The organism is Paenibacillus sp. FSL R5-0473 (genome assembly GCF_038004565.1).
Lineage (GTDB): Bacteria > Bacillota > Bacilli > Paenibacillales > Paenibacillaceae > Paenibacillus > Paenibacillus amylolyticus.
Map to the genome: position 1 here is coordinate 3,863,984 of NZ_JBBORL010000001.1, position 57,671 is coordinate 3,921,654.

General features: G+C 46.0%; 46 protein-coding genes (2 of these 46 running past the window's edge). 10 read left to right on the forward strand and 36 right to left on the reverse strand.

Going from position 1 to position 57,671, the window contains the following annotated elements:
• From MKY28_RS16795 to MKY28_RS16805, 3 genes are all read right to left on the reverse strand, one after another.
• Nucleotides 1-1,686, reverse strand: partial view of an asparagine synthase-related protein gene (locus MKY28_RS16795; RefSeq protein WP_036609989.1) — the 5' portion only. Its footprint begins 246 nt before the window's first position; the window shows 1,686 of its 1,932 coding nt (coding positions 1-1,686); it begins with the start codon at nucleotides 1,684-1,686; its stop codon lies off the left edge, out of view.
• Nucleotides 1,683-2,951: a sulfotransferase family protein gene (locus MKY28_RS16800; protein ID WP_340936433.1), complete on the reverse strand. Its 1,269-nt coding sequence runs from the start codon at nucleotides 2,949-2,951 to the stop codon at nucleotides 1,683-1,685. The genes MKY28_RS16795 and MKY28_RS16800 overlap by 4 nt, the downstream gene beginning before the upstream one ends.
• Before the next feature lie 424 nt (nucleotides 2,952-3,375).
• Complete coding sequence (locus tag MKY28_RS16805; protein WP_340936434.1) at nucleotides 3,376-4,710, reverse strand: MFS transporter; 1,335 nt, start codon at nucleotides 4,708-4,710, stop codon at nucleotides 3,376-3,378.
• Between the two features lie 254 nt (nucleotides 4,711-4,964).
• On the opposite strand from MKY28_RS16805, the gene yhbH reads away from it, so the two are divergent.
• Both yhbH and MKY28_RS16815 read left to right on the forward strand, forming a co-directional pair.
• Nucleotides 4,965-6,134: a sporulation protein YhbH gene (gene yhbH, locus MKY28_RS16810; RefSeq protein WP_036609998.1), complete on the forward strand. Its 1,170-nt coding sequence runs from the start codon at nucleotides 4,965-4,967 to the stop codon at nucleotides 6,132-6,134.
• Nucleotides 6,131-7,567 (forward strand): SpoVR family protein, encoded by a 1,437-nt coding sequence (locus tag MKY28_RS16815; protein WP_340936435.1) that lies wholly within the window; start codon nucleotides 6,131-6,133, stop codon nucleotides 7,565-7,567. Before yhbH ends, MKY28_RS16815 begins: the two co-directional genes overlap by 4 nt.
• Nucleotides 7,568-7,703: 136 nt before the next feature.
• On the opposite strand, the gene MKY28_RS16820 is transcribed toward MKY28_RS16815, so the two are convergent.
• The 5 genes from MKY28_RS16820 to MKY28_RS16840 form a co-directional block, all read right to left on the reverse strand.
• On the reverse strand, nucleotides 7,704-10,184 hold the full coding sequence (locus MKY28_RS16820) for an EAL domain-containing protein (protein WP_036610003.1): 2,481 nt from the start codon (nucleotides 10,182-10,184) through the stop codon (nucleotides 7,704-7,706).
• A gap of 265 nt (nucleotides 10,185-10,449) precedes the next feature.
• A complete protein-coding gene (locus MKY28_RS16825; RefSeq protein ID WP_340936436.1) occupies nucleotides 10,450-13,272 on the reverse strand; it encodes an endo-1,4-beta-xylanase in 2,823 nt (940 codons plus the stop codon).
• 289 nt (nucleotides 13,273-13,561) lie between these two features.
• A complete protein-coding gene (locus MKY28_RS16830; protein WP_017689571.1) occupies nucleotides 13,562-14,566 on the reverse strand; it encodes a LacI family DNA-binding transcriptional regulator in 1,005 nt (334 codons plus the stop codon).
• A gap of 129 nt (nucleotides 14,567-14,695) precedes the next feature.
• Nucleotides 14,696-15,703, reverse strand: a complete 1,008-nt coding sequence (locus MKY28_RS16835) for a globin-coupled sensor protein (protein ID WP_076318323.1) — start codon at nucleotides 15,701-15,703, stop codon at nucleotides 14,696-14,698.
• A gap of 243 nt (nucleotides 15,704-15,946) precedes the next feature.
• The gene (locus MKY28_RS16840; RefSeq protein WP_036669848.1) at nucleotides 15,947-17,842 is read right to left on the reverse strand and encodes a PrkA family serine protein kinase; all 1,896 of its coding nucleotides are present in this window, start codon (nucleotides 17,840-17,842) and stop codon (nucleotides 15,947-15,949) included.
• 361 nt (nucleotides 17,843-18,203) lie between these two features.
• On the opposite strand from MKY28_RS16840, the gene MKY28_RS16845 reads away from it, so the two are divergent.
• Nucleotides 18,204-19,049 carry a DUF2161 domain-containing phosphodiesterase gene (locus MKY28_RS16845; protein ID WP_076318322.1) on the forward strand — a complete coding sequence of 282 codons (846 nt, stop codon included), beginning with the start codon at nucleotides 18,204-18,206 and terminating at the stop codon, nucleotides 19,047-19,049.
• A 111-nt stretch (nucleotides 19,050-19,160) separates the two neighbouring features.
• On the opposite strand, the gene MKY28_RS16850 is transcribed toward MKY28_RS16845, so the two are convergent.
• From MKY28_RS16850 to MKY28_RS16860, 3 genes are all read right to left on the reverse strand, one after another.
• The gene (locus MKY28_RS16850; protein WP_036610012.1) at nucleotides 19,161-19,787 is read right to left on the reverse strand and encodes an FMN-dependent NADH-azoreductase; all 627 of its coding nucleotides are present in this window, start codon (nucleotides 19,785-19,787) and stop codon (nucleotides 19,161-19,163) included.
• Between the two features lie 190 nt (nucleotides 19,788-19,977).
• Nucleotides 19,978-21,201, reverse strand: coding sequence for an aminotransferase-like domain-containing protein (locus tag MKY28_RS16855; RefSeq protein ID WP_036610015.1), 1,224 nt, complete (start codon nucleotides 21,199-21,201; stop codon nucleotides 19,978-19,980).
• A gap of 136 nt (nucleotides 21,202-21,337) precedes the next feature.
• A complete protein-coding gene (locus MKY28_RS16860) occupies nucleotides 21,338-21,994 on the reverse strand; it encodes a response regulator transcription factor (protein ID WP_340936437.1) in 657 nt (218 codons plus the stop codon).
• A 439-nt stretch (nucleotides 21,995-22,433) separates the two neighbouring features.
• Between MKY28_RS16860 and MKY28_RS16865 the strand changes: the two genes are divergently transcribed.
• Together MKY28_RS16865 and MKY28_RS16870 are read left to right on the forward strand one after the other, a co-directional pair.
• On the forward strand, nucleotides 22,434-22,844 hold the full coding sequence (locus MKY28_RS16865; protein WP_051447152.1) for a uroporphyrinogen-III C-methyltransferase: 411 nt from the start codon (nucleotides 22,434-22,436) through the stop codon (nucleotides 22,842-22,844).
• Complete coding sequence (locus MKY28_RS16870) at nucleotides 22,841-23,905, forward strand: phosphodiester glycosidase family protein (protein WP_036669840.1); 1,065 nt, start codon at nucleotides 22,841-22,843, stop codon at nucleotides 23,903-23,905. The genes MKY28_RS16865 and MKY28_RS16870 overlap by 4 nt, the downstream gene beginning before the upstream one ends.
• A 298-nt stretch (nucleotides 23,906-24,203) precedes the next feature.
• Here the strand turns inward: MKY28_RS16870 and MKY28_RS16875 are convergent, their stop codons facing one another.
• From MKY28_RS16875 to MKY28_RS16900, 6 genes are all read right to left on the reverse strand, one after another.
• Nucleotides 24,204-25,220 (reverse strand): LacI family DNA-binding transcriptional regulator, encoded by a 1,017-nt coding sequence (locus tag MKY28_RS16875; protein ID WP_340936438.1) that lies wholly within the window; start codon nucleotides 25,218-25,220, stop codon nucleotides 24,204-24,206.
• Nucleotides 25,221-25,297: 77 nt separating this feature from the next.
• Nucleotides 25,298-27,463 carry a beta-glucosidase BglX gene (gene bglX / locus MKY28_RS16880; RefSeq protein ID WP_340936440.1) on the reverse strand — a complete coding sequence of 722 codons (2,166 nt, stop codon included), beginning with the start codon at nucleotides 27,461-27,463 and terminating at the stop codon, nucleotides 25,298-25,300.
• A 98-nt stretch (nucleotides 27,464-27,561) separates the two neighbouring features.
• Nucleotides 27,562-29,157, reverse strand: a complete 1,596-nt coding sequence (locus tag MKY28_RS16885; protein WP_036610025.1) for an ABC transporter substrate-binding protein — start codon at nucleotides 29,155-29,157, stop codon at nucleotides 27,562-27,564.
• Nucleotides 29,158-29,210: 53 nt separating this feature from the next.
• Complete coding sequence (locus MKY28_RS16890; RefSeq protein WP_036610027.1) at nucleotides 29,211-30,113, reverse strand: carbohydrate ABC transporter permease; 903 nt, start codon at nucleotides 30,111-30,113, stop codon at nucleotides 29,211-29,213.
• An 18-nt stretch (nucleotides 30,114-30,131) separates the two neighbouring features.
• Complete coding sequence (locus MKY28_RS16895) at nucleotides 30,132-31,091, reverse strand: ABC transporter permease (RefSeq protein WP_017689585.1); 960 nt, start codon at nucleotides 31,089-31,091, stop codon at nucleotides 30,132-30,134.
• Between the two features lie 11 nt (nucleotides 31,092-31,102).
• The gene (locus MKY28_RS16900) at nucleotides 31,103-31,867 is read right to left on the reverse strand and encodes an alpha/beta hydrolase (protein ID WP_036610029.1); all 765 of its coding nucleotides are present in this window, start codon (nucleotides 31,865-31,867) and stop codon (nucleotides 31,103-31,105) included.
• A gap of 473 nt (nucleotides 31,868-32,340) precedes the next feature.
• Between MKY28_RS16900 and MKY28_RS16905 the strand changes: the two genes are divergently transcribed.
• Nucleotides 32,341-33,264: a serine hydrolase domain-containing protein gene (locus MKY28_RS16905; RefSeq protein WP_340936441.1), complete on the forward strand. Its 924-nt coding sequence runs from the start codon at nucleotides 32,341-32,343 to the stop codon at nucleotides 33,262-33,264.
• Between the two features lie 102 nt (nucleotides 33,265-33,366).
• Here the strand turns inward: MKY28_RS16905 and MKY28_RS16910 are convergent, their stop codons facing one another.
• The 16 genes from MKY28_RS16910 to MKY28_RS16985 all read right to left on the reverse strand — a co-directional run bounded on the left by MKY28_RS16910 (nucleotide 33,367) and on the right by MKY28_RS16985 (nucleotide 51,720).
• Nucleotides 33,367-33,621, reverse strand: coding sequence for an AbrB/MazE/SpoVT family DNA-binding domain-containing protein (locus MKY28_RS16910; protein WP_036610032.1), 255 nt, complete (start codon nucleotides 33,619-33,621; stop codon nucleotides 33,367-33,369).
• A 167-nt stretch (nucleotides 33,622-33,788) separates the two neighbouring features.
• A complete protein-coding gene (trmL, locus tag MKY28_RS16915) occupies nucleotides 33,789-34,256 on the reverse strand; it encodes a tRNA (uridine(34)/cytosine(34)/5-carboxymethylaminomethyluridine(34)-2'-O)-methyltransferase TrmL (protein WP_017689589.1) in 468 nt (155 codons plus the stop codon).
• 97 nt (nucleotides 34,257-34,353) lie between these two features.
• The gene (serC, locus tag MKY28_RS16920) at nucleotides 34,354-35,442 is read right to left on the reverse strand and encodes a 3-phosphoserine/phosphohydroxythreonine transaminase (RefSeq protein WP_340936442.1); all 1,089 of its coding nucleotides are present in this window, start codon (nucleotides 35,440-35,442) and stop codon (nucleotides 34,354-34,356) included.
• Nucleotides 35,443-35,839: 397 nt separating this feature from the next.
• The gene (glnA, locus tag MKY28_RS16925) at nucleotides 35,840-37,264 is read right to left on the reverse strand and encodes a type I glutamate--ammonia ligase (protein WP_036669830.1); all 1,425 of its coding nucleotides are present in this window, start codon (nucleotides 37,262-37,264) and stop codon (nucleotides 35,840-35,842) included.
• A 414-nt stretch (nucleotides 37,265-37,678) separates the two neighbouring features.
• Entirely contained in the window at nucleotides 37,679-38,743 is a 1,065-nt protein-coding gene (gene aroF, locus MKY28_RS16930) for a 3-deoxy-7-phosphoheptulonate synthase (protein ID WP_036610039.1), read from the reverse strand.
• A gap of 286 nt (nucleotides 38,744-39,029) precedes the next feature.
• Nucleotides 39,030-39,983: a 4-hydroxy-3-methylbut-2-enyl diphosphate reductase gene (locus MKY28_RS16935; protein WP_036669829.1), complete on the reverse strand. Its 954-nt coding sequence runs from the start codon at nucleotides 39,981-39,983 to the stop codon at nucleotides 39,030-39,032.
• Between the two features lie 67 nt (nucleotides 39,984-40,050).
• A complete protein-coding gene (locus MKY28_RS16940; RefSeq protein ID WP_036610045.1) occupies nucleotides 40,051-41,511 on the reverse strand; it encodes a sensor histidine kinase in 1,461 nt (486 codons plus the stop codon).
• A gap of 1 nt (nucleotide 41,512) precedes the next feature.
• Entirely contained in the window at nucleotides 41,513-42,202 is a 690-nt protein-coding gene (locus MKY28_RS16945; protein ID WP_036610048.1) for a response regulator transcription factor, read from the reverse strand.
• A 175-nt stretch (nucleotides 42,203-42,377) separates the two neighbouring features.
• On the reverse strand, nucleotides 42,378-44,042 hold the full coding sequence (locus tag MKY28_RS16950; RefSeq protein WP_340936443.1) for a S1C family serine protease: 1,665 nt from the start codon (nucleotides 44,040-44,042) through the stop codon (nucleotides 42,378-42,380).
• Nucleotides 44,043-44,189: 147 nt separating this feature from the next.
• Entirely contained in the window at nucleotides 44,190-44,852 is a 663-nt protein-coding gene (locus MKY28_RS16955; protein ID WP_017689597.1) for a response regulator, read from the reverse strand.
• An 18-nt stretch (nucleotides 44,853-44,870) separates the two neighbouring features.
• On the reverse strand, nucleotides 44,871-45,896 hold the full coding sequence (locus tag MKY28_RS16960; RefSeq protein ID WP_036669825.1) for a HAMP domain-containing sensor histidine kinase: 1,026 nt from the start codon (nucleotides 45,894-45,896) through the stop codon (nucleotides 44,871-44,873).
• Nucleotides 45,897-45,899: 3 nt separating this feature from the next.
• On the reverse strand, nucleotides 45,900-46,928 hold the full coding sequence (gene liaF / locus MKY28_RS16965; RefSeq protein WP_340936444.1) for a cell wall-active antibiotics response protein LiaF: 1,029 nt from the start codon (nucleotides 46,926-46,928) through the stop codon (nucleotides 45,900-45,902).
• Between the two features lie 199 nt (nucleotides 46,929-47,127).
• Nucleotides 47,128-47,343 (reverse strand): hypothetical protein, encoded by a 216-nt coding sequence (locus MKY28_RS16970; protein WP_036610057.1) that lies wholly within the window; start codon nucleotides 47,341-47,343, stop codon nucleotides 47,128-47,130.
• 111 nt (nucleotides 47,344-47,454) lie between these two features.
• The gene (locus MKY28_RS16975) at nucleotides 47,455-47,994 is read right to left on the reverse strand and encodes a 3D domain-containing protein (protein WP_435303343.1); all 540 of its coding nucleotides are present in this window, start codon (nucleotides 47,992-47,994) and stop codon (nucleotides 47,455-47,457) included.
• Between the two features lie 428 nt (nucleotides 47,995-48,422).
• The gene (gene thrS / locus MKY28_RS16980) at nucleotides 48,423-50,360 is read right to left on the reverse strand and encodes a threonine--tRNA ligase (protein WP_036610058.1); all 1,938 of its coding nucleotides are present in this window, start codon (nucleotides 50,358-50,360) and stop codon (nucleotides 48,423-48,425) included.
• 415 nt (nucleotides 50,361-50,775) lie between these two features.
• The gene (locus tag MKY28_RS16985) at nucleotides 50,776-51,720 is read right to left on the reverse strand and encodes a putative sporulation protein YtxC (protein ID WP_124113713.1); all 945 of its coding nucleotides are present in this window, start codon (nucleotides 51,718-51,720) and stop codon (nucleotides 50,776-50,778) included.
• Nucleotides 51,721-51,900: 180 nt separating this feature from the next.
• On the opposite strand from MKY28_RS16985, the gene MKY28_RS16990 reads away from it, so the two are divergent.
• From MKY28_RS16990 to MKY28_RS17005, 4 genes are all read left to right on the forward strand, one after another.
• Nucleotides 51,901-52,305: a hypothetical protein gene (locus MKY28_RS16990; RefSeq protein ID WP_051447154.1), complete on the forward strand. Its 405-nt coding sequence runs from the start codon at nucleotides 51,901-51,903 to the stop codon at nucleotides 52,303-52,305.
• A 294-nt stretch (nucleotides 52,306-52,599) separates the two neighbouring features.
• Nucleotides 52,600-53,094: a cation:proton antiporter regulatory subunit gene (locus MKY28_RS16995; protein ID WP_036610059.1), complete on the forward strand. Its 495-nt coding sequence runs from the start codon at nucleotides 52,600-52,602 to the stop codon at nucleotides 53,092-53,094.
• Between the two features lie 4 nt (nucleotides 53,095-53,098).
• Nucleotides 53,099-54,337 carry a cation:proton antiporter gene (locus tag MKY28_RS17000; RefSeq protein WP_340936446.1) on the forward strand — a complete coding sequence of 413 codons (1,239 nt, stop codon included), beginning with the start codon at nucleotides 53,099-53,101 and terminating at the stop codon, nucleotides 54,335-54,337.
• Nucleotides 54,338-54,450: 113 nt separating this feature from the next.
• On the forward strand, nucleotides 54,451-55,356 hold the full coding sequence (locus tag MKY28_RS17005; protein ID WP_051447155.1) for a YitT family protein: 906 nt from the start codon (nucleotides 54,451-54,453) through the stop codon (nucleotides 55,354-55,356).
• An 85-nt stretch (nucleotides 55,357-55,441) separates the two neighbouring features.
• On the opposite strand, the gene MKY28_RS17010 is transcribed toward MKY28_RS17005, so the two are convergent.
• From MKY28_RS17010 to mqnC, 3 genes are all read right to left on the reverse strand, one after another.
• Nucleotides 55,442-56,455: a zinc-binding alcohol dehydrogenase family protein gene (locus tag MKY28_RS17010; protein WP_340936447.1), complete on the reverse strand. Its 1,014-nt coding sequence runs from the start codon at nucleotides 56,453-56,455 to the stop codon at nucleotides 55,442-55,444.
• Nucleotides 56,452-57,429, reverse strand: coding sequence for an aldo/keto reductase (locus MKY28_RS17015; protein WP_340936448.1), 978 nt, complete (start codon nucleotides 57,427-57,429; stop codon nucleotides 56,452-56,454). Before MKY28_RS17015 ends, MKY28_RS17010 begins: the two co-directional genes overlap by 4 nt.
• Before the next feature lie 233 nt (nucleotides 57,430-57,662).
• Nucleotides 57,663-57,671, reverse strand: the end of a protein-coding gene (gene mqnC, locus MKY28_RS17020) for a cyclic dehypoxanthinyl futalosine synthase (protein ID WP_047844209.1). 1,128 nt of this gene lie beyond the right edge of the window; 9 of the gene's 1,137 nt are visible here — the last part of the coding sequence; the start codon falls outside the window, past its right edge; it ends in the stop codon at nucleotides 57,663-57,665.

The window sequence follows — 57,671 nt, forward strand, 5'->3', positions numbered from 1 at the left end:
CAGTCTGACCTTGTCAGGCAACTCCGGTGAAGTAGCCCGACGAATCAATGAACGATCCGTCCCTTGTTTCACATATTGTTCAATCGGAACGGACAGACAGAACCGGATGACTCTGGCATCACTTGTCGGATCACGTTCCCAAGCGCGGTAACGCAGAGAACATTTCGTAGCTACAGCACCGTTTTTGTTGGCGATGGCCAGGTTATTGAATTTCTCGGCACGTACTTTGAGTGCATCAGCCTGGGCACCGCCCTGCAGAACAATAATGGATTTGAGTCTTTCCAGTACACCCGTTCTCTGCGCAAAGTCAGGATGGATCAATTGTACGGATGCGGCCTGGCTGGCTCCTTTGGACTGAGCCTTGAACCAATCCGGATATGCCTTTTTCCCGGTGATCTTGGCTATACGTGAGAAAGGCATGCCCGTTCGTTCACTATACTGCTGCATCTCACGGAACCAGCGGTACCAGCGGCCACTTTTCAGTAGACTGGCGTAATAATCCAGAGCCGGTCCCCAGGAGATGGTGAAATTACCACGTGCCCCTGTGAGCAGGATGCCTGCATCTTGCTGGCTCGCTTTTTCATAGAATCCGCGAATCCAGAATGAATTTTCAAAGTATTTATAGGGCATTTCCATAATGTCGAGCCAGGTATCTACTTCACTGAGTGGACTTCTGCCTTCAAAATCGAGGTAGTTCTCTGTGATATTGCCGACATGATTAATCGTGGAACGTATGAAGGGCCGTTCGTCTGCGAGCAACGTTTTCGACGTATAATCTGTGAAATCGGGTACGGGAACATAACTATAGGCCTGCAGCCGTTTGCCCTGACTTCTCAGTGTTCCGGAAGCAAAACCAACCACGGCTCCCGAGTCCAGTCCGCCACTTAATGCAGCAGCCACCTGTCTGTGCGTTCGCAATCGTGATCCAACCGCCTGCCCAAAGACCTCCCGAAACGCTTCTACATACTCGCCATCGGATTTAAGCCTTAGAGGTTCCACTTCATTCCAGCGATGATATTGCTTCAGCTCCAGTCTCCCATCCCGGAAGACAAGTGTATGTGCAGAAGGCAGCTGGCTTATTCCCCGATATACAGTTGAATTGATATCTGCTGAATCATGCATGTCAGGAATGGCAAGGAATTCGGACAGCCAGGTCTCATCAAGTTCTTTATGTACCCCTTCAAGCCCGAGCAACGGATTCATCAGTGTGCAGAAAGCAAAACGTGAACCATCATGTCGGTAATAAAAAGCTCTCATGCCTGTAATGTCTCTCGCTGCATACAGTTTTCGATTCCGCTCATCCCATATCGCGAATACAAAATCCCCCAGCAATCGGACGGCTACATCGTCTCCCCAGCGCTGATAGGCACGCAAGATCAATTCACTATCCGCCAACATAGCCAGTTCAGCTCTAGATATTTGTAATTGATCTGCCAGTTGTTCCCGGTTATCCAGAATGGCATCTGCCGTGATGGTCAGACCACTTTCCTCATCATATAAAGGCAACTTCTCGCTAACCGATTCCGGTGTAATCCATTGGGCATGACAGCTGAGGAACGCCTCATTGCCTTTCCACACTCCTGTTGTATCCGCAGGGACATGCCCCAGGCTTGCGTACAGACGCCAGCTGTCTTCCCATAGCGCCTGCTGACCATCGTTGTGAACAATTCCTGCTATGGCGCTCATGACTTGCCTCCCCGTAGAATCTTGCGCTGTGAAGCCCATGCGCTGATCTGATGACCAAATGGTACCCATGATTTGATACGCTGTATTTTGCTTTGAGCAGAAGCCAGCTGGACTTTCAAGCGTTCTCGCTCACTGTAACCCCGTTCCAGACGATGATCTGCTGCACGTAATGCGGCTTGCAGCTGTCTGATCGTTACCAGTGCAGCTAGCGTCGGGTCTGTCTTTTCCGGTTCTTCGACAACTGGGTCATTACGATTCCCAACCGGATCATGAACGACAGAATCTGCCGGTTGCATTCGGTATTGTGGTTGCCACTGGCAACCGGTCGCTGCTGTCAACTGATGCGTGATTCGGTCAATGACCTCTTGATCCGGACTTGCATCATAATGTACACCCGTCCATTGTTCGGCTTCTGCGAGCTGTTCACTGTATCCCATCTGGTGGAACAGATCTGCCCCCATCACACGGCAATACAGTTCAACTTCATGTCGTTCTAATATTTTTTTCCAGTTGTTAACAGAACCCTGATGTGCCTCTTGATGCGAAGAGAGGAAAGGATCACCCACGCCCATACTGTAGAACATGTCAGACTTGGCACTGTCCAGAAACTGTCCATACTGCTCCATTCCCTGTTCATATCGAATTCCCAGAAATGCGCATAGTTTCTCAATTTCTTCCTGAGGATTGGAAACCAATCGTTCATATTGCAATTCATACGCATTGGAATGGGGTTTGGCAAAATAATCATTCAAGCGGAGCATCCCAAGTGTGAGATCTACGGATTTCATATTTAATTTGGGGCTCTGCAGACTATGAATCAGGTCGAATCCTTCTCCTGTGTGGCGGTTTACCTTTTTGAATGATGCAGCTACGGCCAGAGGATTACGCTGGAGATGAATACGCTTGGACTGAGGGAACAGACGATCCAGCCATTCCAGCATGTAATAGTACCGTGGAGATTTATCAACGATGAAGTCTGCTCCGCTCCCCTCCAGGAATCCATTGTAGATTTCAAGAGCAAAACTTCTGCACGCCTTCTCAAAGACATCCTCAGATACCATGGCATTGTAGAACTGGCGCATGATGGAGCTGCCACCGTAAGCACGTGAATCAGCCTTGGGTAAATCGACAAGATTCATCAGAAACCACATTTCCTGGGTGGCAAATATACGACTATGATTTTGCAGCATTACGGTGGATAAGGAACTACCACTGCGGGGAACACATAGTAAGAAAACAAGTCCGTTACCTTGAGCATCGATCAATGGCAGCCTCTCCTCTGTTCATTAGTATAAATGTGTAGCTGGGATAGACCAGACTCTACCTTTGTGTTTGGCAAAACGAGTAATATGCACGCTATAGGTGAGCATTTTGCAATATTCCGTCGGAAGTTCACCCGGGAATGAAGCAAAACACATGATTACATTCGACAACTCTCAGATACAATATGTATTTATAGTTTTACTCTATGATACAAAATGTATCATGTCAATCTTTTATTTTCACCTTTTCATAAATTGATACTCTTTCACTGTATTCTGCTGTCTATCATTTAAGCACTTATTCATGGATCAATTATGTTCTGATTGCACAAACGCGAATAAGCTCCAGACATGTTCTGTGAGGAACAATGCCTGAAGCCATACGTAATCCGTTGAGAAACTTAATATGAAAACGGGTGAACAACCATCAGGTAAATCTTACATCTGAACTTTTCCCAGTAGCTCCAACGCTCCCATTTCGCTCTTCTTCCTGATCTGCCCGTGTAGCATCCTGCAACCCCTTCTGTACCTTCACGGTTAACAATACAGCAATGCCCGCGACGAAAAAGAAGATGAGCGACAGAATACCCCAACGTGTGGAACCAGTGATCTGCCCAACATAACCAAACACAAATGGACCAAAGATCGAAGAGAATTTGCCTGTAATATTCACAAAACCAAAATACTCTCCTGTTCTGCCAGCTGGCATCAGATTGCTAAACAGAGAACGAGCTGTGGATTGACTCACACCCTGCACGACACCAACCAACCCGGCGAGCACATAGAAGTGGATCGCTTGTGTCATGAAATAACCGAGAATTACAATACATATGTAGACCGATAAGCTAACGATTAATACCTGCTTTGCTCCCCAACGTTGTGCCCATGCTCCCAGTAACAATGTACACGGGAACCCGATAAACTGGGTTAACAGTAGCGCGAGCATCAGGTCGGCAGTGCCTATGCCTATACTTGTCCCATAGATCGTAGCCATCAGAATGATGGTATTAATGCCGTCATTAAAAAACCAGAAAGCCACCAACATGCGGATTAACTGGGGAAAACGCCGCATCTGACGAAAGGTTTGCCGCAGTCTGCGCACGCCCACCGCAGCATACCCTGTCCACGTTCCGGGCAGATCCGGTGATGCAGGCCGTCTCGGAGCATGGCGGAAGATCGGTATCGAGAACAGCAACCACCACAACGAGACGGAGATGAAAGCAAGTCTTGTGCCTGCCAGTGTACTGCTCATCCCGAACCAGCCCGGTTGCTGAATCATCAGCAGGTTCACCGCAAGCAGCAAACCTCCTCCAATATAACCATAGGCATAACCTTTGGAGGATATCATGTCTCTTCGTTCCACAGGTACCAGATCTGGCAGCATTGCATCGTAAAAGGTATTACCACCTGCAAAACCAATCGTAGATATGACCAGCAACGCGGAAGCAAGGAACCAGTCCCCTTCACCGATTGCGCTGAATCCCAATGTGGCAAGGACGCCTATAATTGCAAATACACGCAGGAAGTCGCCCTTCCGTCCTAACAAATCAGCTAGCGTGCCTAGCAACGGTGTTAGCAGAGCTACGCACAACATGCCAATGGAGTGTGTATAGGCCAGGTAGGAGGCGGCGGTGTCCGTATCCAGTGTTGCTGCAGCCACCGAAGCATAGAATACAGGCAGTACTGCGGCCAGTACTGTTGTTGCATAAGCCGAGTTGGCCCAATCATACATAATCCAAGCCTTGATCGCCTTTTTATTCACATAAATCCTTCCTTTACATGCATCTATTAAATAATTGATGTCTTTCTCCTATTGTAAAGGAAGGATAGCACACTTGTTCACTATTTCTGTAAAATATGGTGCAGTTCTGCTCTTACGACTCACCTTACCTCTGAGGTGAACTTGCGTAATTGTATCATTTTATATCCACTCTCATCACATATCGTCCTCGCCCGTGAATATACTTAATTACCGACAGGCCAAACTGTGCCGCGTAATCAATGGGGGGTGCCTACATGTCAAATTCACACCAGCCTTACTCGTTCGTTGTGTCGAAGGAAGATTGGTCGCTTCACCGCAAAGGGTACCAGGACCAACAGCGCCATCAGCAAAAGGTGAAAGATGTCATCAAGCAGAATCTGCCTGATCTGATTACGGAAGAAAACATCATCATGTCTGATGGAAAACAAATCATCAAGGTACCAATCCGCAGTCTGGATGAGTACCGTTTTGTGTATAACTACCAGAAGCAAAAACATGTCGGTCAAGGAGACGGTGACAGTCAAGTCGGAGACGTCATCGGTCGTGATCCCTCTGCTTCGCAGAAACCCGGCAAAGGCGAAAAAGCTGGTGATCAGCCTGGTCATGATATTGTCGAAGCCGAAGTGAGTATTGAGGAATTGGAAGATATGCTCTTCGCTGAGCTGGAATTACCCGATCTGAAGCAGAAAGATAAAGACCTGATTGAGACACATACGGTAGTTTTCAACGATATTCGCAAAAAAGGCATGCAGTCCAATATTGACAAGAAACGTACCATTCTGGAGAATCTGCGTCGCAATGCAACGACTGGTACGCCAGGCATCCATCACATCAGTCCAGATGACCTGCGCTACAAGACATGGGAAGACAAAATCATTCCACAATCCAATGCCGTTATTATTGCCATGATGGATACATCCGGGTCCATGGGTTCGTTTGAGAAATACTGCGCGCGCAGCTTTTTCTTCTGGATGACCCGTTTTCTACGCCGTCAGTATGAGAAAGTTGAGATTGTTTTCCTCGCCCATCATACGGAAGCCAAGGAAGTAACCGAAGAAGAGTTCTTTACCCGCGGCGAGAGCGGAGGCACCATCTGCTCCTCTGTATATATGAAGGCGCTGGATATTATTGACAGTAGGTATCCACCTTCCAGCTACAACATCTACCCTTTCCACTTCTCTGACGGGGATAATCTGACCTCGGATAACGAACGGTGTGTGAAGCTGATCGGTGAGTTAATGAAGCGTAGCAATATGTTTGGATACGGTGAAGTGAATCAGTACAACCGCAGCAGCACACTGATGTCGGCTTATCGTCATATCAAGATGGATCAGTTCATGTATTATGTGATCAAAGAAAAAGGCGAAGTGTACAAAGCTTTGCGCAGCTTTTTCCAGAAACGGGAAGGAGGCAGCGTTAGATGACAGATGAGATCCGCGACCTAGAATACGCTATTGCCGAGATTATGGAGATTGCCAATGGTTTTGGCCTGGATTATTACCCCATGCGGTACGAAATCTGCCCATCGGATATTATTTATACATTTGGAGCCTACGGCATGCCGACCAGATTCAGCCACTGGAGCTTTGGCAAAACATTTCATAAGATGAAAATGCAATACGATTTTGGACTCAGCAAAATTTATGAGCTTGTCATCAACTCCAACCCTTGTTATGCCTTCTTGCTGGATGGAAATTCCCTGATTCAGAACAAATTGATCGTAGCCCACGTATTGGCACACTGCGATTTTTTCAAAAACAATGCCCGCTTCTCCAAATCCAACCGTAATATGGTCGAAAGCATGGCCGCTACGGCGGATCGGATCAGCAATTATGAGATGGAATACGGAACGGAAGCGGTTGAAGCATTTATCGATGCCGTGATCGCAATTCAGGAACATGTGGACCCACAGCTGATTAAACCCCGCCATTTGGACAAACAACGCTACATGGAGATGAAAATGCGGGAGCAGCGCGGTGAGAAAAAACCACGCCCGGAAGGCCGCTATGATGATCTGTGGTCACTTGATGACGTGCAGACCGAAGAAGCACCCGCTGAAGGTATTCAGGTCCATCATTTTCCGCCTGAACCGGAGAAGGATGTCATGTGGTTTATTCAGGAATTCTCGGAAGTGTTGACCGACTGGCAACGGGATATCATGAGTATGATGCGTGAAGAGATGTTATATTTCTGGCCACAGATGGAAACCAAAATCATGAACGAAGGCTGGGCATCCTACTGGCATCAACGCATTATCCGTGAGCTCGATCTGAACAGTGAGGATACGATCGAATTTGCCAAACTCAACTCCTCCGTGGTGCAGCCATCCAAACAAAGTCTGAATCCGTATTATTTGGGACTGAAGGTTTTCGAGGATATTGAACGGCGATGGGATAACCCAACCCGTGAAGAACAGGAACGTTGGGGCCGCAAACCAGGGCAAGGTCGTGCCAAAATGTTCGAGGTGCGTGAATTCGATTCCGATACCTCCTTTATCCGCAATTACATGACCAAGCAATTAACCGAGGATCTGGACCTCTACGTATTTGAGAAAAAAGGCCCGGACTGGAAAATTACCGACAAGTCCTGGGAGAACATACGAGATCAGCTCGTATTTTCACGTGTCAACGGGGGCTCCCCTTACTTGGTCGTGCAAGATGCTGATTATCTGCGGACAGGGGAACTCGTGCTCAAGCATCAATATGAAGGCATTGAGTTGGATCTGAAATATATGGAACGCACTCTGCCCTATCTGTATCGCCTCTGGGGACGTACGGTACATGTGGAGACACGTGTCGAGGATAAACCGATCTGGTTTACGTATGATGGCAAGAAGCACCACCGCAAGTTTATGTAAGGTTCCAACAGCCCTTTCCCTTTTAAAAAAGAGAACCTTCGTATCACGTATGAAGGATGGCGACATACCATAAAAAAACAAAAAAAGCGGCAAGCTCCCGACATACACGGGGACTTGCCGCTTGGCATACATAAAATTAGGATGGTGCCGGTGGTGTACCATTACCCTGCAATCGCAGCGGCACAAAAAAATCATGCTCCACTTCACTTGCCGGCAGTGGGCGACTGAAATAATAGCCCTGAATCTCCCGGCAATCATTCTGCATCAGTATATCCAGTTGGCCTTTCGTCTCAATGCCTTCCGCAATGACTTCCATCTTGAGATTCTGTGCCATCGATATAATGGTCGCCACAATGGCTTGATCGCTGTGACTCTCTGTAATGTCCGTCACAAACGAACGATCAATCTTGAGCTTGTGAATCGGGAAATGCTTCAGATAACTGAGTGAACTGTATCCCGTACCAAAATCATCCAGGCTGATCTTGACACCCAGTGCTGTCAGTTCATTCAGGATCGCCGTGGATACGGCTGCATCCATCATCATGCTCTCTGTTATTTCCAGCTCCAGATATCGAGCATCCAGCCCTGTCTCCAAGAGTGCATTCTTGACCTGTTCTACCAAGTTGGATTGGTGGAACTGCTGGCTGGACAAGTTAACCGATACCGGAATGAGTGGTCCGCCACTGGCATGCCAGAGTTTCATCTGCCTGCATGCTTCCCGGAGCGTCCAATTGCCAATCTCATAGATCATGCCTGTCTCTTCTGCAAGCGGGATAAACACATTGGGTGCGAGCAGACCTTTGAGTGGATGGTTCCAACGTATAAGAGCCTCCACACCAATCATGCGGCTATCCTCAGTACGAATCTGTGGTTGATAGTACAGGACCATCTCATCGCGTTCCAAAGCTTTACGAAGATAACCCTCCAGCTCAATACGTTCATATAGTTCCGAATCCAGTTGGGCAGTGTAGAATTGGAAACCATTTTTGCCGTTTTTCTTCACTTCATACATGGCGGAGTCCGCATGTTTCAACAAAGCATCCACGCCCACTCCATGATCCGGATACATCGCAATTCCAATGCTGGCGGTTACGTAAAAGTCATTCTCCTTCAGTCGATAAGGTAACTGAATGGCTTCAACAATCTGTTTTGCAAGTTCTGCCACTCTTACTTCTGTCGCTTGACCCTGGGTCACAACGAGTGTGAACTCGTCCCCGCCCATCCGGGCCAGCATGACATTCTCCATAGCCAAGGGATCAGAAGCTTCTATGGCTTTCATGATCCGGTTGCTCACTTCTCTTAGAAATACATCTCCAATGGAATGTCCCAGCGAGTCATTAATCATCTTGAAACGATCTATATCCATCACCATAACGGCAAAAGAGTTCCCTTTTTCTGCTGAATCGTTAATCGTACAAGCCAGCACATCATCCAACTTGCGCCGATTGGGCAGCCCCGTCAACGGATCATGCAAAGCTTGGTGACGAATCTTCTCCTGAGCCTGCTTCTCCTCCGTTACGTCTTTGATCAAAATGTGACTTCCCACATGTCTGCCATCAATGACAACAGGAACTACAACAATACTAAGGTCCAGAAGTTCACCCTGTACATCTCTCATTTTGGCCATGTAGTGCGCCTGCTCCAGCCCATGATCATCCCAATCGATGGAATCAAATTCACTTATCCACTCTATATCGATTTGCTGAGCGATCTCATCAATGGAACGATCCATGACCTCTTTTTCAGGATATCCGGTGATTGTTGTTACAGCAGCATTAATCCCTTTAACAATACCTTCCTTGTTCACTGAAATAATAGCATCCGAATGGTTATGATACAGGGCCTGATACCATTGCTCATTCTCATGAATCCGTCGATCTTTCTGTGACATTCGCTGATTGATAAATATGCCAAACAACGTCAAACCCAAAGCAATAAATGTGCCCGATGCGATCAAGTAGGCGAGAATACCTGGCTCAATCTGCATACCTGAACTTACCATCGAGCCATGTGAATGATGGAAATGTGCCGCTGACATCCCGGTATAATGCATGCCAGAGATTCCAATACCCATAATGAGACCGCTGCCCATCTTGTAAACCCAAGTATGTCTTGATTGATGATAACGGAAGAAAAACATGAGCCACAATGCCGCAAATGAAGCAAGCGCTGCAATCAGAATAGATAACACCACTCTGCCTGGTTCATACGTAACCGGAATTGACATCGCTGCCATTCCCACATAATGCATCGAGCTGATCCCCGCGGTCATCAGTACTCCAGCAATCATGAGTTTGCTTATCCTGCCCGATTGTCTACCCGCAATGTTCAAGGCCACCCCCGATGCGACAATAGCAAGTAGAACAGATAAAACAACCTTACCGGTGGAATAGGAGACTTGCGTAGGCAGAACAAAAGCCAGCATACCTACGAAATGCATGGACCAGATTCCCAGCCCCATCGATACTGCACCGCAGGTAAGCCATACATTCCGCGCCATCCCGCTAGCCTGACTTACACGGCCTGCAAGGTCAAGGGCAGCGTATGAAGCTAACGATGCAATAATATAGGATAAAATAACAAGTTCTAAGTTGTACGTGCCATGTAGGTGCTCCACTCACTCTGTCCTTTCAACCGGGAAATGCCTTGTATGTATGCAAAAATGTAAAAAAGAAGCGAGTGCGCTGTCTGGATGACAGGCACTCCCTCCGCATCATTTGACTCGTGACAACAGACTTAGTTGAAGCCGTTGTCATACATTGGAACCCGTTTATATGAATGTATATAGTCTAAACGTCCCAGCCTTTAAAATCAACACTTATTTCCAGATATACAATATTGAATAACTAACATTCTCATATTCTAATTCACAACTAAATATTCTATTTACGAGTCAGTAACAGACTGCCAAAACCGGAAGTATCTTGATAAGAATTACCTGATGAATCACTCCAGATGGACACACTGCTTCGCTTGCCATCTCCCGCGCCATCATCATTAACTTGAAGATCAAACCCAATCCATCTTTGCCCTTCAGCACGAACGCTGTCTAGTGGGATTGCCACTTCAACTGTATACCCTCCGCTTGTTAATCGGGTAGCTGATTTGAAACTTTCTTTCCGTGCATTTCCACCAAAAGAAGCCTCATTATCAAAATTGACCCGGTACTGGGCATCATCCTCCTGATAGAATGTCGTCTGATCTTTGCTAGGGTCGATAAAAATCTCGATCGAATCCTGCTCATGTGCATTAGAACTTAATTTGCTTCGCAATGGATCTTTCACATCTGCCAATACGTACAGGTATTTCTCATCCCATAACAGCTGTGCAGTCGCCGTTGCACCGGAGTTTCCGACCACCCAGACATCCGTTTTAACAGATGCAGCTTTTTTCCAGACGTTATCCTTTTTTGCATCAATGACAGGTTTGCCATAAGTGACCTTGGTTTGTTTCAAGACAGAACCGAGCTTCAGTTTGCCCCGGTTGGCTGGTTTGTCGGGCTGTTGATTGGAAATATCATTCCAAACAATGGTCGCTGTCTTTCCAGCAGCATGTTCATCCGTAATCCGAAAATCCAGAGACAAGACCTGGCCTTCGGTAAGTAAAGCAGCTGACATAGGCAGTGATGCGTATACAACATACCCGGTTTTTGTCTCCTGTACGTTGTAAGTATTTTTATCTTTGCCTTTAGCGCCATCCCGTTTAAATGTATATTGACCATTTGCAGACGGCGGATTTTTCTTCTTGGCAGACAGATCAGCTTCAGAAGTTGCAGCGCCTGTCCCCTTGACTTCTTCCGCGAGGAAAACCTGCACCTGATCCCCTTTGCGACGTGTGGTATCCTTCACTTCCACTCGTAAATTCACCTTTTTGGCATCCCACATCATACGAGCCTCACCCGTAACCGCAGATGTACCATCTGCCAGATGATTAATTTCGAGTCCTTTCACAGCACCCCAAAGAATATCTTCCTGTCCTTTGTGATTCGGGAAAGAAGGGCTGGCCTTCAATGCTGTCCATTCATTACGATAGATCGGAAGGGTGGTAGGGTCCACCAGTGCCCAAAATGCCGGTTTTGCTTTTAATTTACGATCAAATAACAATGGTGCATCTTTGCGTCCTTTGACTGGATGATTATCAAGCCATGTACCATCATCCGCAAGTCCCCAGACTGTAACGCTGTCCATTACACCGCGTTTTCCCAACTCGTCGAACAGGTCGAACAGTTCACGATAACGGTAAGCTTGTTGCAGCATTAATTCATCTGTGACAGGCATCTCCAGTTCAGAATTACTTGAATAGATCGAAACGTCCAGCTCTGTAACCTGTACATTCACACCAAGAGCGATCACTTTCTCAAAAGCCTCACGAATGAGCTTTACATCCGGTCCGTACATGGATACATGCATCTGGAATCCAACCGCATCAATCGGTGTTCCTTTGGCAAGCAACTTCTCTACAAGCTTCACCATATCATTCACCTTGTTTCCATTGCCCTCCATTCCATAGTCATTAATCACCAGTACAGCATCGGGGTCAGCCTCACGTGCATAACGGAAAGCCAACTCAATGTAATCACTGTCATCTCCGTCGCCATCCACATCCCCAATAATATCTCTCCACTTGGAATTACTGGCCTCATTCCGCAAGCCGCCTCCGTCTGAGATGACTTCATTGACGACATCCCATGTATGAACCTTTCCTTTGTACCGGGTCACGATGGTTTGAATATGGGTTTTCATCCGTGCAAGCAACTGTTCCCGCGTGGCAGGTTTCGATGCATCATTCGGATCAGTAAAGAACCAATTCGGCACCTGACTATGCCATAACAGCGTATGACCTCTGATTTCCATGTCATTTGCTTCGGCAAACTTCACCAGGCGATCTGTCTCTGACCAGACAAACTCTCCTTCCTTGGGCTGCATCGCATCCATTTTCATAAAATTGTCCGCTGTAATACTATTAAAGTGTTTCGTCAACAACTGGGAATGCTGGTTTTCCGCGTCTAGTGCAGACTGGTTGATGGCAGCTCCCATTGCGTAATTTTGTCCCACCATATCGACCAGATTCGGAATATCCTTCTCTATTTCAATTTTCTGAGCAGCCGTAATCAGAACATCATCCACGTAAAATGAAATCGTATCTGCCGGCGTCACTTCCGCTGACGTCTTCCATGGTGTCTCCACATACATGCGGAATCCGGTGATACCACTATTTTCTTCGGGAATCACCACATCGGCCTCGACTTTTTTCCACTGTCCTTTATTCAAGGTAGCGGAGGCAAAGGTAGCATATTCAAGACTCGAAGCGTCTTTATTGTATTCTTTCTCGAGTGCACCGTTAAGGACCTGACTGTCCGGCCCTTCATCGTACATGGCCCAAAATGAAATATGAACTGTGCTGCCCTTCTGTACATGATCCAGCATCTCAATTAAGGGTCCATGGAACGTTTCGGTACGTGAAGAGGTTCTCAGGCTGCGTGTACTGTCATGACCTACTTGCGTTACGATATCAAGCTTTTCACTTGCACGTGGACGCCATTGTCCCAACACACCATCTTCAAAATCAGCCTTGAACAGTACTTCATCATCGCCAGTCTTAACGTCCGCTGCCGAAGCACGTGTCCCTCCTGTTCCCACACTTGGGAACAAACTGAAGATCAATACAGCCGACAAGCACAAGCTCCACCATTTTCTCAAATGCATCCGATCTCCTCCTTGGTTCGTTGTTTGTGAAGAATAACCTTTGCTCTGCCATGTGCCAGCCCTTTACAAGATCGTTATACAGGATGGATAGATGCAAATGGACAGAAAATTGTAAGCACTTTCATTATACGATTGCCAGTAAACTTTGTTTACCCGTTAAACTATAGGACTTGTACCACTCCCTAATCCATATGTTTCCAAATGAGATATATAACGACAAAAAGCACAGCTTATTAGCTGTGCTTCGTGTAAACATCTTTACTATTTACGTTTTTAAGCTTTTAAGCTTTTAAGCTTTTAAAGGTGCTGTCGTCTGACGGATAACCAGATTGGAAGGTTCCGTCACCACAGGAGGAGAATAAGATGGATTCTCGATCATGGCAATCAGATATTCAATGGACTTAATGCCAATGGAATAGATATTCTGATTCACCGTGGTCAACCCCGGTTTGAATACCTCAGCATAATACGTGTTATCGAACCCGACAACCGAGATATCTTCTGGTACACTCAGTCCATGCTTTTCAATTTCATGAATCGCACCAAAAGCAGACATGTCTGATGCACAGACAATTCCCGTTGGTTGATCCTGAAGTGCCAGCAATCGTCGGGCAGCCTTGCTTCCCCCGTCGAAGGAATAATCGCAGATCTCCAGATATACCGTAGAATACGGGATGCCGCATTCTCGCAGCCCTTCCCGATATCCTTCCAATCGCAGATTGGCTACAGCAGGTCCAAGTGTCCCTGAGATATAGGCAATTTTGCGGTGCCCAAGCTCATGCAGATGTTTGACACCCATCGAGATCCCGTTCGCGTTATCCGTAGTAATGTAACCGGCACGTTTGCCCAACATGTCCGTATCAACAAACATCGTTGGAATCTCTGCATCCACCAGTTCCTGAATACTCGCGTTTTCTCTGCCTTCCCCGAATACTACTACGCCATCCACATTACGACTGCGGCAATGTTTGATGAACGAGTACGCCGGATCATCGAATCGAGTAGACAACCGGACCAGGTCATATCCACTGTTCTCCAGCGCTGTCTTGATCCCTTCCAGCAACTCGGACACAAAAGGGTTCGTAAACGGAACCGTTAACAGTACTCCCACCGTCCATGAACGGCGTTTGACAAGTCCACGTGCGACCACATTGGGTTGATATTTCAATAATTCGATGGCTATATTGACTTTTTTGCGTGTTTTTTCACTTACATCAGGATAATCGTTTATCACTTTGGAAACGGTTGCAACAGATACTCCCGCTTCCTTGGCTACATCATGGATAGAAGCCATCTGATCACCTCAACCTCTTTCGAATCCCCTGTCTCCGGCTGCATTTTCTATAACATCGGCAGGTTTGTCTACCCATTATAGCTTAAAACAGCCTGAAACGGTATGGAAGGTTCCTAATGCTTTTAAGCTCTATTCCTGCTGTTCCAGTTTCTTCAAATCCAGAGACAGTTTCTCCATTGTTGTTGCAAATACAGCGAGTTCAGCCGAGCGTGAAGCTTGGCTACGTGCCCCTCTGGAAGTATGATCCGACTCCTGCTGCACACTGCTCAGTTTCTTCATGATCTGCTCCAGATTAGACTGAATTTTACCCTGGGCATCCCGGGAACTGGCTGCAAGCTTGCGCACCTCACTAGCGACTACTTCGAAGCCACGTCCAAACTCTCCTGCATGAGCAGCTTCAATCGCTGCGTTCAGGCCGACAAGATGACTCTGATCCGATATCTCGCGAATGAGTTCACCCATTTTTCCGATCTGCTGGATCTCTCCTGTTAATTCGGTAAGCATAACCTGAGCCTGATCCTGAGAAGCCGCTGTTTCTTTGGCTACACTTGATATCGCCATTGCACTTTCATTTAATTCACTAATCATGCCTGTAAGCTCTTGGGTAATCTGCGTAATTGCCTGTAATGTATGTTGTTGGTCATCGGCAAGCTGATGTAACTTTTCTTTTTCTTTCTTCTCATAGGCTTCAAGGACAAGCTGTGAATCCAGATTAAACATTTTGCTGAGCGCTTGAATGACAAGATGCCAGGAATCAGGGATAACCTGTTGGAATATGCTCGTTGCAATATCCAGGTAGACCATATAGGTACCCAGATAATAATCTTCAGACAGACCAATCCGTGAATGCACAAGTCCAATCGCAATCCGTTGCTCAATATATGCGTCGTCCACGATTCCATCCGTCATTGATAACCAGTACATCTTCTGTGTTTCTTTTAGACGATCAATGGTAGAGAATCGAGCGATCAGATCTACCAATTCAGGATAATTCCCCACATGATTGTAGAAATGATCCACCACTTCATTAACGACTTTTTTAAAAACAGGCCGATGATCGGCAAGCAGTTTTAGATCCCCTGCGGTTAATCCCATGTAATCAAGTTGCTTCTGTCTTGTTGCGGAAATACTGCTCATATCTGGTTCAGTCAGCTCCTTAATAAACACTAAATTACTTTAAATTGTAAATATATGTATTGATTATAGACTAAAATACCTAAATATACATATACCATTAGAACTAATTCTCTTTAAAATTAACCTTATTTGTCAGCTTTTTAGACTGATATGACCTTCATGTAATTAAAAAGGCCCTGACCCTGCTGTGAAGGAGCCTCACAACAGGCATCAGGAGCCTGATCCGGAATGGTTCGTTGCCGATTAGCGATTAAGCAGACTACCCACATAACGTAACAGTTCATTCGCGCTGGCTGCGGTGTATCCATGTTCCTCAATTAAACGTTTAATGACTTCATTCATACGTTTCAATTGTGTTGCATCCGGTGTTTTGGTTGAGGTTGTGATCTTGACAATATCTTTCAGATCGGTGAACAACTTTTTCTCAATCGCTTCACGCAAACGGTCATGGCTGCTGTATTCGAACTTGCGCTCCTTGCGGGAGTATGCCGAGATTCGGATCAGAATCTCTTCTCTGAACGCTTTCTTTGCATTCTCGGAGATCCCGATCTGTTCCTCTATGGATCGCATCAGACGCTCATCCGGGTCCATCTCTTCATCCGTGAGCGGGTCACGCATCTTGGACCAGTTGCAAAATGCTTCAATGTTATCGAGGTAATTCTCGAATAACGTTCTTGCGGATTCCTCGAATGAGTAAACAAATGCTTTCTGCACTTCCTTCTTGGCCAGTTCATCATACTCCTTGCGTGCAAGAGCAATGAAGTTCAGATAACGCTCCCGCTCTTCCTTTGTAATTGAAGCATGCTGGTCCAGACCGTCCTTGATCGCCCGCAGAATATCCAGCGCGTTAATGCACTGAAGATTTTGCTTAATCAAAGCACTGGAGATCCGGTTAATGACATACCGTGGATCAATGCCGGACATCCCTTCATCCAGATACTCATTTTGCATCTCGCGCAGATCAGCTTCTTTGTATCCTTCCACTTCTTCACCATCATACATGCGCATTTTTTTAACGAGATCCATGCCTTGTTTCTTCGTTTCCTTCAAGCGGGTAAGTATGGAAAAAATGGCTGCAGTCCGCAGTGCATGCGGTGCAATATGAACATGCTTCATGTCACTTTGCTGAATGAGCTTGGCATAGATTTTCTCTTCCTCGGATACCTTCAAGTTGTACGGAATCGGCATGACAATCATCCGGGATTGCAGTGCCTCATTCTTCTTGTTGGAGATAAAAGACTTATACTCCGATTCATTCGTATGCGCCACAATCATTTCATCCGCACTGATTAAGGCAAAACGTCCTGCTTTGAAATTTCCTTCCTGCGTGAGCGACAGGAGATTCCATAGGAATTTCTCATCACATTTCAACATCTCCTGGAACTCCATTAACCCACGGTTCGCCTTGTTCAACTCCCCATCAAAACGATAGGCACGTGGATCGGATTCGGAACCAAACTCCGTAATGGTGGAGAAGTCGATACTCCCCGTCAGATCGGCAATATCCTGTGATTTCGGATCGGATGGACTGAACGTTCCTATTCCCACGCGATTATCTTCGGAAACAATGACCCGTTCCACCGGTACCTTGCTGATATCACCACCATATTCGGTACGGAGTCTCATCTGGCAGGATGGGCAAAGGTTACCCTCAATACGGACTCCAATTTCCTTTTCCACTTCAGGACGAAGCTCCAGCGGAATCAAATGCAGCGGTTCCTCATGCATCGGGCATCCATCAATGGCGTATATGGCACCTTTCTCTGTCCGCGAGAACTGTTCAAGCCCACGCTTCAGCAGCGTCACCAGCGTCGATTTCCCTCCACTTACGGGACCCATCAGGAGCAAGATCCGCTTCCGTACATCCAGACGGCGTGCTGCCGAGTGAAAGTATTCTTCAACCAACTTTTCAATCGAACGGTCCAGCCCAAAGATCTCCTGTTCAAAAAACTTGTACCGCTTATGCCCACCTACTTCTTCCACCCCAAACGATTCAATCATCTCATACACTCTGGCGTGAGCCGTCATTGCCGGAGTCGGGTCCTCTCTCAGCAGTGCAATATAATCTTCAAATGTTCCGTTCCATGTCAAACGGTCACTCTCTGCCCGATGTTCCGCAACGCGTTCAAAAATATTCATGCTTGGTACCTCCCATGGCTCCTTTAGTGTGATTGTCAACCATTCCGAATGGTATGAAGAAATCAATAGAATTGCGGCTCCTGCTTGAATACCAATCTTGCGGTCCTGTGTAGTCCCGCCACCCTCTGTCCAAACGTCTTGTTTTGTTGTGAAAAGTGTATTACATACCTATGCGGCAATTCGGATAAGTTGACCTCTTTTTTTCAATCAACCACTTCGAATTTTGGCTTTTCCCTGTTCTATCAGACATCTTGTGCCTTCAGAAAAAAAAGAACGAATATGATATAATGAGGGTTCTAAATTCAGGAAACCGGACAACACATGGTCAGAGACAGGCCACTTCTGGAAAGGAGCACGGACGATGGCAGTGAAATACGAAACCGAATTATATTCGCCTGTGAAGGCTTTCTTCGAGCAGCGTGGCTTCGACGTCAAGGCGGAAATCAGACATTGTGACCTCGTCGGAGTCAGATCAGACCAGGACGAACCACTCATTGTGGAGATGAAAAAAACATTTAATCTCTCCCTGTTGCTGCAGGGCATGCAGCGCTTGAAACTTAGCCCGTTCGTGTATCTGGCCGTCGAGCGCAATCGCAGTAAACGCGGAGCCGTGAACCAACGCTGGAGCGAACTGACCGCACTATGCAGACAGCTCGGTCTGGGGCTGCTGACTGTCACATTTTACAAAACCAAAGCTCCCCTGATTGATGTATTGTGCGAGCCCTCCGCCCTGATCCCCCTCACTGGCCCCAATCAGGTTGCCCGTAAAAGCGGTGTTCGGCGGAAGCGATTGCTCAAGGAATTCGACGAACGCAGCGGAGACTACAATACGGGAGGTAGTACACGAAGACAGCTGGTCACAGCATATCGTGAGAAGGCTTTGCGTGTCGCATCCGCTCTACGGACGAACGGAGAAGCCTCTCCAGCCAACCTTGCCAGACAGACAGGCGTAGGTTCTGCCGCAGCAATTCTGCAAAAAAATTATTATGGCTGGTTTGAACGCCTCTCCCGTGGAAAGTATATTTTGACGATTAAGGGAGTACAGGCGTTAACCGAGCATGCACACATGCTTGAGGATAATGATATGATTGAACGAACCATTAATGAACTCGATGTAACGTATTCTGTATCTGGTGAAAATAAGGACGACCTTGCACACATTGCTGAAACAGCGGAGCAGTACTTAAAAAATACAGGCCATATCTGATATGAAACCACTCGAAGTAAGTGATATGAAAAATGAGAAGGCAAAAAAAACACCTGTAATCTCCACTGGAGACTACAGGTGTTTTGATGTGTTCTATATAGAAGATTGTTATTAGAATTTTACTGCTACTTCGGAAGCCAATTTCAGACCTGCAGTAACGATTTCTTCAGCACGATCTGCAGAAGCGTTATGTCCTTCAACGATAACCACTTCAGGGTTTTGAATGCCCCACAAGCCGAGAACTGTTTTCAGGAAGTTCAGGGACATTTCAGCAGCTGCCATTGGGCCTTCGGAATAAACGCCACCACGTGCGTTAAGCAAAGCTACTTTTTTGTCGCCAGCAAGTCCTACAGGACCTTCAGCAGTGTATTTGAATGTTTTACCAGCTTGGCTCAGGTAAGCAATGTAGTTTACCAATGGAGCTGGAACAGTGAAGTTCCACAGTGGGAATGCAAATACAACTTTGTCAGCTGCCAGGAATTGATCTTGCAATTGTGCTGCAAGTGAAGCCGCTTTTTGCTCGTCAGCTGTCAGTTCAAAACCGTTAGCTGCTTTGTAAGTACCTGTGATAGCAGTGTTACCATAGAATGGGAATTCTGTATTGTAGAGATCCAACTCAGTAACTGTGTCACCTGGGTGGGACTCTTTGTATGCGCTCAAGAATGCATCGTACAATTTAACGCTGACTGCTTGATCTGCAGGACGGTCATTTGCTTTAACAAATAAAATATTAGACATGTTGAATTTTCCCCCGTTAAATAAAATATATGAGTGCTTTTCCTGAACTGGCCACCATTGTAGCTTATATAAAGAAACCAACAACTCATTAATTCATATTATATATAAAAATGTTAGTGGATGCAATAACGTAATCACTTTGGTCATGAACCAATTTTAATTTTTGCTACAAAATCTATTTTGATCTGACTTAGCTACGAGCCGTAAATTCGGAAATGGCTTCACTGATCAGGTTCATGCCAAGTAGCAATTCATCCCGGCCCGGGTGGCTAAAGTTCAATCGGATGTAACGTTGATCCTGTACACCTGTGGAGCATAGTGATCCAGGAAGAAAGGATACACCTTTGGGCAAAGCCGCCTTAAGCAGAGCGCCACTATCCAATCCTTCCGGCAACTGTACCCACAGATACATCCCGCCCTCAGGGATGTTGTACTGACACCCTTTCCAGCCCGGCCTCTTCAACAGTTCAAGCATCAGTTTGAGTCTTGTCTTATACTCCCGATTCAACATCGATAGGTGATCACTCCAACGAAATGGGGAATGGGCAAGCAATTGATACAACAGCCGCTGATTCATCGGACTGGACTGACCATCTGCAATTCGTTTAACCGAGGCCATTGCCTGAATCAGCGCAGGATGTCCAGCGGCCCATCCGGTTCGAAGAGCGGGCGCTACCGTTTTGCTGAATGAACCAATGTAGAGAACATGTCCACCCTGATCGGCAGTATCCAGTGCAAAGAGTGAAGGATATTTACGATAAAATTCCGTTGGCTCAAGGCCATCGAAATGGAGCTCTCCGTAAGAATCATCTTCCACAAGCAGTACACCATAGCGCGAACACAGCTCAAGGACTGCCTCCCGCCGCTCCATACTCCACAAAGCACCGGTCGGATTCGAGAAACTGGGTGCAGCAAAAAGCAGCTTCGGTCTAACCTGCTGCATGTGATGCTCTAAAAGGTCTGGCAGTATGCCGTCCCGATCACCCATTACGGGCACAATCTTGGCTCCTTGCATCTCCAGAACCTCAAGACAGCCTGGAGATGTGGGATGTTCAACCAGTACAGAATCTCCTGGCTCAAGCAATAGACGCATCACCAGATCGATGGCCTGCTGGGTACCAGTAGTCAACAGAATCTGCTCGGGTACCGTTCGTATGCCTTTGCGTGCATTCCAGTCTTTGTTCAACCACTCTCTTAGGGGTGTGTAGCCTGCTGGCTCTCCATATTGCAATGCGGAGGGGCCTGAACTAAAGACAGACACCGCTGCTTCTTCCAACAATTTGAAAGGAAACAACTCCTCCGCAGGCAATTCTTCCGCCAGAGAAATGAAATAATCCCTGCCAGACATCTCACGTATATCCCTCAGTGGTGATGACAAAAGCCTGTTGGTACGGGAAGCAAAGAAATATTTCATCGATCCGTTCCCCTTTCGTCCCTATTCCGAAACTGTACTCGCAGTCCGCAGCCCTACAACCTATTCCTGCTCGCCATCGAATATGACCGGATGCATACCGAACTGTTGTGATCATGGGAAGAACAGACCTGTTTCGTCAGGATCCCGTCTTCACTTGTCTTGCATGCAAGGCATAACGTTCAATGGCCTGTGCTCTACTGCTCACTTCCAGCTTCACGTATATTTTACGCAGGTAATTATCAATGGAACGTCTGCTAACGTTGATCTCATTCGCTATTTTATCATAGGTTACACCCTGAACAATTCTTTCCATGATAAAAGTTTCGGTTTCTGTTAATTCAATGACACGTGCTTCTGTCGGAGACTCCACAGGTTGCGCCCAATCCGCACTGTTTAACCACGACAATGGAATGGACACATGGCCCTCACGCAATCCAGAGATCAGATGAATCAGCTGGCTAGGGGAAGCCTGTTTGGATAACATGCCGCTTGCACCAAGGCTCATCAGATGACGAAACAGCTTCACATTGTCTTCATCCGTCAAAATAATGATGTGACTGTGAGCTGACAGATTCTTCATCTGGGCAATATATTGATCTGCCTGACCCTCCGGAAGACGATAATCCATCAGAATCAGATCAGGCTGGTGAATATTCACCAGATCGAGCCCTTCTGTTCCGGTCGAAGTCATGCCACGTACCGTCAGATCTTGCTGCTCTTCCAAAATCAATTTTGTACCGAGCATGCTGGTGGGGTGGATATCTATGATGACCACCTGCCATACTTTTTTCATTGTTGTTCCCCCTGTTATGTATTGGACAAATAACTTTTAAATTCTGTCATGATGATTTCATCGTCTATGCGACAATCCGAGTATAGAAGAAGCATAGGTCGGATTATGTCGAAAAACAGAAAAATACAGGAGGAAGCCGATAAAAAAGCTCTATTTTCACTGTATTTTGTTATAAAAACACCATGACGTCCATCTTTCCATCCCCGGAAAGGTCAAAATATAGTATAAATTTCCTGCATTTCTATCTAAAAAAGTCGAAAAACCTGCCCAAAGTTCCTACTTATTGCATCTATAAGAAATTGTATCCTAGGACTTCCTTCCGATGCAATCTCTTTTTACTCTATTAAGTAAAGAATTTCATTTTTGCGTAATCAATAGGGGCATGATAGAATGAGGACTGGAAATTTTTTTGTACCTATAAATGACCAGGAGTGATGATATGAAACCATCTGACCCGTCCTCTGACATCCATCACACCCGGAGCGCCAAAGGCAAGGCTGGATCTTCAATCAAACTGTTTCTGGTAATGTGGATTGTTCTCATTGCACTAGGAGTCGTTGGAACCTACTATTATAGTAACCATCTCCAGCAACAGATGATTAACCAGCTTCAAGCCCATAATCAGCAGCAGATTGCAGCGCTAAAAACCGACTATGAAAATCAGCTAACAACGATATCAAAGGAAGTAGAAGACCTGCAGGGACAGGTTCAATCCTTCAATGAATTGCTGACTTTCACCAAGGATAATGCAAGTGACAAAACGGATAACAGCAACAAACTGTATACCCAGCTGAGCGAAGTCAAAAAACAACTGGAGACACTCCAGAAAAAGATGGACCTGCTCAAATGATTACACCCGTCAAACAGGTTAATCGTTTTTTTATGCTTGCACTCGCTCCTTTTGTTGGATTGATATTATGCCTGCTGCTGCTTCGTCCTCCACTTGAACCCGGAGGTTTGATGCCTACCGAACTGTCAGAGGATACGATTACACCCCGGACCCAAGCAATTAGCCAAGAGCTTGCGGGGGCAAAAGATGCTGCTGTCCAGACTTCTTCTTCTATTAAAAGAACGACACAGCTCTATAATAAAACAACTAGTACGATGTCTACACTTGTGCAGAAGGCTTCCACCCAGGCGGATCGTCCGGAAACGATCTACAACAAACGGATTTCATCCAAGCTTGGCGTTCCATTTGAACGGGTAGACAGTGACCGGCTAACGATTGAAATGTACAGAGTGAATCCTGGCAGCTATAAGGGCTATGCCATGAAGATCAAGCTAAAAGACCCTACTGCCATGCAGATGGCTCTAGACAGTGAACCTGGGCGTTCTGAGACGACCATGCAGGCTGTGAAGCGTAACGGCGCAATTGCCGGGATTAACGCAGGTGGATTTGCTGACAGTGGCGGCAAACGTTATCCACTTAGCACAACCGTCATGGACGGGAAGTACGTGAACGGTTTCCAGGCCAGTTTCAAAGATCTCTTTTTTGTAGGACTTAACGATGCCGGTAAACTGGTCGGAGGCAAGTTCTCCGACAAAAACTCACTGGATCGCCTGCAACCACAATTTGGGGCTACGTTTGTTCCGGTGCTGCTACAGAATGGGCGTAAAACCACAATTCCTGCCAAATGGAAAGTATCACCCAAACGAGCACCACGTACAGTCATTGGCAATTATAAGGATGATCAGTTATTAATCATTGTGGTCGACGGATATAATGAGGGCGGAAGTTCCGGTGCTACCCTTGAAGAGTTGCAAGGACGGTTGTACAAGCTTGGGGTGATTGACGCCTATAATCTGGATGGCGGTGGATCATCCTCGCTTATTCTGAATAATCGGGTTGTAAATAACCCTTCAGATGGCAGCCTCAGACCGGTGCCCACACACTTTTTATTTTACAAATAATAGGGTGAAGCATTTCTTTTCTACCTATAATGGTTATAATAGAAGAAAATGAGCTTGTGCAGGAGGTGCGAAGGGCATGTCATTTTCACTGACATTCTGGATTATTGCAATCGTATTGACTCTCTTCATTACAGGCATTCTCACTTCATCCTACAACAATGACAAAACAAAAGGCTTGTAATGGCCAAGCCTCTCTCCGTAGAGGCTTTTTCTATTGCTTCATCCTCGAAATAACAAGAGACAAGGCTTAAAAGAATGATTCGATTCTTCTAAGCCTTGTCTCTTGCTGTATTCGGGATCAATAGCTAACCGCCCGGTCATTCCGCATAGATATAACAGAATCAGACGAAATAGGCCCACTCACCGACCTACCCTCAACTAATGTCACATAAATTCGTTCATGATCAACGGGTTCTCCAGCAATAATTTTGATCAGTTGTTCAGCGGCGAGTGATCCCCACTTGCGCTTGGAATAATCAATGCTTGCTAATCTCGGCTGGACGTATTTGCTCAATTCAATATTGTCGAATCCGATGACATCAATCTCCTGACCAACGCCAAGTGCACTGTCTGCCAGACGATCACACAAGCCAATAGCCATCTCATCATTGAGGCAGAATACCGCTGCCGGTCCATCATACACCTGTACAATCTGATCTGCGGCTTGTTCTCCACCACTCTTCTCGAAATCTCCCGTGATCTCAATCCATTCCACATCGGCTTCACGTTCCGCAACCTGTCTCACAGCCTTTAACCGCTGCACAGAGTCAAACGAACCTTCCGGTCCTGTCACCACGTAGATTTTCTTATGTCCCTGTTCAATCAGATGTTCCATCGCAAGTGTTGCCCCGGCCTTATTATCCAGCAGAACCTGATTAATGTTGGGATGATCCATCTCGCGGTCCAATACAACGATTTTGTGCCCACGATCGGCATACTGCATTAGTTCCTCACTTGCAAACGTATGATCCAGAATGATCGCACCATCAATCATTCTCTCTGGAAGCATGCGATGGGATTGTTTACCACTGCACACGATCAGGTCATAGCCTTGAGCATTACATACGGCTTTCATGCCACTCAGCAAGTCTCCATACACATCTCCTCTAAAATCGGTCAAGAATACACCTAGAATTTTGGATTCCCTCTTCTTCAGTGTTCTTGCTGCGGCATTTGGAACATAGTTCAGTTCTTTGGCAATGGCCAAAATTTTGGAACTCGTCTCATCGGTCACTTTGTTGCTGCCATTCAGCGCATATGACACAGTAGAGATGGAAACTCCCGCCTGTTTGGCGATATCCTTGATACTGACCACATTCTTCGCTCCCCTGTTATGTTCATCAGGCCTTCCATAACAAAAGGCCTGACACATTACTCTTTACATTCACAAGATTAAACAAGTCTGAATGATTTCTTCTGAGTATCCCGACTGTTTGCACCCACAAGAATATGGAACTCGCCTCGATCACTGCGGTGGCTTAAATCGGAATGGTGATAACGAAGCTGTTCTTCATTTAACGTAAATGTGGCTGTACCACTCTCGCCTGGCGCCAGTGCAAGTTTCACATATCCTTTCAGCTCACGCATAGGACGAACGACTTCACCCGTTACATCACGAACGTACAACTGAACGGTCTCTACGCCTGCGCGCTCACCCGTGTTTGTTACACGTACTTGAATGCTCAGGGACTCTTCGGCAGTCATCTCGTTACTTGACACTTCAAGATCACCATAAGAGAACGAAGTGTATGAGAGACCATAACCGAACGGAAGCAAAGGTTCATTCGGGCTGTCAATGTATTTGGATACGTAACGTTCTTCCGTCTTCTCCGGGTTCAGTGGACGACCTGTATTGAAATGGTTGTAATAGACCGGAATCTGACCTACGGACTGCGGGAAAGACATCGTCAGACGTGCAGATGGATTCACTACACCTGTCAGAACATCTGCGATCGCTGCTCCGCCTTCACTACCTGGGAACCAGGCTTCAAGAACGGCATCCGATTCATCGATTACACCATGCAGATCCAATGGACGGCCGTTGAAAATAACGCTGGCAATCGGTTTTCCCGCTGCTTTGAGCTGTTTAACCAATTCCAATTGGGCTGCTGGCAGACGAATATCCGTGCGCGAGCCACCTTCTCCACTCATCTCGGAGTCTTCACCAAGAGCAAGGACAATCAGGTCTGCTTTGCTTGCCACTTCCAGGGCTTCGGCAATCTGCTCAGCTGTAATCGTATGAACATTACTGCCTTGAGCAAATTGAACTTTCCCACCCGTCAGGCGTTCTTGCAGAGCTGTTCCCAATTTAACTGCATCTTCCTTAACCCCTTCACAGGACCACCAGCCCAGAATATCAGGACTCTGTGCAAAAGGACCAATGAGGGCTACATTAGCATCAGGTTGAAGTGGAAGCACGCTGCCATCATTTTTCAACAGGACAGCCGATTTGGTTGCCAGTTCATACGATACCTGACGGTGCTCTTTGGAGAATACAATCTCACGTTCACGTTCAGGATCAGCTGCACGAAGTGGGTTATCGAACAATCCCAGCTTTTCTTTCAGTTGCAGAATTCGCAGAACGGCTGCATCAATGAGCTTCTCATCCACTTCACCACTCTCAATCAGTTCAGGCAAATGATGCACATAACAAGGTGTCATCATCTCCATATCTACTCCTGCGCGAATGGCACGATATGCCGCTTCACGATCATCTTCCGCAGCACCATGCGCAATCATCTCGCGAATGGAAGCCCAATCCGAGATCAATACACCATCAAAGCCCCACTCGTCACGCAAAATGCCGCGCATTAACTTCTCATTGCCACTTGCCGGAATACCGCCAACCGTATTGAACGAAGTCATAACCATCTCCACGCCCGCATCCAACGCTGCTTTGTACGCTGGCAAATAGTACTCACGCAAGTTACGCTCAGACATGTCCACCGTATTGTAATCCCGACCACCCTCAGCCGCTCCATACGCCGCAAAGTGTTTAACACAGGCTGCAAGACGATCTGGCTCATCCTTCAAGCTGTCGCCCTGATATCCACGTACAAACGCAGCCGCGAACAAACTGTTCAGATAAGGATCTTCTCCTGTCGTTTCCATCACACGGCCCCAGCGCGGGTCACGAACCAGATCCACCATAGGTGCAAAGGTAACATGCAAACCGGATACAGCTGATTCACGTGCTGCAATTTCAGCACTTTTCTCAGCCAGTTCTGTGTCCCATGAACAACCGATCGCGAGTGGAATCGGGAAAATGGTTTTGAATCCATGAACTACATCAGCCATGAACAAAAGCGGAATGCCCAAACGGCTTTTTTTCATATAAGCTCGCTGTACATCAATGATGGCCTGCGCACCGGACAACCCCAGAATGGACCCACTAGCATCCACGGACTGCTCCGTAATTCCCATCTCTTCCATCGGCCCTGTGATCTGACCTTCAACATTTGTTCCTTCATAAAAGTTGGCAGTCAACTGAAGAAGCTGAGCTGTTTTTTCCTCCAACGTCATCTGTTTTACCAGGTCTAACAACTGCTCGTTATTCATCTGATCGCATCCTCCACTACAAGTTGTTGAAATAAAGAACCCGGCTGCGTTCGGGGAGAGACCGCGCACCGGGTTCAAAATTAATTACTGAATGATTACTAGAATTTATCGTTTAGCTCATCCAGATAAGGTTGAACCAGGGACATTTTACTGTTTACCCATTCTTTCCAGTTTGCCTCTAGATCTCCGTTTTTGAGGATCAAGTTGGCATACTCATTCTGGTAGTCAAATGAAGCCTGACTCTTAGCTTTGGAATCGTACAGGTTGACATCCCAATCGTATGGTGCAAGCGATTTGCCTTCTGTACCAAGTTTTGCTTTTTCTTCGAACAATTTCACGGCTCTATCACGGTAATCTTTTTTGATTGCAGGGTTTACAACACTGAAGTCGTCACCGAGCAGATACAGACCTTCGAAACGTGCTGGATATTTATCTTCCAATACCGTTCCTTCTGGCAACAAGCTAACGAGTTCGTTGTTTTCATCATATTTCCAATCTTTTCCTTCAAAGCCCATGTTGATGAGCAACTGTCCTTCTTTTGTTGCGGAGTAATCGATCAGATCCATGATCCGTTCGAATTTCTCGTCACTAATCTCCGGATTGAAGATCAATGCAGACCAGAAGTTGGCTTGTTCCATGTTACGGTATTTACCGTCATCGCCTACTACGATTGCTGTGTGTACCAGTTCATCACTATCTACACCCAGATTTTTTTTCATATCGGAATCCAGACCTTGTCTGTACGAAGCCAGTCCGCCCAGACTTGTTACAGCAGCTGTACCTGTTACTTTGAAGTTGTTTTGACCTTCATTGTTTTTCCATGTGTAGAACTCAGGATTGAGCAGTCCATCTTTATAGGCTTTTTGCATCAATTTAAGTCCTGTCAGCGTTTCAGGATCTGCTGGTCCCCAGTGAAATTGGCCATCTTCACCTTTGTAGAACGGAGAGTCAGTCATGGCATGCACACTGTTTGGCATAATCATGTTTGTCATGGCATCTGCCGCATTGTAGGACAGAGGTACAAGTTTGTTACCCACTTTGCCTGGATCTTTTTCTTTTACTAGCGCAGCATATTCGTTCAATTCGGTTGTTGTATAAGCATCTTTCAGTTCAAAACCAACCGCTTCAGCCCAGTCTTTACGAAGCGCAATGACACCAATTTGGTTCGTCAGTGGATCAGCTGGTTTGTTCTCGAAGTAGATTGGTCTAGGCAGGACATATGTTCCACCCGTCAATTCTTCCAACTTGTCTCCAAGACCCGTCAAATTGTAAGCTGCTGCCACGTTAGGCCAGCGTTCTTTCCAGTCATCCGGGAATTTGTAGAACAAACCTTGTTCAATGCTGTTAATGGCATCGCCATGTACGTAGTTCCATACCGCTACATCCGGCAAGTCGCCAGAGTTGATCCACAGACGAAGTTTCTCGCCCCATGAATCCCAATCGATATAGTTGTAGTCCCAAGTTACATTAAATTTGTCTGTCCAGAACTTGTGGAAGTCATTATCCAGGTTCCCGTTTTTGATTTCTGTCAGGTTAGCTACAGAGATGGTCAGGTTGTCTTTGTAATTTCCCTCTGCATCTTTTTCGTTACCACCTGAAGCTCCTTGACTGGAACAAGCGGTCACCATCAGCATAACTACACTAAGCGTGATAGCAAAGAGAGCTCTTACTGACAACTTTTTCTTCGTTTTCATGTTTTACCCCCATGTTTTTTAGTAGAATTTTATTGCAAAATCCTATACGTATATCAGGTCTTGATTGCCCCTGTTAATACCCCTTTGGCAAAGTGTTTTTGCAGCATTGGGAAGAAACACATAATTGGTACCATGGTGACAAATACGGCCGCCATCTTCATGCCCATTGAGAAGTTGCTTGCCTGGGCAGCATCCACACTGGATGCATTGGATGCATTCGTCGTAGATGTCACGATAATATTTCGGAGTACATTCTGGAGCGGTAACTGATCCGCTTTTCGAAGGAATATCATCGCATCATACCAACTGTTCCAATAAGCCACACCGTAGAACAACGTGATTGTAGCCATAATTGGTGTAGCAAGCGGAAGAACAACGGAGAACAAAATTCTCCACTCTCCTGCTCCATCCAGTCTCGCCGATTCCATCAGCGATTCAGGCAAGGTGTAGAAGTAGTTCATCATCAGAATCATGTTAAACGCACTGAAGCTTCCCGCCAGGATAACGGACCACAGCGTACCTGTAAGATGAAGTGATTTCATGATCAGGTACAGCGGCACGATACCACCATTAAAGATCATGGTGAACAGTACCAGGAAAAAGAGAAATTTCTTAAACGGAAATTTGTTGCGACTAAGACCATATGCCATGCTTGTTGTCAGGAACAAGCTGAGTGGCAAGCCGATGACTAGCAATATAATTGTATTTTTGTACCCCGTCAGAATCGTTCCGTCAGCGAACAATGCCTTGTAGGAATCCAATGTCCATTCTTTAGGGAACATCAAAAATGGATTGTCAGCATATTCTTTTTGTGTTGCAAACGAGATCATGATGACATTCCAGAATGGAATCAGGATCATCAGGGCAAGCACTAGTAATACGGCGAAAATAATGTAATCGAGAAGTGTCATTTTTTCTGTACCAATTCTCGGTTTTTTGTTAGCTTTCTTGCTCATCTCATTTTTCCTCCTCTCTTATCGGAACAAACCGTCTCCGCCAAGCCACTTGGCAAATCTGTCAGCAAGAAGCAGCAAGGCCATATTCACCAGGGAACGGAACAAGCTGACCGCTGTCGAGAATGAGAAATCGGTAGATGACTGGAACGTAATCCGATAGATATATACATCGAGTACTTCCGATACATTTTTGGTAGCGGCATTTGCCAAGTTGAAGATCTGGTCAAACCCGGAAGACATCAATCCACCAACCGAGAGAATAAACATGATTGTGATGGTTGGAAGGATGTTCGGTAAAGTAATTTTGAACATCTGTTGCATACGGGAAGCCCCGTCAATCTGTGCTGATTCATACTGATCCTGATCAATACCGGAAATGGCAGCCAGGAATATAATCGCGCCCCATCCACTTGATTTCCAAATATCAGTCAACAGCAACATGGGTACAAAGTTGGATTCAGACCCCAGGAAGTTAATCGTTGGCAATCCGAGTAATCCGAGCGCGCTATTTACCAGTCCGTCATATGCCAGCACATTGATGACTACCCCGGATACGATGATCCAGGAAAGGAAGTGCGGGAACGTAAGAACGGTTTGGAACAATTTTTTCCCTCTGCGCATCCGCAATTCATTCAGCAACAGCGCCAGAATGATCGGGAACGGGAACTGAATAATCAGTTTCAAAATATTGATGTACAGCGTACGCCATACTGCGTCGATAAAGGTTGGATCACGGAAAACATATTTGAAGTTCTCGAATCCGCTCCATGGACTTCCCCAGATGCCCAGGTTGGCCTTGTAATCTTTGAATGCCAGAGACAGGCCACCCATCGGCATGTAGGCAAACAGTATTAGCCAGACAAGCCCCGGAATAAGCAGGGTGTATGTCATTCGGTGCTTCCAGATTTCAGTCCAGAGCGAATTGCCCTTCACGTTTCCCTTCAGCTTTTTGCTAGGTCCTTCGGCTGCAGGTTTCACATTGCATCTCCTCACTCTACTATGGTCTTGTCGTTGTACAGAAAATCAAACATCGTTCTCAGGTGGTGCTCCCAAAATTTCCATTCATGAGCCCCCGGCGTCTCCACATACCGAAAATCAAAGGCAGTCCCCTGCATGTATTTCGCATAGTCGCGATTCATCTCTACAAAGGGGTCACTATCGCCACAGCAACTGAGGATATCCGGTAAAGGAACACCCTGTTCCAGCAGCTTGGCCGACAGTGCGTAAATATCCTGATCGGCTTTTACCTGTAAACGTTCTCCAAAAACCGCTTTCATTTCCTTGATCATTGTCGCTGGCATATGGGGATCATGAAGCCGTGTCTGGATATCCGTTACGCCAGATAGAGACACTACTTTGCGATATCGCTCTGGATAAGTTAGTCCACATTTCAGTGCACCATATCCACCCATGGATAAACCTGCAACGTATGTTTTCTCCGGATCAGGATTCAGATTGAGCAGACGCTTGCATATTTCAGGTAACTCCTGAGTGATGTAGTGGAAGTAATTCAGGCCGTATTCCATATCGGTGTAATAGCTTCGATTCGCTTCCGGCATAATGATCGTACAGCCATATTGCGCTGCATACATCTCAATTGTGGTTAACCGTTGCCAGGTACTCGCATTATCGCCTGCCCCGTGCAACAGATATAGTGTACCGCCTGAAGTCTCTCCGGAGTCACTGGACACAACATGTATGCTGGTATTCATGCATAAGGTTGGCGATCCAGTTTCGATCGTTATATGTGCCATAAATGTAACCCCTCTCATCATCGCCTGCTGTCTTTACTCATTCGTTTCTCTGGCGTTGGATTGCAGGCTGTTGTAGATTCCCTTGTATTACGATGGGTTATCGAAACGATTTTCTCGAATCGTTTCAAAACATAGCCAACGTTGATTCACATGGACTTCATTACAACACTTTTAATGTGGAAGCGATTTCTTCGAATCGTTTCGAATAAATCATAAGCCCGATGAGTAAATCCTGTCAATAACCTTTTTACAAATTTCGCGTTTTTTTCTCGAAAAAATGCTCTTTTAAGTCTAAATTTGCGTCCAAAGACACTATTATTACGAAAAAATGAAAATTTAGTAAGTACTATTACAACTTTAATTGACACCAAACCAGGTTTATACTAACATGGGTTCTGATTTTGCATTCGAATTACGGAAACGTTTCACCAACCGATTTTACTCAGGTTTCACCTGATATTAGGGAGGTTAATATGTCTGAGCAACTCAAAGGTTTCATTCATACGATTACGGAGCAACAATTGAACGTTTTTTCCATTCGCATATTACAAAAAGGGCATCTGCTTGCCCATTGGGACCGGGATAAGGATCAGCGCAGAGTACAACATTCCATCAGTAAATCCTTCACGTGTATGGCCGTTGGTCTTGCGCTTGAAGAAGGTCTGATACATCTCGATGCGACACTTGGTGATTATTTCTCTTATGATCATGATCATGTACCCGCCACACAGCGCAATCCCCCATCGCCGCAGGAATTGAAACTAAGTGATCTTCTCCGAATGTCTTCGGGTCATGACTCTCCCCCTCTTTGGGCTGATGAGCGAGCTTCATTGACCGAAAAGGACTGGGCGAAATATTATATGTCTCTGCCTATGGACCGGGTACCTGGAGAACAATTTACATATAGCAGTGGGGATACATTTATGATCTCAGCCATGCTACAGGCTGCTACCGGCCAAAACGTGAAAGATTACCTGACTCCACGGTTATTTGATCCGCTTGGCATCCATGATGTAGAGTGGGAAACCTCTCCACTCGGCGTAACGCTTGGCTGTGCAGGTCTTTGGATAAGCAATGAGGAACTGAGTCGATTTGGACAGTTACTGTTGCAGGAGGGCTTTTGGGAAGGCAGACAGCTTGTACCTGCGGATTGGATTCGACAGGCTACGTCCCAGCAGATCGAAACGACTGGAGACGGTGATTGGGGAAAAGGTTACGGGTATCAGTTCTGGATGTGTTCCCATGATGCTTACCGCGCCGATGGCGCCTATGGTCAGTTGTGTATCGTAATTCCCTCAAAGGAAGCTGTCATATGTATTAATAGTGAGGAAGAAAATATGCAAGGCATCCTGAATGCCGTCTGGAATGAGGTTTTACCCCTTTACACCCAGCGTTAGTCTACTTATTTTATCTTTTTTTTCAATTTGCAATTATGCCATCCAATTGAGAATAAAACAAAAAAAACGCCACGGGGTCAATGGACCCCATGACGTTATTTCTTATCCGTGTTGTGGAAGCTGAGTCATTTCATCTAAACATTGTGCGCATATGTAACGCTCTTTGAACTCGTTGACTTCCTCGATGGATCCGCAGAAAATACATTTTGGACGATATCTCTCCAAGATAATATGGTCCCCTTGTACTAAGATTTCTACAGGATCTCCCTCATTCATTTGATACCTTTTACGCAAAGATTTAGGCAATACGATCCTACCTAATTGGTCAACTTTGCGAACTACTCCAGCTGGCTTCATAGCTACGGCACACCTCTCCTATCTTACTCTAAATTTCTAGGTACATTTGTACTATGTTTATAGATTCGCCAAGATTTTGTCGAATCCTGCTGGAAATAAACATTTTTTGTCCTTTTTTTTGAAAAATGTTTTTTTTCCGAATTCTAGCCGTCATTTATAACCAAATTTTATCCTTCTAACCCCGGGAAATTGAGCTGGCGTAACGCTTCATATACAATAATTGCTGCCGAATTGGACAGATTTAATGATCTAACGTCACCAGTCATTGGCATTTTCATGCATGTATCGGGATTCGCAGCAATTAATTCAGGTGGCAGGCCTTTAGTCTCTTTACCAAAAACGAGGAAATCCCCATCCTGAAAATTAAAATCACTATATCGGTTCTTGGCCTTCGTAGTTGCATAGAAGAAACGACCTTCCGGATATTTTTCCTGAACCTCAGCAAATGAGTCGTGGTATTCAATATGGACAGCATGCCAGTAATCCAGCCCTGCACGTTTCAATGTAGCATCATCTGTTCGAAATCCAAGTGGACGTACGAGATGCAGATGGGTCCCGGTTGCCGCACAAGTACGCGAAATATTGCCTGTGTTCGCCGGAATTTCTGGTTCAACCAGAACGATGTGTAAAGCCATATGTGTTCAATCTCCTTTTCATTTCATGTTGACGACAACCCTCTAATCTTAAAGAAAAGCCCTCCACACGTCAATGTGGAAGGCTCCCTATACTTAATTATCCATTTGTCTTCTGGAAGTGGCTCATGAAGTCTGTCAGTGCCTTAACACTTTCATAAGGAGCAGCATTATAAATGGAGGCACGGAGACCACCCACACTGCGATGTCCTTTCAAACCTACAAATCCTTCTTCCTCCGAAGCCTTGATGAACTTTTTCTCCAATTCTTCCGAAGCAAGACGGAAGGTTACATTCATGAGGGAACGATCTTCTTGTTCCACACAACCACGGTAGAAATCACCGGAACCATCAATTGTGTTATAGAGCAATTCCGCTTTTTTCGTATTTTTTTGCTCAATACCAGCCAGTCCGCCCTGTTCTTCAATCCATTTCAATACTTCATTCACCATATATACTGAGAAGGATGGTGGCGTATTGTACAGGGAATTGTTATCTACATGTGTGCTGTAACGAAGCATGGTTGGAATCGTTTTAGGCGATTCGCTCATCAGTTCCTCACGAGCAATTACAACCGTAATTCCGGATGGACCCAGGTTCTTCTGTGCACCCGCGTAGATCATGCCGAACTGATTAAGATCAAATGGTTTACAGAAAATATCACTCGACATGTCCGCAATCAGAGGTACTGAACCGGTATCCGGGAACGACTTGAATTGCGTACCTTCGATCGTTTCGTTGGAAGTCAGATGCACATAAGCCGTACGTTCTGGCAAACTCAGATTCGAAACATCCGGCAATTTCATGAACTTCTCTGCTTCTGAAGATGCAGCAACATGTGTCTCGCCGATCAACTTCGCCTCAGACAGAGCCTTCTTCGCCCAGCTGCCAGTCATCACGTAACTTGCAGTCTGCCCTGCACCGAGCAGGTTCATTGGCAACATCGCGAACTGAGTGCTTGCACCGCCCTGCAGAAAGAGAACCTTGTATCCTTTTGGACTGCCTAGAAGCGACAACAACCGCTCCTGAGCTTCATTATGTACAGACTCATACACCGCTCCACGGTGAGACATCTCCATAATCGACATGCCTGTATTACGAAAATCTACAAATTCCGCCTGTGCACGCTCAAGTACCTCAAGTGGTAACGCCGCAGGTCCTGCATTAAAGTTATACGCTCTTTTTGTCACAAAATCCCCCGCCCTTTCCATCCGTAACTCTGACATACAAACAGCATTTTGCACAATTCGATTAGAATCGCTCACGGGTATAAGAGTTGGACAGGAAGAAGCATCCTGATCCAACCAACGTATAGACAAATTGAATCATTTTGATCTATATCTTACTTATTGAAAGTCGCTCTATGGATTTGTGCAAAATGCACTCAAAGTAAATATTATCGCTATGATATCAGTATTCTCTATCTGCTTCAAGGGCAATATGCACTGAAGTGTTGAATTCAGGTCATCAAATTCCTTTATCACCCTGCAAAGTTAAAGCACTACATTGTTTAATTCAAGGAAAAGCCTCCGAGAGCGTGTCCCGGAGGCTTTAAGTTGGAACAAGAACTGTTCCGACCCCGACCGATTAGCAGTCGAAGTAGAGGCTGTACTCGTGCGGATGAATGCGGATCGCTACTGCTTTCGCTTCATCACGTTTGAGGTTGATGTAGTTATCAAGGAAGTCTTTCGTGAATACGCCGCCTTCAGTCAAGAACTCGTTGTCAGCTGCCAGAGCATCAAGTGCTTCTTCCAGGGAAGCTGGCACACTGCGGATGTTTTCTTTATCTGCATCAGACAGGTCATAGATGTTTTTATCGAGAGGACCATATCCAAGCTCAGTTGGGTTGATTTTACGTTTGATTCCATCCAGACCCGCCATCAACATTGCGGAGAATGCCAAGTATGGGTTAGCTGTGGAGTCTGGTGTACGGAACTCGATACGACAACCTTTTGGTGTCACAGCTGCAACCGGAATACGAACTGCTGCGGAACGGTTACCTTTGGAGTAAACCAAGTTAACTGGTGCTTCGTAACCAGGTACGAGACGTTTGAACGAGTTCGTACTAGGGTTAGTCAAAGCGATCAGTGCCGGAGCATGGTACAGGATACCTCCGATGTAGTGCAGAGCCATTTCACTCAGGTTAGCATATCCCGCTTTGTCATAGAACAATGGGGAATCGCCATCAAAGATGGATTGGTGAACGTGCATTCCGCTACCATTATCACCGAACAATGGTTTTGGCATGAATGTTGCTACTTTGCCATATTGACGTGCAGTGTTGTGCACGATGTATTTGTATGCAAGCAGGTTATCTGCTGTTTTCTTCAGTGTATCAAAACGGAAGTTGATTTCGGCTTGACCCGCTGTCGCCACTTCATGGTGATGACGCTCGATTGACAGGCCAGCTTCTTCCAAAAGGCGACACATTTCGCTACGAATATCTTGTTGTGTATCCACTGGTGCTACTGGAACATATCCGCCTTTAGTACGAACTTTGAAGCCCAGGTTTCCGCCTTCTTCCTGACGGTTGGTATTCCAAGAAGCTTCTTCGGAATCTACGAAGTAGGAAGAGCTGTTCGTGCCGCTCTCATAACGAACATCGTCGAAGATGAAGAACTCGGATTCAGGTGCGAAGAATGCTGTTGTACCTACGCCGCTTTCTTGCAGGAAAGCTTCTGCTTTAACAGCGATGCTGCGTGGGTCACGCTCATAACGCTCGCCATCCGGAGTGAAGATATCACACATAACATTCAATGTAGGGTGTGCAGTGAACGGATCGACATAAGTCGCTTCAGGGTCTGGCATCATAACCATATCGGACTCTTCAATTCCGCGGAAACCTTGGATAGAAGAACCGTCAAAAGCTACTCCATTTACGAACGTGTCTGCATCAACAGCCGAAGCTGGCAACGAGATGTGATGTGCACGACCAGCTAAATCTACAAAACGAAAATCTACCCACTCGATGTTGTTCTCTTGAATTGATTTCAATACGTTTTCAACCGACATGTATTCGTCCTCCCAAATATTCCGAACATTAAACAACCCCACTAAGAAAATGTCTAAATTCGAATTTTTTTCTGTCGTCATTATAAATTTTAAAACATGACATCGTCAATACTTATGTAAGGTATTTTTTGAAGGGATGTTAGATATACTCACACTTTATAAATAACATAAATTCATATAACAACTAGTTTTATATACATTTAACTGGTTTAATGCGGTAAAGCGCCCTCTATTTTAACCTAAATCATGGGAAAAACTTCACATCATAAATGTTTCTTATCACTATTGATTAATAAATACGTTCAAAACTGCAAAATATGCAAAAAAACCGAACATCTATCTGATTCCGTTGCAATGAACGAGATCAGAGGAGATGCCCGGATGATGATCCAGACCTTGACTATGAAATTCTTATTACACGCCTACACGTGCCGGGAAAAATTCTGCCGGTTGTTTGGCTGTGCTGAATGATTTACCCACGATTGGTGCCAGTTTCTCCAGATCCTGCAGCAGGTTGGCGAATTGGTCAGGGAACAAGGATTGCACACCATCTCCTGTCATGGAGTTATCCGGATCGGTATGCATTTCAATGATCAGGCCATTGGCACCTGCAGCAACAGAAGCTTTTGTCATCGGTTCCACCAGTTCACGTCGTCCAGTACCATGGCTCGGATCGGAAATAACCGGCAAATGGCTCAGAGACTGCAGAACAGGGATCGCTGACAGATCCAACGTATTCCGTGTGTAGGATTCAAACGTACGAATACCACGTTCACACAGCATAACATTTGGGTTACCACCCGCAAGAATGTATTCAGCCGCATTCAACAATTCATCGTATGTCGCACTGAAACCACGTTTCAACAATACCGGCTTGCCACACTCACCCAATTTGCGGAGCAGGTCAAAGTTCTGCATGTTACGTGTACCTACTTGCAGAATATCTGCGTACTCGGCGCAAATATCCACATACTCAGGTGTCATGACTTCTGTAATGGTCAGCAGATCATGTTTCTTGCCTGCTTCCGCCATCATGATCAATCCTTCTACACCCGTTCCCTGGAAGCTGTAAGGACCCGTACGAGGCTTAAATGCTCCCCCACGTAACACTTGCCCACCAGCAGCTTTCACAAGCCCGGCAATCTCATCAATCTGTGCAGCGGATTCAACCGCACATGGTCCGCCCATGACAACAAGTTCTTTTCCGCCGATGTCTACACCTTTGATGGAGATCACCGTATCTTCCGGATGGAAGTCACGACTTGCCAATTTGTAGGACTTCGAGATTTTAACGACATTCTCGACACCTTTCATTTGGCGAAGATGCTCTTGCATTTTAGGTTCAACTTTACCAATCAAACCAATGATAGTACGATCCTCTCCGCGAGAGATATGCACCTGAAGCCCTTCTTTTTCAATAACTGCAACGATATCCTGAATCTGTTCCTCCGGTGTAGCTTTGCCTGCAATAACGATCATATTAATTCCCATCCTTCCTTGTATGAGAGCACAATAATTTCCTTAACGTGCGTCTGATTAAATATAAAAACTCTGTCGCGCTTAAACGCTTGTTCGCTTTTAAGCTTTTATCCGTTAAAGTGAATATACCATAGTTATCTGATTGCGTCAAGGTACACATTCCTTATCCATATACAAAAAAAGAATCCTGCTCCACAGGCTCCGACATTCGGATCTGCATAACAGGATTCTTCTCATTCACATCTCGTTTTTAATTCACATACATTTAGACTTACTTTTACATTTCCTAAGGTGTACGTGTTTTTTCTCTAACTGGAGGCAACAGTTTGCTCATGTTCACGGTACGTTTGATCTCCCACGTCTCCGGCTTGTCATGTTCATACTGTTCCAGGTAAAGGATGACTTCTTTCGTGATCGGTGTTGGTGTTGATGCACCCGAAGTAACCGCCACCTTATTTACACCTTTCAGCCATTCTTGCTGAATCTCGGAAACATCGGATACACGGTAGGCCGTAACACCCGCAATCTCCTCCGACACTTGTGCCAGACGGTTAGAGTTATTGCTGCGAGGATCACCCACCACGATAACCAGGTCCGATTGACCTGCCTGTTCCGCAACAGCTTCCTGACGAACCTGAGTTGCAAGGCAAATCTCATTATGAATCTCTGCGCCCGGAAACTTCTCCAGCAGACGGCTCATAATGTGTTTGATATCCCACTGGCTCATCGTTGTCTGATTTGTAATAAGGATTTTGCCTGGAGATACGTTCAGCTCTTCGATCTCTTCTTCCTTCTCGATCAGATGAACGAGATCTGGTGCAACACCAACGGCACCTTCTGGTTCAGGGTGATTCTTTTTGCCGATATAGATGATCTGATAACCTTCTGCCGTCTTCTCCCGAATGAGATCATGGGTCTTGGTGACATCAGGGCATGTTGCATCCACTGTTGTCAATCCTTTGTCCCGTGCCAACTTGCGCACTTCAGGAGATACACCGTGAGCTGTGAAAATAATCGTGCCACTCTCCACTTGGCTCAAAATATCCATCCGGTTCGGACCATCCAATGTAATAATACCTTCATCTTCAAAGGAATCCGTCACATGTTGGTTATGCACAATCATACCCAATATATAAATAGGTCGTGGTAAATCCAGATTGCGTGCCGCTTGACGCGCGAGCACCATCGCATCCACAACGCCGTAACAATATCCCCGCGGCGAAATTCGTAGTACTTCCACTTGGTTGCCACCCGCTTTCTTTCTCGGCAACGTTGCCGATGTAATTGCAGTCCTGTCTATTATACCTTTATTCGATAGGCGGAGCAAAGACAACCGGCAACCAGATAATAAAGGTGGTTCCTTCTCCACGTCTGGTCACAACCTCAACCGATCCGTGGTGTTCTTCAATAATCCACTTCGCAATCGAAAGTCCCAGACCGATGCCCGGTGTCGCCCCACGGGATTCATCCGCCCGATAGAAGCGATCAAAGATGAACGGCACTTCGTCCCGATCCATCCCAATACCAGTGTCACTGATGCGTAGTCCCACCTGACCTTTGTATAATACGGCATCCAGCGTCACAGAGCCTTCAGGTGTGTATTTAAACGCATTTTCGATGAAAATAAACAGCATCTGTTGCAGATAGTCCTTGCTACCATTCACATAAATGCCGTTCAGGATGGAAAAATCTCCTGGAAGCCAGTCTGCCTGACGATCCAGAAATTGTGCTCTGCGTGCTACTTCCTGTACGAGTATCTGCAGCGGGATCGGATTCAGTTCAATTTTCTGACCCGTATCCGCTCTCGCCAGCGATAACATGTCGCTGATCAGCCTGCTCATACGTTTTCCCTCGTCCGCCATATCTTCAATGGCTTCCAGCGACATTTGTTTGACAGTCTCCTCATCCAGATTCGGTCGGTCGCTTCCTTCCTGATCCCACAGCTTCTTCAAGAAGTCTACGTTCCCGCGAATGGTGGTCAGCGGCGTACGCAGTTCATGCGATGCATCGGATACAAAGCGGCGCTGGGCAGCATTCGTCTCCTCCAAACCACGGAATGACAATTCTGTACGTTCAAGCATATTATTCACAGTTTCAATCAGACGCCCGATCTCATCCTTCGGCCCAGCATATTGAATACGTACACTTAAGTCATCTCCAGATTGAATCTGATTGGCGGCATCAATGACAGTCACGAGCGGACGCATCGACTTGCGAGCCAAGACGAGACCTGAGGTAATAGCGAGGGCCATCGCTACCAGCCAGCCAAAAACCAAAATATTAAGCAACGCTTCCAGCAAGCGCTCTTGTGAACTTACATTCGCACCAACCTGAAGAATTCCACGTACTTCATTGGTTCCCTGAAGAGAAAGGGGAAGCTGATTCACCAGAAACGGTGTACCATCCACATATATCTTGGATATGCCTCGCTTTTCAAGAATTTCATTGGCTTTTAATACCGGAAACTGAATCTCCAGTTTTTTCATATTGCCGGAAATTATGCCTGAGCGACTCTGATAATCCCAGAGTTGAATGTAAATTTGTGCCTCCTGAAGCTGGCTCTCTGTAAATGGGTCCAGATCCAACGACTGCGAAAGAGGATTTACACCAATTTGATCCGTAATCCGGGCACTTTTCACCTTTAATTGCTGTTCGACTTCCTGATAGGAATTAAAATAAACAAAGGCATAGATGACAACGCCCCAAAAAATAAGCACGGCGGCCAGAATACCAGAATACCATGCGGTTAGTCTTAACCGAATGGACATGTCAGGAGTCACCTCTCAGAATATAACCGGCTCCCCGGATGGTCTGGATTAGACGTTTGCCACCGTATTCTTCAGTCTTCTGTCTGAGCATGGCAATGTATACTTCAAGCACGTTAGACTCACCGCTGTAATCATAACCCCAGATTTTATCCATAATCAGATCACGGGACAGTACCCGTCTTGGATTTTGCATGAACAGATTCAACAGTTCGAATTCTTTGGCAGTCAGCTCCAGACGCTGCCCATCTCGCAATACTTCACGTGAGTCATTGTCCAAAATGATATCTTCATACATTAAGCGGTTGTCCGGCGTACCCGCACTATCTGACTTGCGGCGTAGCAATGCACGGACACGTGCCAATAATTCTTCCAGCGCAAAAGGTTTTACAAGGTAGTCATCGGCTCCTGTGTCCAGTCCGGTCACCCGGCTCTGTACTTCATCCTTGGCCGTAAGCATCAGCACAGGCACTTTGCTGCCTGCTTCTCTCAATCTGCGACATACCTCAAATCCGTCAATCTGCGGCATCATCACATCCAGCACAACGATGTCCGGCTCCTTGTCCATCAGTTTGCTGAGGCCTTCGGCTCCATTGGAAGCCGTCTGTACCTCATATCCTTCAAAAGCCAGCCCCCGGCGGAGCATGGATACAATTTTTTCGTCATCATCCACAATCAAAATAGTTGAGCGCATGGTGGTCTTTCTCCTTTATCCTAACGTTTTATCCCATTGTAACAGGCAGAAGCACAATCTGCATCTTCAAGTAGGCGTCTCCAATCCGTCCTGGTCCATTGTAACCCTGCTTCATCAGGGCAAAAAAACGGAAGGGCCTTCAAACCCTTCCGTTGTGTTAATCCTTACCCGATATTTATGGTTGCTGCTGTTGTGTATCTGTTGTTTGTGAAGTATCAAAATCATTTTTGTTGCCGATTTTGATTTTCAAATCCATCTTTTTACCATCACGCACCACGTTCAGTGTAACTTCACTACCGATTTCCTGTTTCTTGATAAAATCAATCAGATCTTGACTTGTCGCGTACGGCGTACCATTGGCACCTGTGATGATGTCATATGCACGAAGATCTGCTTGGTAAGCCGGTGATTGGAAGATCGTGCTGGCTACAACTGAACCTTCGGTAACGTCTGTTCCCATTTGTTTAGCAACTTCAGGCGTGAGAGCCATCAGAGACGCACCGATAAAGGGTACTGGCTCTTTGGGAACTTCTTTGTTCTCTTTAAGATATTTAACGGCTTCAGAGATGACGCTCGACGGGATTGCAAAACCAATTCCCTGTGCATCTGCGCTTACTGCAACGTTCATTCCGATAACTTCCCCATTCAGGTTAAGCAACGGACCACCGGAGTTACCCGGATTAATCGAAGCATCTGTTTGCAACAAATGGCTGTACTCACGTGTTTTTCCTGTTTCTTCATCTGGAATGCTGATCGTACGTTCTTTGGCACTCAGTACACCTGCTGTAACCGTGTGTTCGAATCCTTCAGGATTACCAATAGCTACAAGCCATTCACCGACTTGAGTACTGTTGGAATCACCCAGTGGAGCTACAGGGAACGCATCGTCACCACTGTTTTTCTCAATTTTCAATACAGCCAAATCCAGATCAAAGCTGCTTCCCAGCAATTTAGCCTCATAAGGCTTGCTGTTGTTCTCCAGGGTTACCTGGATTACATCTGCACCCTGAACAACGTGTTGGTTCGTCAGGATATATCCTTCTTTGTCAAAAATGAACCCGGAACCAATGCCCATAGGCACAAGCTGATTACCGCTTTGTGGTTGCTGGCTTTGGCCTTGATTGCCTTCCGTTCCGCCCCCATTACCAAAGAAGTATTGGTACAGCGGATCACTTGTATTTGATCCACCCTGACCTAATCCTGTACGTGAGGACTGCTTCGCGAGTGTTTCGATTTTGACGACAGCCGGACTTGTACTTGTTACTACGGAAGACACATCTTCTTTGCCTGTTGGTAGTAATGACGCTGTCACATTGTTGCCTCCGCCTGTGTTTGTGGACGCTTCCTGTCCTGAACTTTGATTGTCCGTGTTCGTAAGTGCCGTCTCCGGTGTAAACATGTTTGTTCTGTCAGCTGTGTACATGAGAACGGTGATGACCAGCATACCGGCAATAAAGGAAAATAGAAGTGATCTTACGGAAGAACGTGGTTTGCGGTTATTATAGTTCCAGTTGCCTTTGCCGCCATTCCCTTGATCTCCACCGTTACCTGAGCCGTTTCCACCGCCTGCTGATGATCTTTTCGCTTGTTCAGATGATTCACTATTATAGTAAGTAGGTACGGGTCTCACCGGATCAGGTTTTGTAATCTCTACATTTCCTTCTTCACGTTGATTATTGCTTCCCATGTGATTTGCTGTATCTTCCTGATTCACGGACTGAAAAGGTCCATAAGAATAATAATAGGAGGATTCGTCCGTTCCGGAAGAATTGCGATTCTCCGTTTGTTTGGTTTCGTTTTCCTCGTCTTGACGGTTCGATCTATAGTTGCGTTCGTCCATGCCTCTCTACCTCCCAATCTCTTATTCCCAAGAGATATTCTTTAACTGTCCTTATTTTGTACTTTAAACCTTAACCGTACCTTAAAAACAATTAAAAAGGAGATAAAAGCACGTAAGAATAGACTCTTTCCCCGTCACGACAGCATTTTACCCTTTCGTTTTCACCCAACCCTGACGATGCGCATAGATGGCCAATTGTGTACGATCATCCATCTCACATTTCATCAGCAGGTTGCTCACATGTGTTTTGACGGTTTTGATACTGATATGTAATTCTTCTCCAATGTCTTTGTTGGTCTTTCCCTCTGCAATAAGCAGCAGCACTTCCTTCTCCCGTTCAGTCAGACCTGATTCACTCTCTCTCGCTGTACGTTGTCTGATTCCCCGGGTTAACGCCTGCGACACATCACCTGTCATAACAGGCATGCCTCTATAGGCCCCTTGCAGAGCATAGATCAGTTCTTCAGCAGAGACTGTCTTCAGTACATAACTTACCGCACCCGCTTCAATCGCTTGCACAACCAGATCATCCTCCAGGAAACTGGTAAGCATCACAATTTTCATCCCTGGAAATTCAGTCATGATGGCTTTTGTTGCTTCAGCGCCATTCATTACAGGCATCATCAGATCCATTAGAATCAGGTCCGGCATTTCACTATCATTTAACTTACGTAACTGATCAAGCGCATCTTGCCCGTGGCCCGCTTCTCCCATCACATGAAAAGTAGGTTCCAGCATCAGATATGTTTTCAACCCCATGCGCACCATATCATGGTCATCCACAATCATCACGTTTACTTTACCACTCATTGCGTCTCCCCCTCTGGTTCACTCAGGAACGTTCGGGAATTTCGGGATCAATACCCGTACCGTCGTTCCCGCTCCCGGTTTCGATATAATCTGAACTTGCCCCCCAAGCTTCTCCGCCCGTTCACGCATGGTAGATAACCCGTATGAACCCGGACGCTCCGCTTGCTGTAAAAATCCCTGACCATCATCGCTGATGCTCATGCTGATCTGATGTTCACTCTCCCGTATGGACAGACTAACCACTCCAGCCTCTGCATGCTTCACGACATTGGCAACAGCCTCCTGAATAACAAGAAACAGCTGGTGCTCAATGGCATCCGAGATTCCGCCATCCAGTTCCAGCTCTTTCACACCTTTAAGACCATTCTGCCTGCAATAATCAGGAAACCAACTATCCAGTGCTGCGGTGAGGTCACGCCCTTCCAGCTCCACCGGTCGAAGTTGGGCAATCAATCCTCGCATCTGACGCTGTGCAATATGTGACATCTGGATCAACTGGTCCAGTACTTTACCACCATGTTCCGGATTCATCTCCAGCAGTCGCGGTAAAGACGAAGCCGACATATGCATGGCAAACAGCTGCTGGCTAACCGTGTCATGGAGGTCCCTTGCCATTCGTTTGCGCTCTTCAAGCACAGCCCGCTCCGAGGCTTGCTCCTTCTCAATGACTTCCTGCTCACCGAGGCGCTGAAGCAGTCTCATCTTTTTCTCAATCGAATCCATCATGACATTGAACTCCTGATAGACACGACCAAACGAAGCGTCATCCGCTTCAGGCATGCGCACCGCCAGATTACCCTTGGACACTTTCAACATGTTGAGATCTAGCAGGTCGATCTTGCGTTGGAGTCGTAATGCAGCGATATATCCGGTGATAACGGTGGCCAGCACAACAACGGCAACATAGGTCCATGCCCTCTGACGACCAGCCCCCATCAACACCTCTCCATACAATAGATAGAATCCGCCCAGTGTAATCAGACCAGTTAGCGCAAAATACATCATCAGTTCCCATTTATTGGCCTTGAGAATTGTTCGAATCATGCATTAACCCACCTTATTCACTTTGACGTCTCCGATAAACACACTTACAATAATCCGTACTTTTTTGCTTGCTTCATGGTAATGGGCAGTTTCAGCCTGGGCACTACTCAGGAATCCGCCGCGTTTCTGATTCAACAGTGACATATCTCCAATGAAGGAATTTGTCGTCACCGTCACACCCAGATCCATATCTTCCGGAACAAATACTTTCACATCCCCAATAAATGAAGAAATGACAATCTTCGTCTCACCGTATGGAATCTGTGCTTTGGTCAAATCAATTACGGTATCTCCGATAAAAGCCGAGATGTTCATTGGTTTCAACGAGAACACTTCCTGCCCCATGTACAGATCACCGATGAACGCCGATTTATTAACGGTATTGCCACTGCCATAATCCCCATAACCATTTCCGTAGCCATCATCATAATGTTCTCCGTATCCGGTATCGTTAGAGTTATACGATTGATGTTTCTTCTTATATTGATGCCCTTGTGATGATGAATCCGTTGATCCTGTGAAATGAGGGCCATGTGCATCGTTCTTCTGTTCCTGTTTTGGTTTGCCAAATGTTTTCTCGAACTGTTCGTCAAACGATGACGGCATCTCCAGATCCTCTGGAGCCAACGGTTTATAAGGTTGCTCAGGTGCTGGAGATGGCTGCATCTTGTCATGATGTTTCCGATCACGACGTCGTGGCCCGATCAGTACGAACAATCCTCCTCCAATCAGCATAACCGGGATCAGATAACGAATGAACTCCCCCATGGAGTAATCAATCCATCCCAGATTACGGGCAAGAAAGTAACCACCAATCGCCAGTACAATTACCGGTCCTATAAAGGCGTAACCTCCGTTGCGACGAATCTCGGAGATTCCTTTGACCCCCCACCAGATTAGAAATAACGGCCAATATGTTCTGAAAATATATCCTACATCAATGTCATATCCCAATTGTCTGAACAAGATCATCGCACCAATAGCAATAAGAGGTATGCCAACCCACCAGCGGTCACGCGTCGATCGTTTCATCGCTCATGTCTCCTTTGTCTGTATTATGTATCCAGTGTAACTCAGACAAGACAATGAGAACAGCGGCGGCAGGTGGAATTCATCTCGGTCTCGAGACTGAGATCAGAGGATATTAATGTAAAAAAACTTCGCATATGCAAAACACCCCGGAGCTGCTGCTCCAGGGTGGTGAATCATCATTTGATTAATGAATCTTCAATTATTTTTTGTATTTTGATGCTTTGCCTTGACCTTGGCCAGTTTGGCCTGTGTTTTCTACACCGAACTCGGCATTGTATTTTTCATCAGGTGTTTGGAAATTATCTTGTACTTTGTTTTGAGCGGATTGCTTCACTTTTGCTGCTGCATTCTCTTCTCCAAACTCTGCATTGTACTTCTCGTTTGGCGTTTGGTACCCTTGTGATTTTTTAGCCACAACGAATCACCTCTCTCTTCATATTTACGATGCATTGCTGCACCGCGGGGTTCGTCCCAGTCAGTATTATGTGGAGAGAGCACTTCAGTTATTCATGTTCAACATGTGAAATTAAATGGCCTTGTCCAACCACGAATTCGGTACAGATTTGTACACGTCGATTGCATCGGCCAACTCGCTGAGCATCTTTTCTGTGCATTTCCCAGCGCCTTGCCTGATCACCTGTACCTCCACATCCTTTTTGCCCCACTCTTTGTACACTTGCTTGGTAGTCGGGAAATACAGATCGATTTTATTGCCTTTGATCGCTGAACCCGTATCTGCAACAATTCCGTAACCATAGCCTGGAATGTACAGAATGGAACCCATTGGGAACAATTTTGGATCAGCTGCAATCGTGGAAACTGTTTCTTTATCACGACGTACTTTGACACCGGAATACGTAATTCCGTATTGAGGATGTTTGGGTCCTTTTCCTGTAGACTCAACACCTGCCGTATATCCCGTTGCTGTAACCTTTTGTGTACCCAGGATTTGTTCTGAACGCGGAGCAAGCACAGGCATAGACGGATCTGCCACTTGTTTCTCTGGAAGCTCAGGTCTTGGAATGACCATTGGTTGTGGTGACCACAATAAAGCCATATACACCATGGTCGTCAACTGAGCCTCATCGCTGTATTGATGGCTAACCTGTTCCGGAAATTCTTGATCAGACTTGCTCGAAGTTTCAATAATTGGACCTTCACTGCCGCTGCTCTGACTCTCGACATGCAGTACTGTACTTTCCTCTTCAAATGTATAGGCATCCGCCTGATTCAGGTTAATCATCATCCCGGCGAACATCACACAGCCAACCAATAGACCCCGTATATGTTTCTTTTGAATTGAGAATTGCTTTTTCATTGTATAACCTCCCCCTCACTGCAAAGGTTTTCCAAAAAGCAATTAATCTATACTTTTTACTGCAAACACTACGAAAAAACGCCTGAATAACATAGGTCAATCCCATGTTATCCAGGCGTTATGCAGAGTGATCAGCGCAACTTATGCACTGGTTATCTGATAGATCATTTGTTCATTTATACCAAACGTGTAGCGATTTCTTCTTTCAATTGAGCGATAATTTCATCGACCGGTTTCATGCCCAGATCGCCTTCTCCACGCTTACGCACGGATACGGCTTCTGCATTACGCTCATTCTCACCAACAACAAACATATAAGGCATTTTCTCAAGCTGCGCCTCACGGATTTTATATCCAAGCTTCTCGTTCCGCAGATCGGCTTCAGCAGAGATTCCCGCACGTTTCAGCTTCGCTTCCACTTCACGCGCATAATCGTCGAAGTTTCCGGATACCGGGATCACTTTTGCCTGAACCGGAGACAACCACAGCGGGAAAGCTCCTGCAAAGTTCTCCAGCAAGAATGCTGTGAAACGTTCCATTGTACTAATTACACCGCGGTGAATAACGACCGGACGATGTTTCTGTCCGTCATCTCCTACATATTCAAGTTCAAAGCGCTCAGGCAACAGGAAGTCCAGTTGAACCGTAGACAATGTCTCTTCTTTGCCCAGAGCTGTTTTGATCTGAACATCCAGTTTTGGACCGTAGAACGCCGCTTCACCTTCTGCTTCATAGAAAGGAAGGTCAAGTTCTTCCACAACTTCACGCAGCATGCGTTGGGACATCTCCCACATCTCGTCGTTCTGGAAGTATTTCTCGGTATCCTGCGGATCACGATAGGACAGACGGAAACGGTATTCGTTAATACCGAAATCCTTGTAGACTGTTTGAATCAACTCGATAACCCGAGCGAACTCTTCTTTGATCTGATCCGGGCGTGCAAAAATGTGTGAGTCGTTCAGTGTCATTGCACGTACACGATGCAGACCTGTTAATGCCCCCGACATTTCATAACGGTGCATCATACCAAGCTCTGCAATACGGATTGGCAGATCACGGTAGCTGTGCATGCTAGACTTGTACACCATCATATGGTGAGGACAGTTCATTGGACGGAGAACAAGTTCCTCGTTATCCATTACCATTTTCGGGAACATATCTTCCTGGTAGTGCTCCCAGTGTCCAGATGTTTTGTACAATTCCACGTTACCCAGAACTGGTGTGTATACATGCTGGTATCCCAAGCTTTCTTCCAGATCCACAATATAACGCTCCAGAGTACGGCGCAGCTTCGCACCGTTAGGCAACCAGATTGGCAAGCCTTGACCGACCAGTTGGGAGAATGTGAACATTTCCAGCTCTTTACCCAACTTACGGTGATCCCGTTTTTTAGCTTCTTCGAGGAAGTGCAAATGCTCGTCCAGCTGTGCTTTTTTCACAAAAGCCGTACCATAGATACGTTGAAGCATTTTGTTTTTGCTATCTCCACGCCAGTAAGCACCCGCGACATTCATCAGTTTGAACACTTTGATTTTGCTAGTTGATGGTACGTGAGGGCCACGACACAAGTCGAAGAATTCACCTTGCTCATAAATCGTAATCACGCTGTCCGCTGGCAAATCACGAATCAACTCAAGTTTGTAAGGATCGCCCACTTCTTCGAACGTTTTGATCGCGTCCTCGCGGCTAACTTCCTTACGTACAATTGGCAAGTTCTCATTCACAATACGTTCCATTTCCTTCTCGATCTTTTGCAGATCTTCAGGATTGAGCGCATGTTCGAGGTCCATATCATAGTAGAAACCATCTTCAATGACAGGGCCGATACCGAGGCGTACCTCTTTGTTACCATATAAACGTTTCACTGCTTGAGCCATCAAGTGAGCTGTACTATGACGCATCACTTCAAGTCCTTCTGGTGAATCCAGAGTTACGATCTCCACCAATGCTCCTTCATGAAGTGTTGTGGACAAGTCCACCACGATACCATCCAGCTTGCCGGCTACGGCATTTTTGCGCAATCCGCTGCTAATTGAAGCGGCTACGTCCTCAATGCTACTGCCATCCGCGTACTCACGTACCGAACCATCCGGTAATTTAATGTTCACTGCCATTTGTCTCATTCCTCCTGTTAATGTAACCTTCGTGTCCAGATATTTATGGACTGATTATCTATTGCTATTCCAGTCATTTTGCAAAGGAACGCAAAAAACACCCGTCCCGGCAAAGGGACGAGTGATATATACTCGTGGTTCCACCCTAATTCAGCTGATTCATCCATATTCGGAAATACAGCCCTCATTGGCATGACGATAACGGGCATGACCCGGCAGATCCTTACTCGCGGATAATCCCCAATAAAGGCGATATTCTAACTCCACTTTCAAAATTGCAGCTACAAAGGGGTAAACCATACGTGATATCCGGAGGAAATTTCAGCCTAGGTTCCTCTCTCTGCACCGATCTTGCGTGTGGTTGTTGTCTTTGTCATCGCTTTTGGTTCAATGGTTCACATGAAAAATTCATGGATCAACAGTTATTATAATTGCCGAGATCACTTGCGTCAAGACCTGTCAACAATCCTGAGCGCAGCACTTCGCATTCCGGGCAATGATGACATATTTGCACTTTGTCTTCAAAGATCTGGCATATGGTTGAGATGATTGGCAGATCCGGGGTGCGTGTATGGAGCATGACCTTCTCAGGAGAGATCGAGATGAGTGTACTTACAATCATATCTTCAATATCCATCTCCAGTTCCAGACCCGGCATTTCCACAACGACCTGTTCATCCTTTTGCACGGGTAACAGATTAAGTCCAGCATCCAGGACCTGAAATTCATGCATTCCCTTGTGTACAAGATGAACCAGAGGTACTTTGGCTTCTTGAAAAAACACAAAATATTTCAACAGCCCCATAAACTCTTCATACTGCCGATCCATCCAGAACTCATCCAGCGCATACTCCACTAATTCCTGAAGCTCCTGCTTATATGGCCGTATGCGGAAGTTGATAATGCCTTCAAGGTGAAAAAAGTGAACATCCTCCAGGTCCTGCCGTAGTCCACTGGCTAACGTAGTACGACGGCGCTCTCGAAGTCCGGGCTGATCCAGATCACCATTTAATAGAAGTGGCATGCAGATTCGATTGACCTTTTCCACCTCATGCTCATCCATGACAGAACACGCCTTGGCGATCATATCCTCCACCATGCTCCGTTCTTGTGTCTCCATGATGAAGTCGGCGAGTCCAAGGGAGAGCAGATCACTGATCCGGGGAAGCCATTGCTGGAAGTCTTCGTGATTCTCATTCCCTCTGCACACCCAGGTTGCTCTTCCATCATTATGTTTGAAGGTGAGTCGAAATCCTCTTTTACTTATATGTAAACCTTTGGTTTTTTCCTTGACACAACGATAAAATTGATCCGCTTCCTCTTGCCCCGATACATCGGTCCATACAGCAAACAGTTCCACAAGAATCACTCCTTTCCTTCCTGTTCAAAGTATATGGCAAGGCCGAGGGGGATATACGAAGCGGATTGATGGAAAGCGTGTCATGATTTCTCAGTATATTATAAAGAGGTTTGGAGTTAAGACAAAAATGTGTTATTATTTTAATAACAGTATATTTCACGGGAAAGGAGGGAAGCCAAAATGAGACAACAACCTAGAATACTCCACTACACTATCATTATCATTTTGTGCGTTTTCCAAGCCTTGTGCTTCCCTATTCCGATGCAGTCCGAATCTGCCGTTGGGGTGTCTGTAGAAGCAACTTCCAACAAGGAAGTGCTGTTGCAAATACCCGAATCCCAGCAGAAACCTGTCATTCGCAAATATCCACAAGTTATGTCCAAGCTGATTGCGGTTACGCATAATAAGCCTGTCTTTCTTGTCCTCGCATTGTTATTGATGCTGCGAATCCCTACAACGGGTCTGTCCTTTAAACCGTGGTATTGTCTGTTTAAACGCAGATTATTTCTGCTACCTATTAAGTTTACCAGCATGTATGTATCCCTCACCCCTATAGCACCAAAATACGTGAACGCTCTTCACTAGCCGTTACGACGTATTTACAGGTTGCTTTTGCATGAAGACACCTCTGTAATTTAAGACGGTGCGCTTGTGCATAACTTATAACCCTTTTAGCACACGTTAGATAAACCCATGTTTATGACAGTACCTATTTTTGTTGTACCCACACCGACAAATTCAAATCATATGGCTGTGTCAGGAATTTCTGGCTCTGTTTACCCGCATCTTTTGATGTTCCCTTGAGCAGCAGATTAATCATTTTCGGGAAATAAGCCTGTCTTCTATGGCCAGCCCCTAATTATAAGGAGGCAACAATCCATGGATGTACGCGAAACAGACTTGCCGGGAATCGGCAAAAAATTTCAGATTGAAACAAGCAGCGGTGATAAAATTGTCATAATTATTCACGATGACGGTCGCCGGGAAATGTACCACTTCGAGTATGATGATCCCGATCAAAGCATCTCGATGATCACACTTGACGATTACGAAGCACGACAGATTGCTGCTATTGTTGGCGGATTAACTTACAAACCAAAACAGCTTGAAAATATTGAAGTAACGTTTGACGACCTGATTATCGAGTGGTACAAAATCGAACCATCCTTCGGAAGTATCGGTAAATCCATCGGTGAATTGGACGTACGTCAAAACTCTGGGGCAACGGTTATCGCCGTTGTAGAGAAAAATCACAAAAAACATATCAGCCCAGGTCCGGAGGTAGTTATCAGTGCAGAATCCACGGTGGTAGCCGTTGGCGAACGCAATCAGCAGAAACTGTTTAAATCCCTCCTCCTGACTGGAAGGGGGTAAATAGATGGATCATTTGATATTCGAAGTAGGTCTGGCCCTTGTGCTCATTGCAGCAGCCGGCCTTTTATCGGCAAAACTAAGATTTTCGGTCGTTCCATTTTATATTCTGATCGGGATGGCCGTTGGGCCACATGCCATGAAAATCTGGCATCTGGACTTCCGTTTTATTGAGAGTCAGCCTTTTATTGAATTTATGGGTCGGATCGGTATCCTGTTCCTTCTCTTCTACCTTGGACTTGAATTCTCGGTAGGTCGTTTAATTAAATCGGGTCGCTCTATTGCAGTTGGCGGATCGATCTACATCGGCATTAACTTTACGCTGGGATTAATATTCGGTTTTGTGTCCGGTTTCCCAGTTGCAGAAGCACTTATTATCGCAGGTATAACTACCATCTCTTCCAGTGCCATTGTGGCCAAGGTACTCGTTGATTTGAAACGAACGGCCAACCCGGAAACAGAAATGATATTGGGTATTATTATGTTCGAAGATGTATTCCTCGCTGTATATATCTCGATCTTGTCCGGACTTGTGCTTAGTGATTCATCCTCCATCGGAGGCGTCATCATGTCTGCACTTATTGCCCTCGGATTCATGCTTATCGTGATTATCCTTGGACGCAAAGCAACACCGCTACTAAACAAATTGCTTAAAATTCGATCGAATGAGCTATTCTCTCTCGTTGTATTTGGAGCCTTGTTCCTGGTAGCTGGTTTCTCTGAAACTATTCATGTTGCCGAAGCGATTGGTGCATTACTGGTTGGTCTGGTGCTTGCTGAAACAGAACACGCAAAACGGATTGAGCACTTGATTCTACCATTCCGTGACTTCTTCGGAGCAATCTTCTTCTTCAGCTTTGGATTGTCCATTGATCCGTTGTCCTTGGGTGGCGATGCCGTATGGTTAGCTATGATTGCAGTTGTTATTACATTGTTCGGTAACTTCCTGGCGGGTATGCTGGCCGGGCGCAGTGCAGGACTATCACCCAAAGCATCGGCGAATATTGGATTAACCATTGTGTCACGGGGTGAGTTTTCCATCATCTTGGCCAACATGGGTAAAGCCGGGGGACTGTTGCCAATGATTCAACCGTTTGCCGCGCTGTATGTCCTAATTCTGGCCATTCTGGGTCCTTTATTAACCAAAGAGTCCAAACATGTATTCCGTTTATTGGATAAAATATTCAAGTTCAAAGATCCTCGGAAAAAGAAAGAAGAACCAAAGGTTCTGCAGAAAGAAGGATAATCCCTATGTCTGTACAGAACAGACATACTAACGTACTTCGCGGCTCTTACGCCGATCTTTCTGTGACTAACCCAGGGAGAATGGCTCGAAAGCCGCACTAAGGAGGATGACCTATGAAAGCACCTCTGATATCGGCTAATCCGGTGCCAAACACCGCCAAGACCAGGATATCGTCTACCCGCCGCTGGTTAAACCTGTTTCTCGTTATTGCGGGCGGAATTCTGGCCTCCGTGGGACTCGAATTGTTCTTACACCCCAATAAGATTATTATTGGAGGCATTACAGGCATTTCCTCACTCTTCGCCCACTGGACCGAAATGAGGATTGGTTTGTTCCTATTTTTATTCAATGTGCCGTTTATATTTCTGTCTTACAAGATTGTGCAGAAGAAATTTGTACTGGTTACTGTTCTAGGTCTGGTTGTCTTTTCGATCGGTGCCATTGTGCTTCATCCCATGCCGCCACTTGTAGAGCATCCGCTGGCTGCTGCCATGTTTGGCGGATTATGCCTCGGACTCGGAATTGGACTCGTCGTGCGGTATGGCGGGACACTGGATACGCTGGAAATCGGTGATCCGTCTTCCCGCCCACCTGAACGTGTGTTTAGCGGAAAACGGATGCTTATCGAAAAAATAATCATGCTTCTTAACTTGTTGATACTGACAGCCGCTGGTGTTGTCTTTGGCTGGGACCAAGCGATGTATTCCGTAATCGCCTACCTTATTGCTTATGAAATGGTGTACATTGCGTTCAGGGGCTTCTCTTCCAAACGCAAAGTATGCATATTGACCACACAAAGCTCTCAAGTTGAAAAAGCTGTACGCAAACGGCTACGCCGTGAACCTGGAATTCTGGAAGCCACTTCTGACTCAACACAACTCGCGATGGCGGAAGGATGGATCAGGCAAATCCCGGGTGCACTTTATTATGAGGTACATGTGCTGGAGATGATCTGGTTGAAGTCCATTGTGCGTCACATTGATCCACATGCGGGTATTGTAACGAATCCGGAAAAATAAAAAAACGCTCTCTTCCCCTATGGATGGACAGTATTGTCCACCAAGGTCAGAGAGCGTTTTTTTCTGTTATTATAATTAATTGATATTATAGTTCAACGATAGCTTTGACTACATGTGAATCTGGCAAAAACCATTGGTCTATTGCCGTAGGTAACTCATCAAATTCCACTCGGTGTGTGATATACCCATCCATACTTAATTTCTTTTGACGCAAGGTCGACAGGACCTGTTCAAAATCTTCACGGGTTGCGTTTCGACTGCCCAGGATACTCATCTCCCGCTTGTGAAATTCGGGGTCATGAAAGGTAATATCCGCTTTCACCAGTCCAACAAAAATGAGTTGACCACTATGCGCCACATATTGAATGGCCTCATTCATTGAATTCACGTTACCTGTTGCATCGAAGACAGCTGTAGCATAGTCGCCTCCCGTAATTTCAGCCACTTGTTGTACAGTATGTTCATTGGCCTGTACTAGGTCATCCGCTCCAGCCCAAGTCCGGCTAAGCTCCAGCCTGTCCAGATTACGATCAACGGCAATAACACGCGCTCCAGCCTGTTTGGCGAATGCCATCACACCCAACCCAATGGGGCCAGCTCCAATCACAACCACATGCTCACCAGGTTTAATTCCTGCTCTTCTGACAGCATGGGCTCCAATGCTTAATGGCTCTACCATTGCCGTCTCATCCAGCGTCAAACCTTCTGCTGAGAGCAGATGTGAGACAGGCACGTTAATTTTTTCTCTCATGCCTCCGTCTACGTGCACACCCATGACTTGCATGGACGCACAACAATTGGTTTTTCCACTGCGACATGCAATACAGTGACCGCAGTGCAGATACGGAATAATACTTACCTGATCCCCAGGCTGTAACCCAGCTTCGTTCGGACCGATTTCTTCAATAACAGCCGCCAGTTCATGACCCAGAACACGAGGATAGGTGAAAAATGGCTGGTTGCCTTTGTACGCATGCAGATCCGTTCCACAGATCCCAATCCGCCGAATGGCAACCAACGCCTCTCCTTCTGCTCGTTCTGGTTGAGGCAGGTCCTGGAGCTTCAATTGATTTATTTCTTCACATACAATGGCTTTCATCGTTGTTCCCCCTTGGATGCTTCTGCTGACGTGTTGCTTGGCTTCGTATTATATTCAGGTCGTCCGCTTGACCACGTCTCGTTATGCAATGGAGCCAGAATGCGCAGCACTTCATCCAGCAGGCTCTGATCGATCGGTTCCTCTATCCAGGCTGCATTATTGAGGATATTGCGCTGGCTGGCACTGCTCACCAGTGTTGTCGGAATTCGTTCATTCGACGTGGAGAATTGCACGGCCAACTTGGCAATGTCACTGCCTTGTTCTGCACAGAAGCGGGCAGCCTTCAGGCAGAGCTCTTTCACCCGATTGTCTGCCGGATGCCAGGCAGGAGCCCCTCGGGTACTCAACAAGCCCATAGAAAGAGGCGAAGCATTGACGAGGCCAATTTCTTTTTTTTCCAACAGAGGCAATAACGATAATAATGAGGTATCATTCAATGAATAATGACAATACGAGATGATCGCATCCGCATCGATCTGTGGCAGAACCTTCTCGAACAACGTTAAGGGCAATCCACAAATGCCCGCATGTCGTATAACTCCCTGCTCTTTCAGACGTAGCAACGTTGGAAAGGCTTCTTCTACGATGATCTCTGCTGGCACAAATTCAATATCATGCAGGAACAGAATGTCGATATAGTCTGTATGCAGTCGATCCAGGCTCTCTTGCACGCTATCCAGAATCCGCTGACGTGAAAAATCAAACTCATTTTCCCCATACCGTCCGGATTTGGTTGATAACATATATGAACTGCGCGGCAAGCTGCGGATGGCTTCACCCAACACGGACTCCGCTTTTGTCAGCCCGTAGTAAGGCGAAACGTCTATGTAATTCATCCCCGCATCTACGGCCGCATGTATAGTGCGAATCCCTTCGTCCCGGTCAATGTTACGAAATACAGAACCGAGTGAGGATGCTCCAAAACTCAATACAGGTACGTCCAGTTCCGTCTTGCCAAGTATTCTTCTCTTCATCGGTTTAACCCCTTCCAGCGTGTCTGACTACACAAGTTCCCTTTCATTGTAACAGTTCAATTTCAATATAAAATATCGCCAATTGCGTAACATGTACTGTTTGATGACCTCGAACCACAGAAAGAAATCAAAAAGCCCGCCGTCTCTCCAAACGGAGTAGTCAGCGGGCTTGGCTTCATAAATACTTATCTAACGATCAAAGTTTATGGAGAGTAGTATTGAATTAATTAGAATTAGTTCTG

What these genes read in the sequence shown, in the direction of transcription:
- yhbH (WP_036609998.1), top strand. Translation starts at nt 4,965, where the DNA reads ATGTCAAATTCACACCAGCCTTACTCGTTCGTTGTGTCGAAGGAAGAT.
- MKY28_RS16815 (WP_340936435.1), top strand. Translation starts at nt 6,131, where the DNA reads ATGACAGATGAGATCCGCGACCTAGAATACGCTATTGCCGAGATTATG.
- MKY28_RS16825 (WP_340936436.1), bottom strand. Translation starts at nt 13,272, where the DNA reads ATGCATTTGAGAAAATGGTGGAGCTTGTGCTTGTCGGCTGTATTGATC.
- MKY28_RS16830 (WP_017689571.1), bottom strand. Translation starts at nt 14,566, where the DNA reads ATGGCTTCTATCCATGATGTAGCCAAGGAAGCGGGAGTATCTGTTGCA.
- MKY28_RS16835 (WP_076318323.1), bottom strand. Translation starts at nt 15,703, where the DNA reads ATGAGCAGTATTTCCGCAACAAGACAGAAGCAACTTGATTACATGGGA.
- MKY28_RS16840 (WP_036669848.1), bottom strand. Translation starts at nt 17,842, where the DNA reads ATGAATATTTTTGAACGCGTTGCGGAACATCGGGCAGAGAGTGACCGT.
- MKY28_RS16845 (WP_076318322.1), top strand. Translation starts at nt 18,204, where the DNA reads ATGGCAGTGAAATACGAAACCGAATTATATTCGCCTGTGAAGGCTTTC.
- MKY28_RS16850 (WP_036610012.1), bottom strand. Translation starts at nt 19,787, where the DNA reads ATGTCTAATATTTTATTTGTTAAAGCAAATGACCGTCCTGCAGATCAA.
- MKY28_RS16855 (WP_036610015.1), bottom strand. Translation starts at nt 21,201, where the DNA reads ATGAAATATTTCTTTGCTTCCCGTACCAACAGGCTTTTGTCATCACCA.
- MKY28_RS16860 (WP_340936437.1), bottom strand. Translation starts at nt 21,994, where the DNA reads ATGAAAAAAGTATGGCAGGTGGTCATCATAGATATCCACCCCACCAGC.
- MKY28_RS16865 (WP_051447152.1), top strand. Translation starts at nt 22,434, where the DNA reads ATGAAACCATCTGACCCGTCCTCTGACATCCATCACACCCGGAGCGCC.
- MKY28_RS16870 (WP_036669840.1), top strand. Translation starts at nt 22,841, where the DNA reads ATGATTACACCCGTCAAACAGGTTAATCGTTTTTTTATGCTTGCACTC.
- bglX (WP_340936440.1), bottom strand. Translation starts at nt 27,463, where the DNA reads ATGAATAACGAGCAGTTGTTAGACCTGGTAAAACAGATGACGTTGGAG.
- MKY28_RS16885 (WP_036610025.1), bottom strand. Translation starts at nt 29,157, where the DNA reads ATGAAAACGAAGAAAAAGTTGTCAGTAAGAGCTCTCTTTGCTATCACG.
- MKY28_RS16890 (WP_036610027.1), bottom strand. Translation starts at nt 30,113, where the DNA reads ATGAGCAAGAAAGCTAACAAAAAACCGAGAATTGGTACAGAAAAAATG.
- MKY28_RS16900 (WP_036610029.1), bottom strand. Translation starts at nt 31,867, where the DNA reads ATGGCACATATAACGATCGAAACTGGATCGCCAACCTTATGCATGAAT.
- MKY28_RS16905 (WP_340936441.1), top strand. Translation starts at nt 32,341, where the DNA reads ATGTCTGAGCAACTCAAAGGTTTCATTCATACGATTACGGAGCAACAA.
- MKY28_RS16910 (WP_036610032.1), bottom strand. Translation starts at nt 33,621, where the DNA reads ATGAAGCCAGCTGGAGTAGTTCGCAAAGTTGACCAATTAGGTAGGATC.
- trmL (WP_017689589.1), bottom strand. Translation starts at nt 34,256, where the DNA reads ATGGCTTTACACATCGTTCTGGTTGAACCAGAAATTCCGGCGAACACA.
- glnA (WP_036669830.1), bottom strand. Translation starts at nt 37,264, where the DNA reads ATGTCGGTTGAAAACGTATTGAAATCAATTCAAGAGAACAACATCGAG.
- aroF (WP_036610039.1), bottom strand. Translation starts at nt 38,743, where the DNA reads ATGATCGTTATTGCAGGCAAAGCTACACCGGAGGAACAGATTCAGGAT.
- MKY28_RS16940 (WP_036610045.1), bottom strand. Translation starts at nt 41,511, where the DNA reads ATGTCCATTCGGTTAAGACTAACCGCATGGTATTCTGGTATTCTGGCC.
- MKY28_RS16945 (WP_036610048.1), bottom strand. Translation starts at nt 42,202, where the DNA reads ATGCGCTCAACTATTTTGATTGTGGATGATGACGAAAAAATTGTATCC.
- MKY28_RS16950 (WP_340936443.1), bottom strand. Translation starts at nt 44,042, where the DNA reads ATGGACGAACGCAACTATAGATCGAACCGTCAAGACGAGGAAAACGAA.
- MKY28_RS16955 (WP_017689597.1), bottom strand. Translation starts at nt 44,852, where the DNA reads ATGAGTGGTAAAGTAAACGTGATGATTGTGGATGACCATGATATGGTG.
- MKY28_RS16960 (WP_036669825.1), bottom strand. Translation starts at nt 45,896, where the DNA reads ATGATTCGAACAATTCTCAAGGCCAATAAATGGGAACTGATGATGTAT.
- liaF (WP_340936444.1), bottom strand. Translation starts at nt 46,928, where the DNA reads ATGAAACGATCGACGCGTGACCGCTGGTGGGTTGGCATACCTCTTATT.
- MKY28_RS16975 (WP_435303343.1), bottom strand. Translation starts at nt 47,994, where the DNA reads ATGGTGTATATGGCTTTATTGTGGTCACCACAACCAATGGTCATTCCA.
- thrS (WP_036610058.1), bottom strand. Translation starts at nt 50,360, where the DNA reads ATGGCAGTGAACATTAAATTACCGGATGGTTCGGTACGTGAGTACGCG.
- MKY28_RS16990 (WP_051447154.1), top strand. Translation starts at nt 51,901, where the DNA reads ATGAGACAACAACCTAGAATACTCCACTACACTATCATTATCATTTTG.
- MKY28_RS16995 (WP_036610059.1), top strand. Translation starts at nt 52,600, where the DNA reads ATGGATGTACGCGAAACAGACTTGCCGGGAATCGGCAAAAAATTTCAG.
- MKY28_RS17000 (WP_340936446.1), top strand. Translation starts at nt 53,099, where the DNA reads ATGGATCATTTGATATTCGAAGTAGGTCTGGCCCTTGTGCTCATTGCA.
- MKY28_RS17005 (WP_051447155.1), top strand. Translation starts at nt 54,451, where the DNA reads ATGAAAGCACCTCTGATATCGGCTAATCCGGTGCCAAACACCGCCAAG.
- MKY28_RS17010 (WP_340936447.1), bottom strand. Translation starts at nt 56,455, where the DNA reads ATGAAAGCCATTGTATGTGAAGAAATAAATCAATTGAAGCTCCAGGAC.
- MKY28_RS17015 (WP_340936448.1), bottom strand. Translation starts at nt 57,429, where the DNA reads ATGAAGAGAAGAATACTTGGCAAGACGGAACTGGACGTACCTGTATTG.